The 57222-nt window shown below is 44.1% G+C and carries 61 protein-coding genes and 3 tRNA genes (1 of these 64 only partly in view); 56 read left to right on the top strand and 8 right to left on the bottom strand.

Annotated elements, in window-relative coordinates; translation table 11 throughout:
* From VB083_RS02000 to VB083_RS01965, 8 genes are all read left to right on the top strand, one after another.
* Window positions 1–457: the 3' portion of a chromate transporter gene (locus VB083_RS02000; RefSeq protein ID WP_213691132.1), read on the top strand. Its footprint begins 71 nt before the window's first position; only the last 457 of its 528 coding nucleotides appear in the window; its start codon lies off the left edge, out of view; the stop codon is at window positions 455–457.
* The gene (locus VB083_RS01995; protein WP_213691133.1) at window positions 457–981 is read left to right on the top strand and encodes a chromate transporter; all 525 of its coding nucleotides are present in this window, start codon (window positions 457–459) and stop codon (window positions 979–981) included. The genes VB083_RS02000 and VB083_RS01995 overlap by 1 nt, the downstream gene beginning before the upstream one ends.
* Before the next feature lie 88 nt (window positions 982–1069).
* The gene (corA, locus tag VB083_RS01990; RefSeq protein WP_213691134.1) at window positions 1070–2143 is read left to right on the top strand and encodes a magnesium/cobalt transporter CorA; all 1074 of its coding nucleotides are present in this window, start codon (window positions 1070–1072) and stop codon (window positions 2141–2143) included.
* A 3-nt stretch (window positions 2144–2146) separates the two neighbouring features.
* Window positions 2147–2887 carry a 2-phosphosulfolactate phosphatase gene (locus VB083_RS01985; RefSeq protein WP_323401638.1) on the top strand — a complete coding sequence of 247 codons (741 nt, stop codon included), beginning with the start codon at window positions 2147–2149 and terminating at the stop codon, window positions 2885–2887.
* A complete protein-coding gene (locus VB083_RS01980) occupies window positions 2874–3611 on the top strand; it encodes an SIR2 family NAD-dependent protein deacylase (protein ID WP_213699877.1) in 738 nt (245 codons plus the stop codon). The genes VB083_RS01985 and VB083_RS01980 overlap by 14 nt, the downstream gene beginning before the upstream one ends.
* A complete protein-coding gene (locus VB083_RS01975; RefSeq protein ID WP_323401637.1) occupies window positions 3612–4664 on the top strand; it encodes a hypothetical protein in 1053 nt (350 codons plus the stop codon).
* A 76-nt stretch (window positions 4665–4740) separates the two neighbouring features.
* Entirely contained in the window at window positions 4741–6639 is a 1899-nt protein-coding gene (locus tag VB083_RS01970) for a YgiQ family radical SAM protein (protein ID WP_213691138.1), read from the top strand.
* A 4-nt stretch (window positions 6640–6643) separates the two neighbouring features.
* The gene (locus VB083_RS01965) at window positions 6644–7318 is read left to right on the top strand and encodes a hypothetical protein (RefSeq protein ID WP_323401636.1); all 675 of its coding nucleotides are present in this window, start codon (window positions 6644–6646) and stop codon (window positions 7316–7318) included.
* Between the two features lie 2 nt (window positions 7319–7320).
* On the opposite strand, the gene VB083_RS01960 is transcribed toward VB083_RS01965, so the two are convergent.
* Complete coding sequence (locus VB083_RS01960; RefSeq protein WP_323401635.1) at window positions 7321–8253, bottom strand: DMT family transporter; 933 nt, start codon at window positions 8251–8253, stop codon at window positions 7321–7323.
* A 274-nt stretch (window positions 8254–8527) separates the two neighbouring features.
* On the opposite strand from VB083_RS01960, the gene VB083_RS01955 reads away from it, so the two are divergent.
* Genes VB083_RS01955 through VB083_RS01890 form a run of 14 tightly spaced genes read left to right on the top strand, consistent with a single transcriptional unit; the run spans window position 8528 to window position 17024 of the window.
* Window positions 8528–9013, top strand: coding sequence for a Na+/H+ antiporter subunit E (locus tag VB083_RS01955; RefSeq protein WP_213691140.1), 486 nt, complete (start codon window positions 8528–8530; stop codon window positions 9011–9013).
* Window positions 9014–9027: 14 nt separating this feature from the next.
* The gene (locus tag VB083_RS01950; RefSeq protein WP_213691158.1) at window positions 9028–9270 is read left to right on the top strand and encodes a monovalent cation/H+ antiporter complex subunit F; all 243 of its coding nucleotides are present in this window, start codon (window positions 9028–9030) and stop codon (window positions 9268–9270) included.
* A gap of 2 nt (window positions 9271–9272) precedes the next feature.
* The gene (mnhG, locus tag VB083_RS01945; RefSeq protein WP_213691141.1) at window positions 9273–9653 is read left to right on the top strand and encodes a monovalent cation/H(+) antiporter subunit G; all 381 of its coding nucleotides are present in this window, start codon (window positions 9273–9275) and stop codon (window positions 9651–9653) included.
* Window positions 9646–9909 carry a Na(+)/H(+) antiporter subunit B gene (locus VB083_RS01940; protein ID WP_213691142.1) on the top strand — a complete coding sequence of 88 codons (264 nt, stop codon included), beginning with the start codon at window positions 9646–9648 and terminating at the stop codon, window positions 9907–9909. The genes mnhG and VB083_RS01940 overlap by 8 nt, the downstream gene beginning before the upstream one ends.
* Window positions 9906–10178 (top strand): hydrogen gas-evolving membrane-bound hydrogenase subunit E, encoded by a 273-nt coding sequence (gene mbhE / locus VB083_RS01935; protein WP_213691143.1) that lies wholly within the window; start codon window positions 9906–9908, stop codon window positions 10176–10178. Before VB083_RS01940 ends, mbhE begins: the two co-directional genes overlap by 4 nt.
* A complete protein-coding gene (locus VB083_RS01930) occupies window positions 10175–10657 on the top strand; it encodes an MnhB domain-containing protein (protein ID WP_213691144.1) in 483 nt (160 codons plus the stop codon). Before mbhE ends, VB083_RS01930 begins: the two co-directional genes overlap by 4 nt.
* Window positions 10647–10994 carry a sodium:proton antiporter gene (locus tag VB083_RS01925; protein WP_213691145.1) on the top strand — a complete coding sequence of 116 codons (348 nt, stop codon included), beginning with the start codon at window positions 10647–10649 and terminating at the stop codon, window positions 10992–10994. Before VB083_RS01930 ends, VB083_RS01925 begins: the two co-directional genes overlap by 11 nt.
* A complete protein-coding gene (locus VB083_RS01920) occupies window positions 10991–12556 on the top strand; it encodes a proton-conducting transporter membrane subunit (protein WP_323401634.1) in 1566 nt (521 codons plus the stop codon). Before VB083_RS01925 ends, VB083_RS01920 begins: the two co-directional genes overlap by 4 nt.
* The gene (locus VB083_RS01915) at window positions 12556–12897 is read left to right on the top strand and encodes a hydrogenase (RefSeq protein WP_213699875.1); all 342 of its coding nucleotides are present in this window, start codon (window positions 12556–12558) and stop codon (window positions 12895–12897) included. The genes VB083_RS01920 and VB083_RS01915 overlap by 1 nt, the downstream gene beginning before the upstream one ends.
* Window positions 12898–12908: 11 nt before the next feature.
* Window positions 12909–13370 (top strand): NADH-quinone oxidoreductase subunit B family protein, encoded by a 462-nt coding sequence (locus VB083_RS01910; RefSeq protein ID WP_213691148.1) that lies wholly within the window; start codon window positions 12909–12911, stop codon window positions 13368–13370.
* On the top strand, window positions 13370–13915 hold the full coding sequence (locus VB083_RS01905) for an NADH-quinone oxidoreductase subunit C (protein WP_213691149.1): 546 nt from the start codon (window positions 13370–13372) through the stop codon (window positions 13913–13915). Before VB083_RS01910 ends, VB083_RS01905 begins: the two co-directional genes overlap by 1 nt.
* A 12-nt stretch (window positions 13916–13927) precedes the next feature.
* A complete protein-coding gene (locus tag VB083_RS01900; protein ID WP_213691150.1) occupies window positions 13928–15166 on the top strand; it encodes a nickel-dependent hydrogenase large subunit in 1239 nt (412 codons plus the stop codon).
* A complete protein-coding gene (locus VB083_RS01895) occupies window positions 15163–16158 on the top strand; it encodes a respiratory chain complex I subunit 1 family protein (protein ID WP_213691151.1) in 996 nt (331 codons plus the stop codon). Before VB083_RS01900 ends, VB083_RS01895 begins: the two co-directional genes overlap by 4 nt.
* Window positions 16159–16172: 14 nt before the next feature.
* Window positions 16173–17024 carry a 4Fe-4S binding protein gene (locus VB083_RS01890; RefSeq protein ID WP_213691152.1) on the top strand — a complete coding sequence of 284 codons (852 nt, stop codon included), beginning with the start codon at window positions 16173–16175 and terminating at the stop codon, window positions 17022–17024.
* 136 nt (window positions 17025–17160) lie between these two features.
* On the opposite strand, the gene gltX is transcribed toward VB083_RS01890, so the two are convergent.
* Window positions 17161–18480 carry a glutamate--tRNA ligase gene (gene gltX / locus VB083_RS01885; protein ID WP_213691153.1) on the bottom strand — a complete coding sequence of 440 codons (1320 nt, stop codon included), beginning with the start codon at window positions 18478–18480 and terminating at the stop codon, window positions 17161–17163.
* A 142-nt stretch (window positions 18481–18622) separates the two neighbouring features.
* Between gltX and VB083_RS01880 the strand changes: the two genes are divergently transcribed.
* From VB083_RS01880 to pncA, 7 genes are all read left to right on the top strand, one after another.
* Window positions 18623–20245 carry a putative manganese-dependent inorganic diphosphatase gene (locus tag VB083_RS01880; RefSeq protein WP_213691154.1) on the top strand — a complete coding sequence of 541 codons (1623 nt, stop codon included), beginning with the start codon at window positions 18623–18625 and terminating at the stop codon, window positions 20243–20245.
* Window positions 20242–22803 (top strand): DNA polymerase I, encoded by a 2562-nt coding sequence (gene polA / locus VB083_RS01875; RefSeq protein WP_213691155.1) that lies wholly within the window; start codon window positions 20242–20244, stop codon window positions 22801–22803. The genes VB083_RS01880 and polA overlap by 4 nt, the downstream gene beginning before the upstream one ends.
* A gap of 94 nt (window positions 22804–22897) precedes the next feature.
* Window positions 22898–23998 (top strand): peptidylprolyl isomerase, encoded by a 1101-nt coding sequence (locus VB083_RS01870; RefSeq protein WP_323401682.1) that lies wholly within the window; start codon window positions 22898–22900, stop codon window positions 23996–23998.
* 78 nt (window positions 23999–24076) lie between these two features.
* Window positions 24077–24166 (top strand) — tRNA-Ser (locus tag VB083_RS01865).
* A 160-nt stretch (window positions 24167–24326) separates the two neighbouring features.
* Window positions 24327–24403 (top strand) — tRNA-Arg (locus tag VB083_RS01860).
* Window positions 24404–24617: 214 nt separating this feature from the next.
* Window positions 24618–25286, top strand: coding sequence for a class I SAM-dependent methyltransferase (locus tag VB083_RS01855; protein WP_213699233.1), 669 nt, complete (start codon window positions 24618–24620; stop codon window positions 25284–25286).
* A 36-nt stretch (window positions 25287–25322) separates the two neighbouring features.
* Window positions 25323–25904 (top strand): bifunctional nicotinamidase/pyrazinamidase, encoded by a 582-nt coding sequence (gene pncA / locus VB083_RS01850; protein ID WP_213699232.1) that lies wholly within the window; start codon window positions 25323–25325, stop codon window positions 25902–25904.
* A gap of 124 nt (window positions 25905–26028) precedes the next feature.
* On the opposite strand, the gene feoB is transcribed toward pncA, so the two are convergent.
* The 4 genes from feoB to VB083_RS01830 form a co-directional block, all read right to left on the bottom strand.
* Window positions 26029–28056 (bottom strand): ferrous iron transport protein B, encoded by a 2028-nt coding sequence (feoB, locus tag VB083_RS01845; RefSeq protein ID WP_307879965.1) that lies wholly within the window; start codon window positions 28054–28056, stop codon window positions 26029–26031.
* A 3-nt stretch (window positions 28057–28059) separates the two neighbouring features.
* Window positions 28060–28350 (bottom strand): FeoA family protein, encoded by a 291-nt coding sequence (locus tag VB083_RS01840; RefSeq protein WP_213690509.1) that lies wholly within the window; start codon window positions 28348–28350, stop codon window positions 28060–28062.
* Between the two features lie 104 nt (window positions 28351–28454).
* On the bottom strand, window positions 28455–28676 hold the full coding sequence (locus VB083_RS01835; RefSeq protein ID WP_213690510.1) for a FeoA family protein: 222 nt from the start codon (window positions 28674–28676) through the stop codon (window positions 28455–28457).
* A gap of 1 nt (window position 28677) precedes the next feature.
* Window positions 28678–29337: a DtxR family transcriptional regulator gene (locus tag VB083_RS01830; RefSeq protein ID WP_323401681.1), complete on the bottom strand. Its 660-nt coding sequence runs from the start codon at window positions 29335–29337 to the stop codon at window positions 28678–28680.
* A gap of 235 nt (window positions 29338–29572) precedes the next feature.
* Between VB083_RS01830 and VB083_RS01825 the strand changes: the two genes are divergently transcribed.
* From VB083_RS01825 to VB083_RS01780, 10 genes are all read left to right on the top strand, one after another.
* Window positions 29573–30460, top strand: a complete 888-nt coding sequence (locus VB083_RS01825; protein ID WP_213690511.1) for a sulfite exporter TauE/SafE family protein — start codon at window positions 29573–29575, stop codon at window positions 30458–30460.
* A 14-nt stretch (window positions 30461–30474) separates the two neighbouring features.
* Window positions 30475–31458, top strand: a complete 984-nt coding sequence (locus VB083_RS01820; RefSeq protein ID WP_213690512.1) for an ornithine cyclodeaminase family protein — start codon at window positions 30475–30477, stop codon at window positions 31456–31458.
* A 95-nt stretch (window positions 31459–31553) separates the two neighbouring features.
* Entirely contained in the window at window positions 31554–32213 is a 660-nt protein-coding gene (locus tag VB083_RS01815) for a helix-turn-helix transcriptional regulator (protein ID WP_213690513.1), read from the top strand.
* Window positions 32214–32292: 79 nt separating this feature from the next.
* Window positions 32293–33456, top strand: coding sequence for an ATP-binding protein (locus tag VB083_RS01810; RefSeq protein WP_213701180.1), 1164 nt, complete (start codon window positions 32293–32295; stop codon window positions 33454–33456).
* A 1-nt stretch (window position 33457) separates the two neighbouring features.
* Entirely contained in the window at window positions 33458–34111 is a 654-nt protein-coding gene (locus tag VB083_RS01805; RefSeq protein ID WP_213699434.1) for a response regulator, read from the top strand.
* Window positions 34112–34264: 153 nt separating this feature from the next.
* Window positions 34265–35542 carry a glycine/sarcosine/betaine reductase component B subunit gene (locus VB083_RS01800; RefSeq protein ID WP_213699433.1) on the top strand — a complete coding sequence of 426 codons (1278 nt, stop codon included), beginning with the start codon at window positions 34265–34267 and terminating at the stop codon, window positions 35540–35542.
* A 37-nt stretch (window positions 35543–35579) separates the two neighbouring features.
* Window positions 35580–36632 (top strand): glycine/betaine/sarcosine/D-proline family reductase selenoprotein B, encoded by a 1053-nt coding sequence (locus VB083_RS01795; RefSeq protein WP_213699432.1) that lies wholly within the window; start codon window positions 35580–35582, stop codon window positions 36630–36632.
* A gap of 66 nt (window positions 36633–36698) precedes the next feature.
* Window positions 36699–36863, top strand: coding sequence for a hypothetical protein (locus VB083_RS01790; RefSeq protein WP_213691054.1), 165 nt, complete (start codon window positions 36699–36701; stop codon window positions 36861–36863).
* 11 nt (window positions 36864–36874) lie between these two features.
* Entirely contained in the window at window positions 36875–37024 is a 150-nt protein-coding gene (locus VB083_RS01785; protein WP_213691055.1) for a hypothetical protein, read from the top strand.
* Between the two features lie 23 nt (window positions 37025–37047).
* Entirely contained in the window at window positions 37048–38511 is a 1464-nt protein-coding gene (locus VB083_RS01780; RefSeq protein ID WP_213699431.1) for a sodium:solute symporter family transporter, read from the top strand.
* A gap of 66 nt (window positions 38512–38577) precedes the next feature.
* On the opposite strand, the gene VB083_RS01775 is transcribed toward VB083_RS01780, so the two are convergent.
* Entirely contained in the window at window positions 38578–40761 is a 2184-nt protein-coding gene (locus VB083_RS01775; RefSeq protein ID WP_323401633.1) for a methyl-accepting chemotaxis protein, read from the bottom strand.
* A 240-nt stretch (window positions 40762–41001) separates the two neighbouring features.
* Between VB083_RS01775 and VB083_RS01770 the strand changes: the two genes are divergently transcribed.
* The 10 genes from VB083_RS01770 to VB083_RS01725 all read left to right on the top strand — a co-directional run bounded on the left by VB083_RS01770 (window position 41002) and on the right by VB083_RS01725 (window position 50329).
* On the top strand, window positions 41002–41505 hold the full coding sequence (locus VB083_RS01770) for a ribonuclease H-like YkuK family protein (protein ID WP_213690277.1): 504 nt from the start codon (window positions 41002–41004) through the stop codon (window positions 41503–41505).
* Window positions 41506–41541: 36 nt separating this feature from the next.
* Window positions 41542–42924 carry an amidohydrolase gene (locus VB083_RS01765; RefSeq protein ID WP_213695151.1) on the top strand — a complete coding sequence of 461 codons (1383 nt, stop codon included), beginning with the start codon at window positions 41542–41544 and terminating at the stop codon, window positions 42922–42924.
* Between the two features lie 49 nt (window positions 42925–42973).
* A complete protein-coding gene (locus tag VB083_RS01760) occupies window positions 42974–43282 on the top strand; it encodes a UxaA family hydrolase (RefSeq protein WP_307879974.1) in 309 nt (102 codons plus the stop codon).
* Window positions 43279–44436: a UxaA family hydrolase gene (locus tag VB083_RS01755; protein ID WP_213690274.1), complete on the top strand. Its 1158-nt coding sequence runs from the start codon at window positions 43279–43281 to the stop codon at window positions 44434–44436. The genes VB083_RS01760 and VB083_RS01755 overlap by 4 nt, the downstream gene beginning before the upstream one ends.
* Before the next feature lie 67 nt (window positions 44437–44503).
* Window positions 44504–45754, top strand: coding sequence for a glycerate kinase type-2 family protein (locus VB083_RS01750; RefSeq protein ID WP_213701178.1), 1251 nt, complete (start codon window positions 44504–44506; stop codon window positions 45752–45754).
* 39 nt (window positions 45755–45793) lie between these two features.
* Window positions 45794–47224, top strand: a complete 1431-nt coding sequence (locus VB083_RS01745; RefSeq protein ID WP_213690272.1) for an aminopeptidase — start codon at window positions 45794–45796, stop codon at window positions 47222–47224.
* Window positions 47225–47332: 108 nt separating this feature from the next.
* The gene (locus VB083_RS01740) at window positions 47333–48772 is read left to right on the top strand and encodes an FAD-dependent oxidoreductase (RefSeq protein WP_213690279.1); all 1440 of its coding nucleotides are present in this window, start codon (window positions 47333–47335) and stop codon (window positions 48770–48772) included.
* Window positions 48773–48827: 55 nt separating this feature from the next.
* Entirely contained in the window at window positions 48828–49019 is a 192-nt protein-coding gene (locus VB083_RS01735; protein ID WP_213690271.1) for a 4-oxalocrotonate tautomerase, read from the top strand.
* Window positions 49020–49046: 27 nt separating this feature from the next.
* The gene (locus tag VB083_RS01730) at window positions 49047–49355 is read left to right on the top strand and encodes a hypothetical protein (RefSeq protein ID WP_374047596.1); all 309 of its coding nucleotides are present in this window, start codon (window positions 49047–49049) and stop codon (window positions 49353–49355) included.
* A 17-nt stretch (window positions 49356–49372) separates the two neighbouring features.
* Window positions 49373–50329, top strand: a complete 957-nt coding sequence (locus VB083_RS01725; protein ID WP_213690269.1) for an ArsA family ATPase — start codon at window positions 49373–49375, stop codon at window positions 50327–50329.
* A 9-nt stretch (window positions 50330–50338) separates the two neighbouring features.
* Here VB083_RS01725 and VB083_RS01720 read toward each other — a convergent pair whose 3' ends face one another.
* Window positions 50339–50845 (bottom strand): hypothetical protein, encoded by a 507-nt coding sequence (locus VB083_RS01720; protein WP_213690268.1) that lies wholly within the window; start codon window positions 50843–50845, stop codon window positions 50339–50341.
* Window positions 50846–50925: 80 nt separating this feature from the next.
* Between VB083_RS01720 and VB083_RS01715 the strand changes: the two genes are divergently transcribed.
* From VB083_RS01715 to VB083_RS01685, 7 genes are all read left to right on the top strand, one after another.
* The gene (locus VB083_RS01715) at window positions 50926–51378 is read left to right on the top strand and encodes a YhcH/YjgK/YiaL family protein (RefSeq protein ID WP_213690267.1); all 453 of its coding nucleotides are present in this window, start codon (window positions 50926–50928) and stop codon (window positions 51376–51378) included.
* A gap of 33 nt (window positions 51379–51411) precedes the next feature.
* Window positions 51412–52986: a carbon-nitrogen hydrolase family protein gene (locus VB083_RS01710; RefSeq protein ID WP_213701177.1), complete on the top strand. Its 1575-nt coding sequence runs from the start codon at window positions 51412–51414 to the stop codon at window positions 52984–52986.
* Between the two features lies 1 nt (window position 52987).
* Window positions 52988–53464: a tRNA adenosine(34) deaminase TadA gene (gene tadA / locus VB083_RS01705; RefSeq protein WP_307879976.1), complete on the top strand. Its 477-nt coding sequence runs from the start codon at window positions 52988–52990 to the stop codon at window positions 53462–53464.
* Window positions 53465–53599: 135 nt separating this feature from the next.
* Window positions 53600–54136 (top strand): rubrerythrin, encoded by a 537-nt coding sequence (rbr, locus tag VB083_RS01700; RefSeq protein ID WP_213690265.1) that lies wholly within the window; start codon window positions 53600–53602, stop codon window positions 54134–54136.
* Window positions 54137–54324: 188 nt separating this feature from the next.
* Window positions 54325–54417 (top strand) — tRNA-Ser (locus VB083_RS01695).
* 322 nt (window positions 54418–54739) lie between these two features.
* On the top strand, window positions 54740–55945 hold the full coding sequence (locus VB083_RS01690; protein ID WP_323401632.1) for a hypothetical protein: 1206 nt from the start codon (window positions 54740–54742) through the stop codon (window positions 55943–55945).
* Window positions 55932–57023 carry a pyridoxal phosphate-dependent aminotransferase gene (locus VB083_RS01685; protein WP_213690263.1) on the top strand — a complete coding sequence of 364 codons (1092 nt, stop codon included), beginning with the start codon at window positions 55932–55934 and terminating at the stop codon, window positions 57021–57023. The genes VB083_RS01690 and VB083_RS01685 overlap by 14 nt, the downstream gene beginning before the upstream one ends.
* Window positions 57024–57222: the final 199 nt, after the last annotated feature.

Below are 57222 nucleotides of genomic sequence, written 5' to 3'. Positions count from 1 at the left end.
TCTGGGTATGGCCGAAACGGAAGTTCGTAAAAGGGGAGATATGGCAGAGCAGGATCTGCTCGATATTGTCAGCTTGTCGGCAGCCATGCCAGGGCCTCTTGCAGTCTCTTCATCTTTCCTTATAGGGAAACATTATAGCGGCATTCCCGGAGCTGTTATGGCCGTTCTCGGCGTTTTAGTTCCTCCTTTCACCATTATTTTGTTGCTTTCGAATCTTGTCTTGCGTTATCAGAATTCCCCGGCGTTAAAGGCCTTTTTCCTCGGCGTGATCTGTGCCGTGGCTGCTTTGCTGGTCAATGTCGTTGCTCGTCAGCTGAAAACCATTCTTTTTTCTGATTTGCTGAATCTCATTCCATATGCCGTAGTTATTGCACTCATGCTTTTCTTGAATATTCATCCTCTTTTTGCCATAGCCGTAGGTGTTGCTATTCAGTGGTTCAGAAAGGAGAAAAAATAATGAAACTTCTCTTGCTTGCTTTGGCCTTCGCTCGGATAGGTGTAGGAGCTTTTGGTGGCGGAATTTCCACCATTCCTTTAATAGAGCACGAACTTGTTATAAACTATGGGTGGCTGACGCCACAAGAATTTAACCAGGTCTTGGCTTTGGCGCAAGTTACGCCTGGTCCTATAGCTGTCAATGCAGCAACTTTCGTTGGCTTTCATCAAGGCGGTATCTTGGGGTCTTTTATTGCCACTGCATCAGTAGTTTCGGCTCCTCTTCTTGTATTGCTGTGTGTTCTTCTAGTTATGAAGAAAAGTTCGGATGAAAAAGTTGAACGTTTTAAAAAGTCTTTGCGTCCAGCGGTAGGGGCCCTTCTGACTCTTGCTGTTGTCCCCCTTTTAAAGACAGCTCTTTCTCAGTGGCAGGCTGCACTTCTCTTTGCTCTGGGAGTAGCTTTTTTCCAGCTTCGCATCTTTAAAAATAATCCACCTCTGCTCTTTGTTCTTTTTGGAGTTGTGGGCCTTTTTCTTTTTCAGTAAGTAGTAAACTCTACTATAAGTGGCAAGCTTTATTATTCGCATGTGTTTGGCTCCTAGATAAAGAATCTCTTTTGAAGGAGAGATGCATATGGTTTTCAAACAAAAGCATCGTCGCCGATCTGAAAAAGCGGGACTCCCTCCCGGTACTCTTATTCATGTAGGTGAGAAAAGAGAGGGAGAAGTGGGGTTACATCTGATTCACTATGGAACAGACGTTCTTGAAGAAAAGTCTTTATCGAATTTCACGGAGTACGAAAACAAAGAGATAAAGACAGAAGGCATAGAGTGGCTTGATGTTGTGGGACTTCACGACACGGCATTGATAGAGCAGATAGGAAAAAAGTTTTCTATTCATCCCCTTGCTCTTGAAGATATTCTTAACACGGAGCAGCGTCCTAAAATTGATGAATACGATGATTTCCTCTACATCGTTCTTAAGATGCTTGATCTAGATGAAGAGACGGGAGCTCTCACTATTGAACAGGTCAGTTTTATTCTGAAAGAGAATCTCGTCATCTCTTTTCAGGAGCGTAAGGGAGATGTTTTCGATTCAGTTCGAGAACGCATACGCAATACGGCAGGGCGCTTTAGAAAACTTGGCGCTGATTACCTTCTCTATGCTCTCATGGATTCTGTTGTGGACAATTATTTCGTCATTTTAGAAAAGATCGGAGAGCAGGTCGAGGAGACAGAAGAACTGTTGCTCACTCATCCCGACCAGGAAACAGTGCGCTCTATTTACAGAATGAAGAGAGAACTTCTTACGTTAAGACATGCCGTTTGGCCTCTGCGCGAAGCAGTGAGCTCTATACGAAAAACCGAACATATTCTTGTCCAGTCGCAGACACAAACCTATTTCAGCGACCTCTACGATCATGTTATACAAAACATTGATACTGTTGAAAATTTCAGGGAAACTGTCTCTGGAATGCTTGACTTGTATCTCTCTTCCATAAGCAACCGCATGAACGAAGTCATGAGAGTTCTTACAGTTATAGCAACCCTTTTTATTCCATTAACATTCATCGTTGGTGTGTACGGAATGAATTTCAAATATATGCCAGAGCTTGAATGGCATTGGGGATATCCCTTTGTCTGGATTCTCATGGCATGTATTGCTTTGGTCATGATGTACTGGTTTAAGAGAAAGAAGTGGTTATAGCCCATGAAAAGAATCGATGTGGTGCTTTCTCCAGCAGAAGAACTGCCAGAGGCCGATGGATGGCTCGTTATCGATATACTTCGGGCATCGACAACGATTACTACTTTTTTTGACAACGGCGGAACCGAGCTTTTTCCGGTAGCTACATTGGAGGAAGCCTTTCGTTTAAAAAAAGAGCGAGGCGAGGCAACTCTTCTCATGGGAGAAAGAAACGCTCTTTCTCCAGAAGGTTTCGATCTTGGAAACTCGCCACTCGATTTGTCTAAAGAACTTCTGGCATGTCGTCCGTCAGGTGTTATGACAACCACGAATGGTACTTTAGCCTTGCAGAAGGCGGCAGAGACGGGAGTTCCAGTATGGGTAGCTTGTGGCAGAAATGCAACGGCAGCCATAGAGAAACTGTGGAAAAGCGGAACTGAATTGGCCATACTTTGTGCTGGCCGATATGGCCGACTTGCCTTCGATGACGGAGCATGTGCCGGAATGTTGGTTCATATGCTGCAAAAAAAAGATTCATCCCTTGTTCTCCGAGACGGAGCTTCAACAGCTCTTGCTATGTGGAATTATGCAGAAAGAGATCTTCTGAACGCCCTGAACAAAGCTGAACACGCCAAAAGTCTTTATGAACTGAATATGGAGTCAGATATTCTGTTTGCGAGTCAAATCGACGTGACACGTACAGTAGCGTGTCTTTATAAAAGTGAAGCGTTAGTCCTCAGGAGGGATTGTGATGATCCAATATGAAAAACTTGCCGAGTGTTTAACAACTGCTCGGAAAGCAGTCGTCTTTTCGGGAGCTGGAACGAGCACTAGATCTGGACTTCCCGATTTCAGATCATCCCAAGGGTTGTGGACTCATTATGACCCAATGGCTCTTGCTTCTGTAGAGGCCATGAATACGAACAGACAGGCGTTTTTGGAATTTTACCGGTATAGAATAAAATCCGTTAAACGGGCAGCTCCCAATGCTGCTCATCACATTTTGGCAGAGTGGGAGAAACATAATCTTGTAAAAGGTGTTATTACTCAGAATGTTGACGGCTTTCACCAGGAAGCGGGAAGCATGAACGTCATAGAACTTCACGGTTCTCTTCGCAACGTGCAGTGCAGACGCTGCATGCAGGTCTTTTCCTCAGACCTCTTGCTGGAACAGGAAAGGTGCCCCATGTGCGATGGCGATTTACGCCCCGGCGTTGTTCTTTTCGGAGAACTTTTACCAGAAGGCCCCATGGAGGAAGCAAGGAAACTTTCGACGACCTGCGATCTCTTTATAGTGCTTGGGTCGTCTCTTAACGTTTCTCCTGCCAACCTCTTTCCTGTTGATGCCTACCGTAACGGTGCTCAACTTGTGATTATCAATAAAGAGACCACGCAATTTGATTCAGTAGCATCTTTTGTCATTCATGAAAATCTTGTCGATGTATTAAAGGAAATACACCATATTCTCTACGGAGAAGGGGGCTTTTAAATGATCAATGTCATCAGAAAGGGAGCTCCTTTGTTAATACTGAAAGGGGCTAAGGAGGCTATTGTAGAGTGGCTTCAAAACAATTTTGAAGCAGAAATCATCTCCCTTGAAGGCAAATCTTTCGAAGAAACCCTCGGATCAGTGGAACAGGGGCAGGCCGGTCTCATCGTAAAAAACATGAACGAAAGCGATGAAATACCGCCTGTTGTTCTTGTAACAACAAGTCACCCCGATAAAATACTCGAACGTATTATCAACGAAAAAGCTACGACCATGATTGAGTACGCAGAACGTCTGCCGAGAGTTATCTTCTTCAGGGTTTTCGGCGATTATCGTACTGTATTGAAAGAGATACAGAACGATTTCGGGGGGCGGCTGGATAAAATTGGTTCCAATCTTGTCTTTGCCTCTGAAAACCCTGGTGTTCCTGTCTGCTTCACTGAAAAATCGTTGAAAAAAGGCCTTGCCTTTCAACGAGGCGATCTCTTAGAAGAAGGGCTGTTTATAGATATGCCCTTTGAAGAGCTTTTTAAACGTCTCAATAGCAGTGCTCTTCATTATTTCAACGCGGGACTGAATAACCGTGACTGGAACGTTATGGAAGTACGCCTGTACGACGCGGATAAACAGTACTGGCTTCACACCCGCCGTTTGCGTCTTGCCCTTGAGGGACTTGAAGTCTGTATGGTTATCGGCGAAGGGTGGGGTAAGGACTATGCCCATATTCTTATGCCTGTACCCGTTTACTGTATTCGTATTTTGACTTTCCTTGAACCCTTTATGGTCAAAAGAGCTCTTATGGGACTTGAATACACGGAAGATGGTCAGCGTTTTGTCGACCTGGATCTTTACCACAACAGGAAAAAAATATCGTGGGGCGATGTGCCTGGCGGAGAGATTGTTCCTCGAAGTGAGCGTGAACGGCCTCGCACAACTTTGTCTATGGCATTCCGTAAAGAAGTCATGGCTGCTCTCGATGAGAGAGAATGTGCGGAGATACAGGATATAGAAGAGGCCATACTCGAGAAAATACCTCAGAGAGACGACGATTAATATACCCTACTTAGTATTGAAGCCTGTGGTAGAATACTTCTACTACTAAAGGAACTTTAGAATTGAGGAGAGTTTTTTGACGCATACGTTTCTACCTGTTTCTCGAAAAGATATGAAAGACAGAGGGTGGAAGGATTTTGATTTCCTTTTCATCAGCGGTGACGCTTATGTAGACCACCCCAGCTTTGGACACGCCATAATCAGTCGTGTTTTAGAAAGTGCTGGTTTCAAAGTAGGAATTATCGCTCAGCCCGACTGGCACGATACAAAGGATTTTGCGCGGTTGGGACGTCCTAAGTTGGGCGTTCTTGTTGCCGCTGGAAACCTCGATTCAATGTTGAATAAACTGACGGCTTCCAAGAAGAGCAGAAGCACTGACAGCTACTCTCCAGGGGGAAAGGCCGGCAGGCGTCCAGATCGGGCGACTATTGTCTATTGCAACCGTATTCGTGAACTTTGGAAAGATATTCCCATAGTCATTGGCGGCATCGAAGCAAGTTTGCGCCGTTTTGCCCACTACGATTATTGGTCAGATGCAGTACGACGTTCCATTCTCATAGACAGCCAGGCCGACCTACTTGTCTATGGGATGGGAGAAAAACAGATAGTACATATAGCAGAGCTTTTGCGAGACGGAATTCCAGTTTCAGAAATCAGAGATATTCAGGGGACATGCTATAAAACAGAAAGTCTTGAGAGGCTCTGGGATTATGTGGAATGTCCTTCCTTTGAAAAGGTAAACAAGGATAAGAAGGCCTTTGCAGAGGCATTTCGCCTTCAATATCTGGAGCAAGACCCCATACGGGGAAAGACAGTTATACAGCAACATGAACACTTTTACGTTGTGCAGAATCCCCCGACAATGCCCATGACGGCGGCGGAGCTCGATGCTGTTTACGAACTTCCGTACATGCGAACGTGGCATCCCATGTATGAAAAATACGGTGGGGTTCCAGCCATTAAAGAAGTGGAATTCAGCATTACTACCCATCGAGGGTGCTTTGGCAGTTGTGCTTTTTGTGCCATAGCCTCTCATCAGGGACGAATGATACAGAGTCGCTCTGAAGAATCAGTGCTGAAAGAGGCGAAACTTCTCACGAAGCGTCCCGGTTTTAAAGGGTACATTCATGACGTGGGAGGTCCGACAGCCAATTTCAATAGACCATCGTGTGATGATCAGTTGAGACGAGGAACGTGTAAAAACAAGCAATGTCTGGCTCCTGTGCCGTGTAAGAACTTACATGTCGACCATGAATCTTACATTGACTTGTTGCGTAAGATACGGGCCATTCCAGGCATCAAGAAGGTCTTTATACGGTCGGGCATTCGATTCGACTACCTCTTGGCAGACAAAAAAAGCGGTTTCCTTGAAGAATTATGCCGATATCATATCAGCGGTCAGCTTAAAGTTGCTCCGGAACACGTTTCAAATACGGTGCTCGAGTTGATGGGCAAATCGGGACGGCGCGTTTACGAGCGCTTCATGAGAGAGTACGAAGAGATGAATAAGAAAATTGGAAAGAAACAATATCTCGTGCCGTATTTTATATCGAGCCATCCGGGAGCTGGTCTGAAAGAGGCGATAGAGCTTGCGGAATTTGTTCGTGATCTGAACTTTATGCCCGAGCAGGTGCAGGATTTTATTCCGACGCCGGGAAGCCTTTCGACGTGCATGTATTACACAGAGCTGAACCCTCTAACTGGGGAACCGGTCTATGTGCCCAAAAGCAACCAAGAAAGAAAAATGCAACGTGCTCTCTTGCAATATCGCAACCCTTCGAATCACAAATTGGTACGAGAAGCCTTACGAATTGCAGGTCGTGAAGATCTCATTGGTTGTGATGAAAAATGTCTTGTTCCTCCAGAAAAGGGGGAGGAAAAACAAGGTGGCGTAAAACAAAGTGGTGGTAAACAGAAGGTGAGACGGAGTTCCAGACAAAACTTCAGAAGGAGCAAGCCCAAAAGGGGGCGCTAGAGAGATGAGAAAGTATTCTTTTCTTTTAGCTTGTGTATTTGCTTTCTTTGCTGCTATGGCAGGCAGTCTATGGTATTTGAATACGCGTGAAGAGAGAGGCATTCAGGAGCAGGCTCAGCCGCGGCCTCAGCTCAATGCTTCTTCAGTTGAAAGCAAGCCTCCGAAAGATACGGTCAATCTTCCGTCTTCTTCTCAGCCAACGAAACCTGGAAAAAACATAATAGCCGCTCCTCAAACTGAGCAGAAGCCAATTCCTAAGGTGGAAATAAAACACCCTCCACAGGAGGTTCTTCCCAAACAAAAAACAAGGGAAGAGGAACTTCGCGATCTAAAAGCTCAGATACAACCGAAAGAAACGCCTAAAGATGAAGTGGTTTCTATTCCTGTAGCTGACGATCTCATAGAGAAAGGGAAAAAGATCAAACAGTCAATAGAAGATGAGGCTAAAGACGCCATGCAAGACGCTATTGATGTCTTACCTGGCGTGGATGCTGAAATAGCAGATGCCGATCTTGGTGTATCTGGAAGTAAGGTGAGTCTTAATTTCACTATACCAGCAGATCGAATAAAGCTCCTTGGCAAATTACCGCCCGACCCTGAAAAAACAAAAAAGTCATCAGAAGAAGTAGTTTCTGATGACATTATCTCTTGCGATATATCTTCTAAAGATAGAAAATAGTCTTAATTATTCATCGCTTTTATCTTTGCAACAAAAGTTGCTGCATGTTGAAACAAAATAGGGCCTGTTTCGGTGAGCAAGACGGCGAAAAAGATGAGAGAGCACCCAAGCACCATCTGAGGAGTAAAGATTTCGCCAAGAAATAGAATTCCAGACAGGGCTCCGAATACAGATTCCAGGCTCAGCAAAATGGACGCGTGGGTGGACGGCGTGAATTTCTGAGCTGCATTTTGTACAGAAAGAGCAAAGACAGTACAAAGAAGCACGGTAAAGGCAATACTCCACCATGCGCTTGGAGCTATTGTTGCACCAGGCCATTCTTCGAGAAGTATGGCGCTTATGAAACTAAGCAGCGCGGTAGTTCCAATTTGAAGAGTGGCCAGGGCGAGAGGATCCATTTTCGGGGCAAAGCGTTCAATGGCAAGTATATGGCATGCGAAAAAGAGTGCGCAGAATAGTGTGAGAAAGTCTCCGTAGTTCAGATTGGAGAAGGCGTCTCCGTTCCCTTGAAGGGTAAGGAGTCCCATTCCTCCCAGACATATGAGAGACGCAATAATTGAAATATACCCCGGAAATATCTTTTTAAGAGCCCACGAAAGGAACGGAACAATGACAACATATGTTGCCGTTATAAATGCCTGTTTCCCGGCCGTTGTGTAATTCAGGCCGATTGTCTGGGTAGCGAACCCGAGAAAGAGAAAAAGCCCTACGAGAAGGCCGGCTTTTATATCGTTGGCTTTCAGCTTTTGCAAACGCTTTCTGAAAATAAGAGACATAAGAACGAAAGACGCAGTAAAGCGGATGGCAAGTAACCAATAGGGGGTAAAACTATTCAGAGCATCTTTCATCGCAACAAAACCAAAGCCCCAGAATAATGCAATAAGAACGAGGGCGCTGTCGGCAAGTAAAACTTTATGTCGAGTCATCCAAGACATTATTTTGTCACTCCAATTCATTTTATACGTTCTTGACACTGAGATTTTAACACACACCGCTTAATTTCATTGGCATACGAATTATAAACTATAGTTAAGAGTTGCAATAGTTATAAATTTAACAAAACAACTACAGGAAGATAACATCGTCTTGAATGTGATGATAAGGAGTTTTGTGCACCTTATATTAAATGAAACTTTTATTTACAAAAGAAAGTTGGACAGAGTATAATGTATGCGCGTTTCACATTCTCAATGCAAGGGGGTGTAATGCTTGTTTGTTTTTGTCACATCCTTTCTAATGTATCTGTTGCTTGTATGGTCTGGAGGCACGATCAATGTAGTAGAGATAGGTATTGCTTTAATTCTTGCTACTATACTTGCTTTTGCTTCCCATACATGGAACCCCTCAAAACCTTTCAGTTTCAGGGCGTTGAATCCTTTGCGCTGGATCACTTTTGTTTATTACGTTTGCGTTCCTTTTGCAATAGGGCTCATCAAGGCGAATTTCGATGTGGCGATGAGAGTTATTACCGGTCACATCAATCCTGGAATAGTTAAGCTTGAACCTGGCCTGAAAAGTGATTTAGCAAAGACCATACTTGCTGATTCGATTACGTTGACTCCAGGCACACTGACAGTGGATGTGGACGATGATGGTGCTTTCTATATCCATTGGATCAATGTTCTGGACGTGTCTCCAGACGAAAAGCAGGTGTATGGGTCTTTTGCACATTGGGCAAGGAGGTTAGCGGATTGAGTATTCAGCTATTAATGTGGGGAGCCGTAGTGTTGGGTATAGTTGCTATCGTTATTTTGGGCCGCCTTATAGCTGGACCAACAATACCGGATAGAGCTGTTGCCCTCGATACGGTTAATACCCTGGTTGTTGCGATGATGATTTTGTTGTCAGCTGTCTTTGATTCAGTGGTTATGGTCGACGTGGCTATTGTGTATGCTGCCCTTTCTTTTGTGGGAACAATGTTTATCGCCCGTTTTATCGAAGGGGGAATGTAGAAATGGCAGAACAATATGCTATCGGAATTTTGATTATAATCGGTCTCATTTTCAACACATTAGGGGCCATATCACTGTATAGATTTCCAGACGTGTACACGAGGCTTCACGGAGCTACGAAGTGTACTACCTTTGGAAGTATTTTTACGTCGTTGGCTGTTGTAGTATATGCAGCTTTTCGTTTGCATCAGGGTGGGGAGAGTCGGTTTGCCGTATTAATTATTCACGCTCTTGTGGCCGTTATGGTTCTTCTTGTTACGAATGCGACTGGGGCTCATGCTATTGCCCGTGCCGCCCACAGAAGCGGAGTTGTTCCTAAAATGGCTGTGGTTGATCGCCTTGCAGAAGAAGAGGAGCGTAAAGGTGGTGTTGTCAGTGAGTGAAGTTTTTCATATTGCCATCCTCACGTTGCTCGTTATATCGGCTTTTTTTGCTATTTGGTTCAGAGACCTTTTGTCGTCGGTGATAGCTTTAGGAGTGTTTAGCCTTGTGCTTTCAGTGGAGTTTTATCTCTTGCACGCTCCCGACGTAGCAATCGCAGAAGCGGCAATTGGCGCTGGTCTGAACACTGCCATATACATTGTGGCCTTGAGAGGATGCGGTAAGGCCCGGAGTAAAACCGGAGGTGATATCCGGTGAAAAAGACAATCTTTATCGTTGCAGCTTTAGTTCTTGGCGGTTTGGTTTGGGGTGGTCTCGATGCAATCCATCCCTTTGGAGATCCTGGACAGGTTGCTATGGACGACTATTTCCTTGAACACGCAATAAAAGATCGTTCATCGGAAAACGCTGTTACATCGATCGTTTTCGACTTTCGTGGATTCGATACTATAGGAGAAGCTGCCGTTCTTTTCACAGCAGTTTGTTCCGTTACAGCTCTTTTCAGGGAAGGAGGCAAAAAGAAATGAAGCCTCTATCTGTTGTAGTCCGAACAGGCTGTGATATTTTTGCCTGGTTCTTGATCATCTTCGGAGCCTACGTAATCATACACGGCGACGTTACTCCCGGCGGAGGTTTTCAGGGTGGTGCCGTTGTCGCAACCTTCCTGGCTCTTTTACTTGTTGCCTATGGATGGAACAGACTCTCTCTCTGGCTTAACGAGAGCATATATAACGGAATGCTCATCTTTGGGCTTCTCTGTTTCATTATTTTAGGTTTTATGGGAATGCCTACATCCTTCTTCTATAACTTTGTTGCCATTCCCGCCGCAGAAGTGGCTAAGACCGGTCATGGTATTATTCCTCCTTCAGGAACCATTGCTTTAATGGATATTGCAGTAGGAATAGAAGTTACAGGAGGTTTATCCCTTCTTTTGATTTATATGTTTAAAGGAATACACCTTTTCGATAACTATGAGATAGGAGGGGAGAGCGGTCATGATCGGTAATGCTCCTTTTCTCATTGTGGGTGTTCTTTTTCTGATGGGGCTTATCGCAGTGCTTACTGAGAAGAACCTCGTTAAGATCGCTATCGGAGTCAGCATTATAGAGTCCGCAACGAATATGTTCCTTATCGCGTTGGGATATAGGTCGGGAGGCGCCATTCCTGTGCGGTTCCTTGCTGGAGGCGAGAAACTCATGGTATTGCCCACTCCTCAGGCTCTGACTCTGACGGCCATTGTTATTGCTATGGCGACAACAGCTCTTATGCTATCGCTGATTATGCTTCTTTATCGCCATTATGGAACGTTGAATATTGACGAGATACGGAGGTTGCGAGGATGAACTGGCAAGAACATCTACCAGCACTAATTCTGGCCATTCCTCTCTTAGGCGCCTTCGCAACGCCCCTATTCTCTTTAGGTGGAAAGACGCTGCGAAATGTCTGGATGGTCAGCATTTCATTTTTAACGTTGGTTCTGGCCTTCTTTATTTGGAAGTATGTTGGAGCCAACGGCGTAATGGTTTACGTTATGGGAGCTGAAAAAGCAACCCTGGCTCTTCCGTCAGGCATGACGTATCCCGTAAGAATCATTCTTGAGATAGACGGAATGAGTGCGTTCATGGCCCTTGCCGGTTCCATCGTTTCTTTTGCAGGTGCAGTCTATTCGGTTCAGTTTATGGATCGTTTCACGGGAATGAACCGCTTTACGTCACTCTATTTCCTTCTGACGGCAGGTATGTTGGGGCTCATGATCACCGGTGACCTCTTCAACTTCTTTGTCTTTCTCGAGATTGCATCGGTGGCTTCCTTCGGTTTGATCGCCTTCTGGAGAGATAAACCGGAAGCAATAGAAGCCAGTTTCAAATATATGTTGATCTCGCAGCTTTCGGCCATGATGGTTCTTATTGCCATAGGAACCCTCTACGGACGTTACAATGTCTTAAATATGGCTGGAGTGGCGAGTATGCTTCACCTCGGTTTTGCCGAAAAGTTTGTGCTGGCCTTTCTGGTTGTGGCCTTGGCTACGAAGTGTGGAACGTTCCCCATGCACATGTGGATGCCTGACGCTTATGCAGAGGCTCCTGCTGGGGTAACCTGTCTTCTTGTTGCTGTCAGCCAGGCATCTTTGTACGGTTTGATGAGAGTCTGTTTCAGTTTGTATGGAGCAACCATCGGAAGCACCTTTATTCCCTGGGTTATTGTCATCTTCGGAACTGCTTCCATGTTCTTCGGTGTATCCATGGCCGTTGTTCAGCATGAAGTCAAGCGACTCATGGGATATCACTCCATCTCTCAGGTTGGATATATGCTTCTTGGCCTTGGCGTCGGACTTTTAGCACTGGGCAACCCTCAGGCCATGGCCGATTACGGCTTTACGGCTATTAAGGGCGACGTATACCACATCTTCAACTACACCATGTACAAGGCTCTTTTGTTCCTTACTGCCGGTGCTCTCTACTACGCTACAGGAACCCGCGACCTCGACAAACTCGGCGGTCTGGCCAGAAAGATGCCATACACGACCTTTATGTTTGCCATAGCGGCAGCTGCCATTTCGGGACTTCCTCCCTTTAATGGTTTTGTATCGAAATTGCTTATTTACGAGTCAGTATTCGCAGTCCATCCATTCTTCACCGTGGCTGCTCTCGTGACATCGATACTTACGCTGGCTTCCTTCGTAAAAGTTTTCCAGACTGCATTCCTTGGTCCGGAAAAAGCATGCTTCGCAACTGTAAAAGAAGTTCCCACCAGCATGATTATGGGAATGGCCATTTTAACGCTGGCTATCGTGCTTCTCACACTATTCCCCACGTGGGTTCTCTCTAACCTCGTAGAGCCGGCGGCTAAAGCCTTGGTCGATCAGGGTGGATATATTGGAGCTATTATGGGAGGTGGGCTGTAATGTGGAATAAGGTCTTCACAGGATTTGGCTACTGGGATGTTATATCCTGGCTGATCTTCTTTTTCATAGCCTCGTTCTTTGCCCTTTGGCTTCGATCTATTGGACGGCGTGACTATAAAGAAGGAACTGAGCAAGATGAAATCTATTGGTCTGGAAACCCTGTTCCCGAAGATGGGGCAGAAATTTCAGTGCCGGCCAGTTCTTCTTATTGGGGCTTTAGGAAGGCGCTTGAACCTTATTACAAAGTTCTTATCGCCATGCACAGTGGTCATATCCGCGACTATGTCGGATATTACGTTGTCACTGCTGCACTTATAGCCGCGTTGATCCTCGTTGTATAGGAGGCTGGAAGATGAGGCTGGAAAAATATCTTGAAATACTTCCCAAATCACTTTGGGTTATGACCTGTAACTCAGGATCATGTAATGGCTGCGATATTGAAATAGTGGCGACAATCAGCCCGCGCTACGACATAGAACGCTTTGGAATGAAACTTGTAGGAACACCGCGCCATGCCGACGTTCTCGTAGTTACCGGGCCTGTTACGAAGTATATGAAAGACAGACTGCTGCGGATCTATCATCAGATACCGGATCCCAAGGTTGTAGTTGTCGTTGGAAACTGCGGAGCATCGGGAGATGTCTTCTACAAATCGTACAACCTTGAAGGTCCCGTCGATAATATTATCCCGGTAGACGTCTATGTACATGGATGCCCCCCTCGTCCAGAGGCCATAATAGAGGGAGTTGCGAAAGCAGTTCTGAAGCTTGAAGCGAAAAGGGAAGAGCTGCTTAAGGCAGGTGTTGAGAAATAATGAGAACTCCGAAGAACTATACGCAGGATTCCTATTCTTTAGAAGAAATTCTCTCATCTCTTCGAGAGTCTTTTGGTGAAGATGTCGTTAAAGACGTACGAGAACATCGTGCAGGCAAAGAACAGGCTGTATCTTTCCATCAGCTGTGGCTCACTGTTCCGAGAGAGAAATTCCTTTCTCTTGTAGAGTTCCTTTTTGGTTACGATTTCCTTCACTTCCACGTTCTTTCTGGAAATGACGATGGAGATGTAATCACGCTGAACTATCATTTCACTCTCTTCCGAGTGGCTGGTCGCGGAAAGAGGTTGGGCGTAACTGTCAGTGTTCCGGTTCCTAAAGAAGACCTGGTTATGCCGTCCCTTTTCGATACTATTCCAGGAGTGGAGTACAGCGAGCGGGAAATGCGCGAAATGCTTGGAGTCGATTTTGATGGACTTCAAAATAAAGCCCTTGTATTTCTTCCGGAAGATTGGGATGAGTCTATCAAGCCGTGGCGCAGAGATGAGACAGGTCCTGATGTTGATGACGTTAGGATGCTCTCTTAGGAGGAGACAACAATGGCGAGCGAAAAAACTCATACATATAAAGTTCCTATAGGCCCTGTCCATGTCGGTTTGAAAGAACCCATTACGGCATGGCTCGACCTTGACGGCGAAAAAATAGTTGATGCACGGGTCCGTCCCGGTGCAATTCACCGCGGAATCGAATATATGGCACGGGATCGCAACCCTATTCAGGTCATCTATCTTTCAGAGCGTATATGCGGAATATGCTCCTTCAGCCACATCACAGCTTTCTTGAGAGCTGTTGAAGATGCGGCTCAGATAGAGGTGCCACCGCGTGCCCAGTACATCCGATCTCTCGTGCTTGAACTCGAAAGAATTCACTCTCACGCCCTGTGGGCCGGAGTGGCATGTTATTCCATAGGTTTCGACTCGGCCTTCCATCTTGGAATGCTGTTGCGCGAAAAAGTTATGGATGTACTTGAATCCTATACAGGAAACCGCGTCAATTACGGTGTTGGAACAGTCGGTGGCGTTCGCTGGGACCTCACTCCCGAAACAATCAACGTCATTAAAGACATGATCCAATATTACAGAAACGAACTTGGCGCATTCTACGACGTAGTAACAGAGGATCCAGTTGCAAAGGCCAGAATGCGACACGTTGGCGTTCTGACATACGACGAGGCCATGCGCTACTGTGCCCTCGGTCCTACAGCCCGTGCCAGCGGCGTACGTTGCGACCTTCGCTGGTCAGCACCTTACGAAGCCTATGCAGATCTCGACGTAAAACCCATCGTTCCTCAGGATTACTTTGGAAAGGCATATGGCGACGTATTCGATCGTTTCCTGGTACGAGTTCTTGAACTCTATCAATCACTCGATATTATTGAAAAAATCATCGAAGGATTGCCTGAAGGAGACATTGTCTTCGAAAAGAATCTGGTCAAAGTGCTGAACGTCTTAAAGGCGGCAGATGGAGAAGGCTGGGGATGCATTGAGGCTCCTCGCGGTGACGATACTCACGTCATTCGTCTCAAAGGCGGAGACGAGCACGTCTACTGGTGGAAAGTGCGAGCCCCGACCTATTCTAATGCTGTCTCATGGCCGTTGATGTTTAGAAATAATGAGTTGGCAGATGCCCCTCTGATTATTAACAGCGTTGACCCCTGTATATCATGTATGGAAAGAACCCTGATTACAGGCAATAGCGATAAGGCTGGAGAAGTCTACTCGAAAAATCAACTGTTGGAAATGAGCAGAGAGAAGACGAGGAGGCTGAGAAAGGCATGATTATCAATATGGTAATGAAACTGGTGGCAGGCATAGCCCTTATGTTGCTTGTATCGGTAGTAGCCGTTCTCTTCGACGGAGCTGACCGTGTTATTCATGCCAAAATGCAGCGACGGTGGGGACCTCCGCTCTTTCAGCCTTTCTACGATATTCTGAAGCTTCTGGGGAAAGAGAACATCGTTCCCCGACGAGCTGTAAAGTGGGCTTTCAACGGAGCTCCATGGGTTGCCATGGCGACCATGCTGTTGCTCTTCCTTTATATTCCTATCGGATCTTTGCCGCCCATTCTTGGCACTGAAGGCGATATGATTCTCATCATTTACCTTCTCAGCCTTTCAGGCGTGGCTATGGCCGTAGGCGGTTTCTCCAGCGGAAACCCAATTGCAAACGTCGGCGCTCAGCGTGAGATGATCCTCATGATGAGCTACGAGCTGCCCCTTGCCGTTGTTATTTCCACAATGGCCTGGGTGGCCTATAAACATGGCGTACCGGGACAACCCTTTAGCCTTGAGACTTTCATCGGGATGCCCATGTGGAACGTTGTAGGCAAGATGGGTATTCTCGGTCTTCTCTGCCTCTTTGCGGCGTTGCTCATGGTCGTTCCAGGTGAGACGGGAAAAGGATTTATGGATATTCCAGAGGCCAAAACGGAGATACTCGAAGGTATTATCATCGAGTATTCGGGAACAAACTTGGCCATGTTCAAGATCACCTTTGCTCTGAGAGCTTTGGCCATGTCTGCCATTATTGTGGCGCTATTTGTTCCTTTCTCTCTTGGCAAACTCTTGAATCTGAACGGAACCATGCTCTTTGTCGTGGATTTCCTCTGGTTCTGGGTAAAGGTCTTCGTCATGCAGGTCTTCGGCGTTACCTTTATACGAACAGCTTTTGGACGATTGAAGATCTGGCAGGCGTCTCAGTTCTACTGGATTAAAATTGCCGGACTTTCTTTGGCAGGCATGATTCTCATGTCTATAGATGTATTGCTTTAGGAAGGGGGAGGACGATGCTTAACCGAATGTCTTTGCAGCTTTTGCGTCAATGGGTTACTAAGGTCTTTACCAATCCCTTTCCTGTGCCATCTATGCCAGACTCTCTGACTGATGCCCTCAAAGCGGCAGAAGAGGGAAAAATACAACTTCATCCTCCAGTGGAGCCGAAGGGCTATTTCAGGGGCCGAATCGATTATGACAAAGAGCGTTGTATTGGCTGCAAACTTTGTGTACGAGTGTGCCCTGCGAATGCCATAACTTACCTTGAGGATGAAAAGAAGATACAGATTCATGTCGATCGTTGCTGTTTCTGTGCTCAGTGTACGGAAATCTGCCCTGTGAAGTGTCTTACTGAATCTGACGCATTCCTGCTCTCTTCTTACGATAGAAAGGCCCAGGTCGTTGTCGATTCTGGTACGAAGAAGAAAGAAGACGAAGTGGAAGAAACTCCTGTGAAATATGAGGTCGACGAGGAAAAGTGCATTGGCTGCACAAAGTGTGCTCGCAATTGCCCCGTCAACGCTATCTCTGGCGAGTTGAAGAAACCTCATGTTATCGACAAGGATAAATGTGTAGGCTGTGGCAAGTGTGCTGAACTCTGCCCGAAGCAGGCGATTCATCAGGCTGAGGCATCTTCTGCGCCGGTTACTCCGAAAGAGGAGAAAAAGGTAGAGGAGAAACCTACAGAGAAACCTGCTGAAAAAATCGCCGAGAAGCCTGCCGAAAAACAGGAAGCTGCCCCTCAGAAAGAAGCTGCCGAAAGCAAAAAGGGCAGCAAGAAAAACGGCGGCAAGAACGGCAACAAAAATGGTAACAAGAAAAAGAACGGTAACGGAAACAACAAGAAAAACGGCAAGAAAAAATAACGAGGCACAGTGAAAATAAAGCTGTGTAGTTGCGCAGCTCGTTGCCATAACAGAACAAATAAAAAGATGGGGTTTCTAGAAGAAACCCCATCTTTTTTATGCTCTTATTTTTAACGCCACGAAGTTGTTGTAGCTCTTACGCTTCTACAAGACCGTAGTGAGCCAGACGCTGACGCACTTCGTCGCGTCCGAGATATTCAGCTACCTCAAAGATCCCCGGGCTTACCTTCACGCCAGTCAGTGCCCAACGCAGAGGCATAGCCAGCTTCTTCATTTTCACGTCTTTTTCAGCAGCCCAATTGCGTGCTAATTCCTCCATAGGCTCGGCTTCCCATGGATCTATCTTCAAGAGTTCTCCGAAGAAAGAACGAAGCATATCCTTGTCTTCCTCGGGAACATCGCTACCGTCGTAGCGCGCCTTTACAGGCTCGAAAGAAACGAAGTAATCGGAATACTCAGCGAGTTCCTTCGCTGTACGACCTCGTCCGCCCATAAGCTCCAGGGCTCCAGCAAGAAATTCTCGCGTATGTTCCTCGACAGGAAGCTGAGCTTCCTTCCAGAAAGGCTCGACCATATCGAGGCGAACCATGGGATCAAGCTCTTTAAGATGTTCCTGGTTAATATAGTTGAGCTTGTCCATATCAAAGACGGCTGCACGTCTGTTAACCCGCTTCAAATCAAAACATTTCGTGGCTTCCTCGCGGGAGAAAACCTCGCGATCGTCTCCAATTGACCAACCTAAAATGGCCAGGAAGTTAAAGACGGAGTCGGGCATATATCCCATATCTCTATATTCGTAAACGCTTGTAGCACCATGACGTTTCGAAAGTTTCTTCTTGTCTTTGCCGAGAATCATGGGAAGGTGGGCAAACTGAGGGGGCTCCCATCCGAGAGCCTTGTAGAGAAGCAACTGCTTGGGAGTATTGGAAATATGATCCTCTCCCCGAATAACGTAATTAATGCCCATGGTGTAGTCGTCGATAACTACCGCATAGTTGTAAGCTGGCATACCGTCACTCTTGATCATAACGATATCTTTAAGGGTTTCGCTCTTGACCTCAATATGACCATATACGATATCATCAAAAGCAAGAGTGATTCCTTCAGGAACCTTGTAAATAATGGCAGGACCGTCCATATAGGCCTTTCCTTCTTCAAGAAGCTGTTCAGCATACTTGCGATAGATGTCAAGGCGTTCAGACTGACGATAGGGGCCTACAGGGCCACCAATATCCGGCCCCTCGTCCCAATCAAGACCTAGCCACGTCATTCCAGACATAATTGTCTCTTCGTATTCTTTCGTGGAACGTTCTCTGTCTGTGTCTTCAATTCGGAGAATAAACTTTCCGCCTGTATGTCTGGCCCAAAGCCAGTTAAACAACGCCGTATGTCCGCCTCCTATGTGCAAAGCACCTGTAGGACTTGGTGCAAAACGGACACGTACTTCTTTGTCCATTGAAAATGCCTCCTCGTATCAAATATCAGCCAACCTTGATATTATACATGCTCTCTAAATATTTCTCTCAAACTTCTTCCTAATAATATAATATAAATAATGTAAAGGGTGTAATCTCCCCTTTCGCAGAAGGAGGTTTCGAATGAAAACAGTCTACATATTGGGGCACGTCAATCCCGATACCGATTCTATCTGCTCGGCCATTGCTTACAGTCATTATAAAAGTGCCGTCTCTAAAAATAACCGCTATATTCCTGTCCGCCTTGGTGTGCCTAATAATGAAACCAAATTCGTTCTCGATTATTTCAAGGAACCCACGCCAATCATGCTCGAAAACATTTACACACAGCTTTCAGACATACCTTTCGATGAGCCAGTAAATGTAAAAATGAAAACTCCTCTCTCTGACGTGTGGAATCTTATGTCAAAGAGTAGTATAAAGACAGTTAATGTGGTGGATGAAAAAAACCTCTTTTTGGGACTTGTCACCTTAGGTGACATAGCGAAGGCAAGCCTTGAGATGGGCGATACCTTCTCAGATGTTCAAATTCCTTTAAAAAATATAGTAAAGACGTTGAATGGAGAATTACTTTTTGCTTGCAACATGAGTTTCAATGGCAGGGTTGTTGTAGCCGGAATGGAGTCTGAAACGCTCAAAAGGCATCTTGACAGAAAGACTCTCGTCATTGTCGGTGACAGAAAAGAAATTCAAATCCAGGCTCTGCAAAGCAAAATTCACACCCTTGTCATTGCCGATGGAGCTGCTGTTTCAGACGAAATTTCATTGCTGGCCCGAGAGAAAAAAGTCAATCTCATAACGGTTCCCTACGATCTCTATTCGACAGTAAAACGCATTGCGCGAAGCGTTCCGGTGGAGTATATTGCCAGAACTGACAAGGTGGTTACCTTTGCGCTCCATGAGGAACTCGACGATATAAAAGATTCGTTGCTGAAACATAAATATCGCCATTTCCCCATTCTGCATAACAAAGTTCCTGTGGGAATGCTCTCCCGTCGCCATCTTCTTACGGCCACGGGTAAAAATGTCATTTTGGTGGATCATAACGAAAAAACACAATCCATAGAAGGGCTCGAACAGGCGCAGATACTTGAAATAATAGATCATCACCGTATCGGCAGCATTGAAACCTTTCAGCCCATTGTCTTCATCAATCGTCCTGTAGGGTGTACGGCTACCATTATATATAGCCTTTATAAAGACTCTGGTGTCGAGCTTCCTTCATCTATTGCCGGACTCATGTGCGCTGCCATTCTCTCAGACACACTCGTGTTCAAATCTCCCACATGCAGTAGTGAAGACATGGAGGCAGCGGAGGAATTGGCAGATCTGGCTAACATAGACATAGACTCATTTTCCCGCTCCATGTTCGAAGCTGGAACCTCTCTGCGCGGAAAGACGGCGGAAGAGATATTCTTCACCGACTATAAGAGTTTCAACGTGGCGGACTTTAAAATAGGCGTTAGCCAGGTTTTCTTTTACAATACACAGCGGGACTTCGATAAAAAAAGCCTTCTTGATTTTATGCAGGAATATAAAACGCGTGGTGGCTATGATATGCTTTTACTTATGTTAACGGATATTATTAATGAGGGATCCGAGTTTCTCTTTGTAGGAAACCGCGAAGAACTCATCTCCCGAGCTTTTGATATAGAAATACATGGAGAAAGCTTCTATCTCCCCCATGTGATTTCGAGGAAAAAGCAAGTGATACCCCAGTTGATAGAGTCAATTAAAAGGAGTTGAATACCCTGAAAAATAAAACGATTTTACTTGTTGATGGGCACGCTCTGGCTTTCAGAGCCTTTTACGCCCTTCCAGAACTTACGGCACCAGACGGAACGCCTACAAACGCCATTTTGGGCTTTGTCAATATGATGTTCAAAACCATTGATGAATGCCATCCCGACATGACAGCGGTTATCTTTGACGCTCCTGGCAAAACCTTTCGACACGATGTCTATCCGGAATACAAAATGGGACGTCGCCCTACGCCTGAAGAGTATAAGATACAGGTTCCCATTCTGCTGGAATTACTCCGAGCTATGGGTATAAAAGTTGTTGTCAAAGATGGGGTGGAGGCTGATGACGTTATTGCTTCCGCTGCCTGTGGCGCTACGCGCCTGGGCGTTAATGTCGTTGCACTGACATCGGATAAAGACATACTCCAGGTGCTTCAGCCTGGCGTTCGCGTCATCCGGCCTAAAAAAGGAATTACCATCTTCACCGAATATAACGAAATAACCTTTGAAGAGGAGTGGGGGTTCGCGCCGACGGCAATGCCCGACTATCTGGCACTGCTTGGAGACAGTGTCGATAACATTCCAGGGGTTCCCGGAGTGGGAGAAAAAACGGCTAAAAAGCTTCTCTCTCAATATAAATCCCTTGAAGATATTTACGATCATATAGAAGAGCTCAAACCAGGCTTGCAGAAGAAATTCTCTACGTCGAAAGAGTTGGCCTTCAAAAGCCGCGAACTCATACGCCTCAAATGCGATTTGCCTTTGACAGTTGAAGAGTTTGTTCAGACCGATGTAGATTTCGAAACCTTTGAAAACATGTGCCGTCAGTTGGGCCTGAACAAAATATTGGAGCGAGTAAGGAATTCAACGCACCACGAATCAGAAGAGCAGCCGCAACTTGAAATAGGAGAGGCTGTGGAAGGCGATCTCGAAAAGGTTCTTCAGGAAAAAGAACTCGCTCTCTACTGCGCGGCAGAAGGATCCTATCCCATGGATCTTAATAGAGCTCTCATTGTCTTGCGGGCCCAGAATGGACACTTCTGGCGAGGAGTCGTCGAGGCTCAGCATATTCCTGATTCCCTCTCGAAATGGTTGAAAACAGGCAATGTCATTACCTCAGACTATAAAACGACACAGGCATTCTTCAAAGAAGAGGTTCCATTACACGACCATGTCTGGGACGCCCAGGTTGCTCACTACCTTCTTCATCCTGACGCCAAAAGCCACGGACCGGAGCAGTGGGCGGCAGAGGCTGTTTCTGACCCAGTTGACGTTGCGGGGCAGCTCTGGAGGGTTCAAAATGAGCTTGGAAACGCTATCTCTCACTACAGTGGCCTGGAAGACCTTATGCGTCAGGTTGAGCTGCCTATCGTTCCCGTATTGTGGAAAATGGAGACGTGGGGCATTGGCCTTGAGAAAAAAACCTTTGAAGGTCTGGATACAGATTTAGAAGAACGAATTGCAGACATTGAAAATACCATCGCTGAAAAGGGCGGGGAGCGTATCAATCTCAACTCTCCCAAACAGGTAGCGTGGCTTCTCTTCGAGAAATTGCAGATGCCGCCTATCAAAGAAACAAAAACAGGCTATTCCACAGATGTTACGGTTCTTGAAGAGCTTGTAAAGATGGATCTTCCCGAGAAAATCGTTCCAGAACTTATTCTGGAACATCGCGAACTTTCTAAAATGCGCTCTGGTTTTGTCCATCCTCTCATGGGGGCCGTAAATGAAAAGACAGGATTAATTCACGGTACCTTTGAATCCACATCGACGGGAACAGGACGGTTGAGCAGCAGAGATCCCAATCTTCAGAACCTCCCTGCTTTTGGGCAATGGTCAACTCGACTCAAGGAAGGCCTGGTTCCTCGGCATGAAGGGAATGTCTATGTTGCGGCAGACTATTCACAGGTTGAACTACGTGTATTGGCCCATCTTTGCGATGAGAAGCGATTGAAATCGGCCTTTGAGGATCATCGGGATGTTCATACAGAAACGGCATCGTGGGTCTTTAACGTCGAACCGGAACTTGTTACTCCCGAACTTCGCCGTTTTGCCAAAGTTATAAATTTTGGTATTCTTTACGGTATGAGTTCCTACGGTTTGGCGGCTCGTTTGGGAATAGGGCAGCAGGAGGCGGGAGATATTATCAATAAATACTTCAAGGCCCTTCCTAAAGTAAAAGACTACGTTGAAGAAAGCTATAAAGAAGCTAGACAACGTGGATATGCCATGACCAGTTTCGGCAGAATACGTCCACTCAACGAAGTTTCTGTCAATCCGAGAGACCGGGGAGCCTTGAAGCGCATAGCCGTAAACACTCCCATACAGGGAACAGCGGCTGATATTGCCCGAATGGCTATGATCAAGTTTTTCCATCATTTCGAGGGACGCAAAAACGTTCATCTCGTATTGCAGATTCATGACTCTCTTGTGTGCGAATGCGCTGCAGAGGAACGGGAAGGCATAGAAAAAGAGCTTGCAAATGTAATGGAATCTGCGGCTAAACTTTCTGTGCCATTGAAGGTAGAGACCAAGTGGGGAAAATCCCTCGCTAATGTCTAGGTTTTTACGTAGCCTACGGGCTTGATTTTATGATAGAATACGCCGTTAGCATTTAGCATCGGTATATGTCAAGGGAGGCAGATTCGCTTTGATAATGCGTTCATTACGAGAAAATATGCGTTGGATCCTGATGGGTTTTGTGGTTGTTTTTGTGCTGTCGATTTTTGGAATGTACGGTTTCGGCGGTCGTCGTGAGTCTTCGAAAGAAGAAGGAATACGCGACTATGCGGTGGCAGAGATTAGCGGTAAAAAAGTAATGCGTTCCGCACTAGAAGCAAACGTGCGGGATTATGTAGAAAGAAATAATATAAAAGAAATTTCGTCTAACGATCTTATGGCTATTCGTCAGGCTGTTGTAGACAACATGGCCATTCAGACAGAACTTGCCAAGGCTGTGGAGAAGAGCGGCGTAAAAGCTTCCGATCAGGAAGTTGAAGACGTTGTTAAGCAGATAAGCACGCAGTTTCCCACAAAAGAGGCGTTCCAGAAACATCTTGATGATAATGGCATAAAACTTGATGCCTTGAAGGCCAGTATTCAGACGCAGCTTTCTCAGCAGAAACTTATTGAGCAGTCTGCTGGTTCCATAGTTGTAACTCCTGAAGAGGTTAAAGATTTTTATGACAAGGGCAAAACCGTTTTCTTTACACGTCCTGCAGGCAAAAAAGTTGTCTTTGCCCGTTTCGCCAACAAAGAATCGGCTGAAAAGGTGTACGAAGGACTGAAGAGCGACAGCAGCAAGTGGGATGCTCTTCTTAAAGACGTAGCCTCAGAAGATGTTAAAGAGAGCGTTCCTTATGATGCTCCTATCTTCCTTGCCGAATCGAATCTGAAAGATAAAATGGAGGGAATTAAAGACCTTCCTGTCGGTGGTGTAGCTACCCCAATAGAGATAACCAGCAACGACGTTATGGTTGTTCTCAACAAAGAGAGCATGGAAAAGAGCACCCTTTCCTTCGACGAAGTGAGTAAAGATATTAAAGCTTTACTTACGAATCAGAAAAAAGAAGAAGGACAGATGAAATATATCAACAGCCTTAAAGAAGGGGCTACCATCAAAATACTTGATCCGTCTATATTCCCACAACCAGTAGAGGAAAAGGCGGCTGAAGAAGTAACAAAGCCTGCTTCTGGCGATGAAAATGCAAGCAAAACCGAGTCTCAGACCGAAACAGAGGCAGATAAAAAGAACTAAGGCGAAAAGCTGAAATAAATGAGGTTTAAAAAGCTTGACAGAACCTGGTTCCCTTAATAGAATAGACCCCGCAGTCTTGGAGAGATGGCCGAGTGGTCGAAGGCGCTCGCCTGCTAAGTGAGTGGGGCTTTACCGCCCCCGAGGGTTCGAATCCCTCTCTCTCCGCCATTAGATAACGTAGAGCCCAGATGAATTATCTGGGCTCTTTTTTTATGCTTTGATGATTTCTTTAAAGGCGCATATATTTTCAAATATAAGGTAAAATAATGTTATTAAAGGTTGCATGAATGCTCGTTCCGTGGTAATATTTCCTGCGTTCGAGATAAACGTGCCAGTAGCTCAGATGGATAGAGCGTCGGTCTACGGAACCGAAGGTCACGGGTTCGACTCCTGTCTGGCACGCCATTTGTATATTACCGCTCTTCATGCGAAGAGCGGTTTTTTTGTTCCTTAAAACAGCCACATTAATTCTACAAACACACGTTTGACAGCTTTCTTCTCATCCCTCTATAATGTTTGCGTTCATTAAATTTCCACCTTCACGACGTTCATTCCGTACTTTTCTAGCGTCTGTACGCATGTTGATTCACCAACTTGACTATGCCATGGAGGCGATGGAATGAGTAATTATTATGCAGAAAAGCTCAATTCTATGAAATTGTTCCAAGTCTACGATACCAAGATCGACAGGGTAAAACAGTATTTTCGAGAAGAGTTGAACTTTGTTCGCCGTGATTTACATGGTTATGAACGAGTTCTGGAATTAGGGTGCGGTTACGGAAGAATCATGAAAGAGCTTGCTCCGAATGTAGGAACCCTCGTCGGTATCGACATTTCCCCAGATTCCGTCAGATTAGGAGAAGAGTACCTGAAAGATTGCCCCAATTGCGAAATAAAGGTGATGGATGCCCACAATCTTCAGTTCGACGAGCCTTTCGATATTGTCCTTTGCCTCCAGAATGGCATTTCCGCCTTAAAGGGAAAGGAAAAAAATCTTATAGATCAGAGTCTTAAAGTTCTCGTCCCAGGAGGAAAGGCGTATTTTAGCACATACAGTGCGAAGTTCTGGAATCATAGGGTGGCTTGGTTCCAAGAGCAGGCCGATAAGGGATTGCTTGGTGAGCTTGATATGGAAAAGACGAAAAACGGCCATATTGAATGTAAAGATGGATTCGTAGCCAACACATATACGTTCGAAGATTTTCAACGTTTTGCCGAAGAGAGCGGTTGCAGATACAAAATTGAAGAAGTCGATGAATCTAGCCTTTTCCTCGTGCTTCAAAAGTAGAAGGGTTTTATAATAGCCGCTAAAGGTGGTGGTTATATGTCTTTAACTACAGGAGACGCACTCATAATTGTTGATGTGCAAAATGATTTTTGTGAAGGAGGAGCATTGGCCGTTTCTGGTGGCGACGATGTTGTTCCTGTTATAAATGCCCTCTCTCGTTACTGCGAAAATCGGCATATTCCTGTGTACTTTTCCAGAGATTGGCACCCGTCAGATCATGTGAGTTTTAAGGCGCAGGGTGGCCCGTGGCCTCCCCATTGCGTTCAGAGCGAGAGGGGAGCAGCCTTCCATCCTGATTTATATATTCCTGAAAGAGCGGTCATTGTAAGTAAAGGAACCGCACCAGATAAAGACGCCTATTCAGCCTTTGAAGGAACCGATCTGCTTCATAAGCTTCGAGAGCAGTCTATATTGAGAGTATTTGTATGTGGCCTGGCTACAGACTATTGTGTAAAGAGTACGGCTCTCGACGCTTTGAACAAAGGTTTTGAGGTCTTTGTTATTACAGATGGCATGAGAGGCGTTAACGTACAGCCAGATGATAGTCGACATGCCCTTGAAGAGCTTGAAAATAAGGGAGCTTTCCTCACTACAAGTTACGAAGTAGTGGAGTCATAAAATCGAAAGATAACAGAAAAGACCTTACTGTGAAGGTCTTTTCTGTTTGTTTCTATGTCACTGGTTTTAAGGGAAATGTGGTTTTGAACGCCACACTTGGGGACAAATTTTATTCCCGAATTTATTAAAAGCCTAATAGTCGTCCGACCTGATAAACGAGAACAGATGCGCCATAGGCGATGAGAGTAGTGTACCCGACCATGAAAAAGGTCCATTTCCAACTATTAGTTTCCCTTTTGAAAGCGGCAACAGCTGCTACACATGGTACGTAAAGCAATGTCATTACAAGAAAAGCATAGGCACTTAGTGGAGTGAAAAGAGTAGGCAAAACAGCAGCTAATCCTTCTTCGCCGCCAGCTAAGAGAGTGCCCAGTGTTCCTACAACAATTTCTTTTGCTAAAAATCCAAAGAAGAGCGCTACGCCAGCTTGCCAGAAACCAAAGCCTGCAGGAGACAGAATTGGAGCAATGACGTCACCTATTTGACCAATGATGCTTTCATGAGATCCGTATTCCACCCCAAAGGGCAGACTTCCAAGTATCCAGACAAGAACAACGGCTCCGAAGATAATGGTTCCTGCCTTTTTTAAGAAGAGACCGGCCCGTTCCCATGCGCTTATTGCAACAGCTCTAACTTGGGGTAGATGATAGGGCGGCAATTCCATAACAAATTGAGAAGATTCACCTTTAAAGAGGGTGCTTCCCAGTATCTTCGCAGAGATGATTGCAATAACGATTCCCAACACGTAGAGCGAAAACACGACTGTTCCTGCGTGGGAACCAAAGAATGCCCCTGCTATAAGTAAGTAGACAGGAAGTCGGGCAGAGCAGCTCATAAAGGGTAATACTAAAAGAGTAATCATGCGGTCTCGAGGACGTTCCAGAACTCGGGTTGCCATAATGGAGGGGACATTACAGCCAAAACCCATTAACATCGGTATAAAACTCTTTCCGTGTAACCCTATAGCTCTCATGATTCTGTCCATAACGAAAGCTCCACGAGCCATATAGCCAGAATCTTCGAGAATAGCGATAAAGGCAAAGAGGATCAGGATGTGAGGAAAAAACACGATGACTGACCCTACGCCTCCAATAACGCCGTCTGCCACGAAACTTCCTGCAAGAGATGGTAATCCGGCATTTTGCATGAGGAAAGTTACCTTTTCTCCAAACATGGCAATAGCTCCGCCAAGATAATCCGCAATGGGATCGCCAATAGCATAGGTAAAGCGGAACATAAACCAGGTTATAAGAAGAAATATCGGCAGTCCCCATATTTTGTGAGTTACTATTCGATCTATTTTGTCCGAGAGAGAGAGCTCATTTTTAAGGGAAATGTCTCGCTCTACTATTTTCTGAGTGAGTGTGGAAATAAAGTTCCAGCGTCGTTCTATCACTGCTGTTAAAAGATCGTAGCCAAGCTCCTGTTCAAGTCGTTCGTTTTCTTCATCGAGAAGAGTGCGAATATGTTCGGCCTCACCGCATTTTTCAAGTACGGAAAGAATAACAGCATCTCCTTCAGCTAGTCGAAGGGCGGCCAGTTGCCGGCTCATTCCCGTCTCTCTCAACGCTACAGAGCTTATTGCCTTCGCTAGCTTTTCAAGTGATTGGTTAACAGTTTCTCCGTAGGGTATCATCAAGGGGGCTTCAGATTCCTTGGCGTCAACACGTTTCTTTACAGTCTTTATCAGGTCGTTAATTCCCTTTTTTTCTCTCGCCACAGTTGAAACTACAGGTACGCCGAGAGCTTCTTCAAGTTTCTTATGATCGATGCGAATACCTTTGTTCATAGCGATATCCGACATATTTAAGGCCACGACGAGAGATTGTCCGGCTTCGAGCATCTGTAAAACAAGATATAAGCTTCTTTCCAGATTTGAAGCGTCAACAACGGTGATAGTCAGCTTGGGTTTTGCCGTCATAAGGAATTCAGAGGCTACCTGTTCATCGATGGAAGCGGCTCCCAGACTGTAAATGCCAGGCAGGTCGACGAGTGTGAAATCCATCCCATCGTAGCTAAAGAACCCTTCCTTGCGTTCTACAGTGACTCCTGGCCAATTCCCTACATGCTGCTTTGATCCAGTTATTAAGTTAAAAAGACTTGTTTTCCCCGTATTGGGATTCCCCGCAAGTGCAAGCGTCGTGCTTCCCATCGTCTAATGGCACCCCCAGCAAGATCCACAATTTCCGCCACATTCACCGCAACCGGCTTTTTTCACTAAAATTGTTTCAGCTTCGTAAACACGCAGACTCAGCTCATAGCCCCGAAATGAAATGGATATAGGATCATTCAGAGGCGCTTTTCTTCGAATCATCAAGGGGGTTCCCGGAACTAACCCCATTTCGAGCACCTTCCGTTTCAGTTCGGCACTTCCTTCCACCTTAGAAACAACAGCAAGACTGCCAGCTGGCAATTCACTTAAGGGAAGTATTTCTGGTTTACTCAAATTCCCCACCTCTTTGTTTGATTAATAAAACTTAAAAAAGGAGCAAAAAAAAGGAGCATTGCTCCTAGCTTAGAAATAAATACCTAATGTCTGTTGCCCTTTACTTACACTTCTCTGACGAAAATGCGGTTTCCAACACCTTGTCCAAGGGCGAGACGAGTTTCTCCCACCTTCAATAAGAAGGGACCGCCTCCCGTACGGAGAACCGTAAATGTAGCGCCAGGCAGTAATCCCAATTCGGCCATTCTTTTTCTGAAAGACATTCCACCTGCCATGTTTTCAATACGCACCACCGCGCCTTCATGAACGAAATTAAGTGGCATCATCTCATTCATCCTCCTTCTTGCGTCGTACCCACACTGTAGCAGCTTCGCTGCGACGTAGAGCAATATTCATGCCTCGCGTTTCAAACTCTATAGGGTCTCCCAGGGGAGAAGACTTTACCATTTCTATTTCTGATCCAGGAACCAGCCCCATTTCAAGCAATCGCTTGCGGAGAGATCCTTCAGATGTAACTCTGTTGATAATACCCTTCATGCCGGGCTTGAGCGTGACAAGGGGACACGGAAGACGGGAAGGGTCATCCATTTCACTTTGCAGCTCTTTGAGCCATGTAGCACCTTCACGCTGCGCCCGGCAGAAGAAATCTGTTAAGGCCAGCAATCGGCCGTCGGTTTCGTCGTCCATTTCATGTTCCATAATGCATGCCAGATCCCATGCTTTATCTTTTCCAAAACCGAGCAGCTCGGTAAATAGAAAATAGAGATGGGTATGACGCCTATACACGCTTAAAGCACGCTCTCTTCCTGTTTCAGTAAGAGCTACGGCGCCATAAGGCTCATGGTCGAGCATGTCTGCTTCGACAAGCTTTTTCACAGCAGAAACAACAGTGCCTTTCGTTACCTTCAATCGTTCGGCAAGCTCTGTCACTGTGGCTTCATGCCCATGAATTTCAAGAGAAAAAATTACTTCAAGATAATCTTCTATTCGAGCGGAGACTATTTTGATCGCCCTCCCTGTTATTTCTAAAAAAGTTTATTCCATCAAACATTATTTGTCAAGGGAATCTTATTACTTTAGTAGTGTATCAGAAAAAGCGTCCTTTTTAGAAAATATCAACATAAAATTGTGATATTGACAATAATGTTGAATTCGGATACAGTGTCTTGTGAACGTGATAGATATAACTATCTGTCGAACCAATCGAAAGGGAGTGAACGTAGTGGTTAAGGTATTACTCGTATTAATCGCACTTGTGAATGGTCTTTATGCTTTTCGATTTGCTTCAGACTTTTTGAAGCATAGAAAAGAAGCATGGGCAGAGCCTGGAAACAATCTCTTTCTAGCTGTCTGGGGGGCAGTGGTGTTCTTTCTTTCTACTTTTGGCATTTCCGATTTTGCTCTTTCGACAATTTTGTATCGTGCAAAAAAATTCGTTAGTGATACGAAGTTGCCGGGAACCCTTAATACTCAGTGCGCTATACCTGTAGCTGTTATGGCTCTTGCATATATTTCGACAATTCGCGTTGACACAATAACTCTCGTATCGTGTATTGTCGCTCAAATGATTGGCGCCTATGTGGGGCCACGATTTGTTGTCAAACTTCCCGCCGGCACAATCAGAAAGTTTATGGGAGCTGGTCTTGTTGTAGCAGCTATGTTTATTCTTGCCGGTAAATTTAATCTTGTTCCTTCTGGTGGCGATGCCGTTGGACTTACTGGTTCCAAGTTGATAATCGCCGTTGTCCTTCTCTTCATTTATGGGGCTTTAAATAATGTAGGTATTGGTTCCTATGCTCCTACGATGGCTACTATTTACGCACTTGGAGTCAATCCTGCAGTAGCTTTCCCCATTATGATGGGAGCATGCACATTCTCAGTTCCTATGGGTGCTATGGAGTTTGTTCGCCTTGGACAGTACGGACGTAAAATTACGTTTTTCTCCAGCGTTTTCGGAATCATAGGAGTCTTGGCAGCAGTCTTTATTGTAAAAAGTCTCAATCTTTCCATGATCCAGTGGGTTGTTGCAGCAGTAGTTCTTTATTCTGGCGGAAGTATGTTGTACGAAGAATTATTTAAAGCTAAGAAACTGTGTGAAAGCGAAGCATAGGGGAGGGGTTTCGTATGTTATTGATTTCTCGCGAGGATATTTTAAAAGTATTTACAATGCGTGATGCCATCGAGGCAGATAAACAGGCTTTCGTAACTCACTATAAAGGCATGAGTGATGTGCCTCTGCGAACAAATTTTTCGTTGAAAGATGGTCAGAGTCTTTTCATGTCTGCTTATGCTAAGGATATTAATGCCTGTGGGGTTAAGATTGTCTCTGTCTATCCTGAAAATAGTAAAAAAGGTTTACCGGCAGTTCCTGCAACTATGGTATTGCTTGATGGAGAGACAGGTCTTGTTTCAGCTATTATTGAAGGAACCACTCTTACCCAGATGAGAACAGGCGCTATTGCCGGTGCTGCTACAGAACTCCTTTCGAGAGAAGATTCTACTGTAGGTGCCTTGTTTGGAACAGGCGGACAGGCTGCTTCTCAATTGGAAGCTCTGTTAACAGTTCGTCCTTTAAAAGAAGTGAGGGTATTCGATATTGATATAGACCGCTCGCAGGCTTTTGTTGATGCTCAGAAGGCTTTATCCGAAAGATTCAATGCGAAGATCAGAGTTGCTAAATCTCCCGACGAAGCTGTTGAAGATGCTGATGTTATTACTGCTGTTACAACATCTAGGCACCCTGTTTTTGACGGTAAAAAGATAAAAGAAGGTGCCCATGTCAACGGTGTAGGTGCATATACGCCAGAAATGCAAGAACTCGATTCTGCTCTTATCGAGAGAGCCGATAAAATTTTTGTTGATAATAAAGAGGCTGTTTTGGCAGAAGCTGGAGATTTTATCATCCCAACGAGGGAAGGTAAATTTTCAGAAGACAGAATTCACGGAGAACTTGGTGCCCTTATAGAAAATGACGTGAAAGGGCGAGAAAGCAATAGCGAAATCACGCTCTTTAAAACTGTTGGTTTTGCAACACTTGATGTTGTAGCTGCCTATACAATTTATCAAAGGGCAAAAGAAGCCGGAGTTGGTCAAGAAATACGTTTGTAAAAAAGAAGCAGACTATGATAAGAAACGTATCGTGATAAAATGAAAGAGCGGAGAAATCCGCTCTTTTTTTGTTTAGTAGAGAGGATCGGTGTGTAATGAATAAAAAATGTCATCCCCTTTTAGTTCCATTCATTCCGCTAGTAAAAATGTTAGAACAGACTTTAGGTTCTGACTATGAAGTGGTTCTCCATGATGTATCAGAGGGTGAACACAAAATAATTGCTATAGCCCACGGGGAACTGACAGGACGAACAGCGGATTCTCCTCTTACTGACTTTGGTGAGTATCTGCTTGAAAGCAGCGACTATAATAACGTTGATTTTATTTCGAATTACCCCTCTCATGCCCCTGATGGACGAGCTATGCGTTCGAGTGTAAGTATTATTCGGGATGATAATACTAAAATAATAGGCTTTTTATGCATAAACTACGATATGACGCGGGCAAGAATGCTCAAAAGCCTTTTTGAAGAACTCACGTGTACAACAGCCTTGTCGTCGCCGAGCATTCAGTCTGAAACCTTTGTGCCTTCTTCTGAGTCTCTGCTTAAAGAAATGTTAGAAGAAACTCGGGCTCAACGTGGAGGAAGACCGTTACGATATACGACGAAGCAGGAAAAACTTGAAATTTTACAGTCTCTCGAAGAAAAGGGATTCTTTAGTCTTAAGGGTGCTGTGGAAACGCTCTGCAAAGAACTTGGGAAGAGCCGTTTTACCGTTTATGGTTATCTACGGGAGATTCGCAATAACAAATAAAAGCGGAACATTTCACCTCGTTTCGCTCTCAATACATTTACACTACAATTGGCTTTTTAAAGACTAAGGAGGAAGTTTCTTGAAAGGGCGAACATTACAAGAAGTATGGGAGCAGTGCCAAAATACATGTCCTTCCTGTGCTCATCTCTATAAACATATAGAAAATCAATATCATAGAGTTTTAGAGAATCTATTTGAACCCTTTGCTCTTTATCAGATTGTTTATGACGATGAGGGGATTCCTATAGATGCTAAATTCTTACATGTTAATCCAGTATATGAAGAGTATTTTCGTTTCCCGAGAGAATATCTTATTGGCAAAACGTTTAAAGAGATATGGAGCGCCTCTGGAGATTGGCTAAAAAACATTCTTGATGCAGCTGTATCGAAGGAAACATGTTGCTGTGAGGGATTCAGCGAGGAGTGCTCCAGCCATATGAGGGGTATTGCCTTTCCCGTTTTGCCCGATAAGGTGGCCGTTCTTTTTTGGGATCTCTCTGATCTGAAAAAGTCGGAAAAAGCTCTTGCTTTTAGTAAAGATCGACTTCATCAATATCGTGAAGAACTAAGACAGCTTGTAATACAGCTTTCTCTTTCAGAGGCGTTAACCAGAAGAAAAATAGCTTCTGAAATTCACGATAAAATGGGCTATTCCTTTGTAAATCTCATTCAGCATTTTGAAAAGATGAAGCCGTTGCTTTCTTCAAAAGAAGCAGAAGATGAGTTGAATGCAGCCACTGTCCTTGTTGAAAATGTTCTTCACGAAATGAGAAATCTTACCTTCCAGATAAGCTCGCCAGTACTTTATGAAGTAGGATTAGGAGCAGCTTTGAAAGCATTAGGAGAGTCTATTTTTGAAAATCACAATATCCACTTTTCCTACGATGGAAAGCTTTCTGATCAGGGTATCGATGATAATGTATGTGTTCTTCTTTACCAGATGGTTAAAGAACTTTTCGTCAATGTTATAAAGCATGCAAAGGCTCAGAATGTAAGTGTATTACTTCGTAGAGGACGCGAAATGGTGCGTGTGATCGTAGAAGATGACGGCATTGGGTTTTCTCACCCATTTAGCAAGCACAGAAACGACCCCCATCATTTTGGTCTTTTCAGCATTCGAGAGAGGTTGAAATATATTGGTGGGAGCATAGAAATTTATTCGGAACCAGATAAAGGGAGCACCATATATATGACAGCCCCTATTTCTCTTCCCGAAAATACTAAGTCGATGTGGGACGTATAAAATGATAAATGTTTTTCTTGTCGATGATCATAAAATTTTTCTTGATGGCCTCCAGGTTCTTATTTCCAATGAACCGGATATGCACGTTTTAGGAGTGGCCTATTCAGGGCCGCAAGCTCTTGAAATGTTAAAAAATATGGAGGCGCCGGATGTTATTGTTCTCGATATTGCCATGCCTGGTATGAAAGGTGTGGATTTAGCTCGAATTATTCTAAAAGAACGTCCGGCTACAAAAGTAATGGCTCTTTCAATGTATGCCAATAATTACATTATTTCTGAAATGATTAGTGTAGGGGTAAAGGGATATGTTTTAAAAGATTGCACTTCAAAAGATCTTCTTTTGGCTATTCGTGCAATTTCTTCTGGTGGAATGTTTTTCTGCGAGGAAGTCAGTAAGATAATTTCTAAGGATTACACACAGATCATGCAGCAGGGGCCTACTTCTTCAGAAGTAACTTTGACAGAGAGAGAGTTAGATGTTTTAAAGTTGCTTGTTGATGGAAAGAGTGTGAACGAAATCAGTCAAATTTTACACATAAGTAAAAATACAGTTAACTCTCATCGTACCAATATTATGGTGAAGTTGAATTGTGAAACGATAGTTGATCTCATTCGATACTCGATACGCAAGGGGTTTTTCGAATTCGACAAGTAAAAGCTATCCGATTTTTCATCTAGCATTTTCTGCTACTCCATAAATCGCATTTTTTGCTATCTATAAAACGTTGTTACTGCGATGTTAATACGATAACAAACCTCCTATTCTTATAAGCAAGTTTTGGAAACAGAATAGGAGGGACGTACTCTAATGCTGGAATTAGTCAGTAATATCTATGAAGTACGCAGTATTGCTTTTGGAGATAGTACCTTTTATAAAGAAGGGGTATTGTCAATTAACCGTGCAGAAGTCGAAGCTCTCATTCGAGAAGACGAAAATGTGGGAGAAGTTACTCTTTCTTTGACCAAACCCGGAGATTCTGCACGAATAGTTCATGTTTGGGACGTTATTGAACCTAGAACAAAAGTAGATGGCCCGGGTGCGATATTCCCTGGTTGGCTCGATGCCCCCATTAGTTATGCCGAAGGAACAATGAACAGGATGCCTGGCGCTGCAGTCGTTACATGCACAGAGTATTCCCCTGATAGTGATGCTTATACAGTTCAGTGTGAAAGTATCATCGATATGAGTGGTCCTGCCGCAGAAATTTGCCCATATTCTCAGACTAATAATTTAGTTATGGAAATATTACCTCGCGATAAGATGTCAATCCCTGAACACAACAAAATGGTTACCAAGGCAGGTTTAAAGATTGCCAAATATCTTGCAGATGTCACAATTGGCCAGGTTCCTTCAAAAACCGAAACGTATGCCCTCGGTAAAAAAGATCCTAACCTTCCTAATGTGGCTCTGTTACTTGTCGTTTCAGGTTCGACTGCTGCCCTTGATACGTATATCAACGGATTCAGCTGTGTTGGAATAATGCCCACCCTTATTCATCCCAATGAAATTTTGCAGGGGTCTCTTGTTGCAAGTACTGCCCTTGTCGCTTCAATTAAAAACTTTACATACGATTATCAGAATAATGCTCTTATTAATGAACTCTTCAAAGATAACGGAGTTAAACACAACTTCGTAGGTGTTGTTGTTGAGCGAGGCTATGCCTATGAATACGACGATAAAGTTCGCTTAAGTTCCCATGCAGCAAACCTTATACGCCACCTTGAAGCCGATGGAGTCATTATTACCAGTGAAGGTGGTGGCAATATATTGTTGGAAACCATGCTTGCATGTCGTGAGTGTGAGGAGAGAGGCATTAAAACAGCTATTGTTATGTCAGAGTTCTGTGGCCATCAAGGAACTGGTTCTCCCTTCGTAGACTCGGTTCCCGAAGCTGATTTGATCGTAAGCACGGGAAACACGGAAGAGCTTATGGAATTCCCCGAAATGGAAGTTGCATATGGCGGAAAAACATGGATAGCTACTGATGTCCCCAGTAATAAAGCAATTAAGCGTAGTATTTACGACACTGTAGCAAGCGCTAACTCCATGTTGGGACATGCCAAACTCAAGGCCTACGACTATTAGTTTAAAAACAAATATTAACAATAAGGAGCTGTAAAATATGGCTGATCAGATAAAAGTTGTTTTCTATATGAACCAGTTTTTTGCTGGAATTGGCGGAGAAGAGAAGGCTGACCAGATTCCTATCGAACTTGAAGAATTGAAAGGACCTGCGTTAGCTTTATCGCAAGTTATAAAAGAGAGTAATGCTGAGATAGTCAAGACAGTTGTATGCGGAGATAGCTTTTTTGGTGAGAATGAGGAGCAGGCAAAAAAAGAGCTTCTTGGCATGATAAAAGCGGCTTCTCCTGATATTTTCTTGGCTAGCCCTGCCTTTGGTTCTGGCAGGAATGGTGTTGCTACTGCGTCAATTTGTAGTGCTGTCACTCAAGAATTGGGAATTCCTGCCGTAACGGCTATGTATCCCGATAACCCTGGTTCGGAGCTTGTATATCCTGCCTATGCTTTGCCCACATCGAATAGAGCAGAAAAGATGATTAACGTTTTGGAGGATATGTGGAATTTCGCCTTAAAGGTGAAAGACGGTGAAGTGAGAGGGAGCGCTGCACGTGAAAATTACATTCCCCGTGGCGTAAGAAAAAATGAAGTTGATGAGTCTACTGCCGCAGAGAGGGTTCTTCCCCTTTTGCTTTCTAAGATCAAAGGAGAAGCTTATGTAACTGAGGTTGCTCTTCCCAAACATGACGCAGTTGAAGCTCCTAAGCCAGTGACCAACATGAAGAAAGCAACTTTGGCTCTGGTAACAGAAGGAAGTCTGGTTCCTTTCGGTAACCCTGATAAACTCGAATCCTGGTGGGGAGAACACTGGTACAAATATTCCATTGAAGGTTTGGATGATTTCGAGAAAGGAAAATACGAGACTATACATGCCGGTTTTGAAAATGCCAATATTGACGATGATCCAGACAGATTACTTCCCCTTGACGTGGCCCGTATAGCAGAGAAGGAAGGCCGCATTGGCAAACTATTTGACATTTATCTCACTACAACAGGTATGGAAACGGCTACGAGTTCCGCTAAAAGAATGGGCCGCGAGATGGCAGAATTTTTAAGATCTGAAGGTGTAGATGCAGCTATTGTAACTGGAACCTGAGGAACTGGTACGCGTTGTGGATCAACGCTTGCAAAAGAAATTGAGCGCGTAGGAATTCCTACAGTTATGATAACAGCCATGCCTGGGATCGCAGAAAGGATAGGCTGTCATAGAGTTGTAAAGGGTGTTGCCATAAATAACCCGACAGGAGATGCGCGTCTTGCACGCGAAGAAGAACTTGTACAGAGAAAGAAGATTTTAGACGCATCTTTAGAGCTACTCGAAAAATAGGAGGCTTCAAAATGTCGACGGTATGTGGAATACCAAGCAGTATCTTTTGGATAATGCTTTTAGGAGGGCCTGGCGCGATTCTTTTCTCTTTAGTACTTATTAACTCTACATGGTGGAAAAAGCTTGTAAATAAGTATTATACGATTGACATGAAAGATTAACTTTCTGAAGGAGGTGACAAGAAATGGCAATTCAATGGCCTATTGTAGCTGCTGTTGCTTGCTTCCTTATGTTACTCGCAGGAGTAGGTGTTTTTGTAAAAAAGAAAGTAACGACAGATGAAGACTATCTTGTCGGAGGAAGAAGCGTAGGTCCTGTATTTACAGCAGTCTCTTTTTGTGTTGCCTACTATAGCACCGTTGCCGTTATTGGATGCCCTGCAATGTACTATCTTTACGGAATGGGGTACGCCTCGCTTGAACTTTTAGCAAATACATGGATTGTTGGAATCTTGTTATTTGTTGTTTTAGGACTCCGGATGAGAGTTGTTTCCGAAAGGGCCAACGTAGTGTCTCTCCCTGGGTTTCTGGCTGTTCGTTTTGAATCTGAGACATTACGTTTAGTGAGTGCGTGTATTATCGCCATTTTTGTAATTCCATATGGAGTAGCTGTTTTGAAAGGTATAGGAGATGCTCTAAAAATTCTTGCGGGTATTCCTTATCTTTTGACAGTTGTAGTTATATGTATAACGGCTTTGATTTATATGGTGACAAGTGGATATTGGGGGGTTGTTCGGACAGACCTCATCCAAGGAAGCGTTATAATGGCTGCTTTGCTTTGCACAATTCCACTTGTTTTTAAAAGCTTAGGTGGAGTTGGTCAGGCTTTAGAAGTAGCCAAAACGATTGATCCTGACTTATTGGGTATACCCGGACCTTTGCCGTGGGGACTTCTTTTCAGTTACTCTTTTGTATGGGGGCTTGTTGCTTTTGGGCAACCCCAATTAGTAACGAAATTTATTGCCCTGAAAGATGCAAAATCTGTAGGTATGACGATTTTTATTAGTACTGTATGGATGTCGCTCTTTTTGATTGCAGCTACGGTAATAGGGTTTGGAGGCCGTTTAATATTTGGAGATCAATTTATTAATAATCCTGACTTGGTCAGCCCTTCCGTTGCTAAGTTGGGGCCCAAATTTATCGTAATGCTCTTCAGTTGTGGAGTTGTAGCAGCAGGGCTAACGTCGTTAGCAGCTCTTGTTTTGACTTCTGCTACGGCAATTTCCAGAGATTTTTATGAAGATGGTTGGCTTCGCAGACAAAAGAATGCATCTTCTCGTAAGATTAATTCGGTAAAAGTGCACAGACTTTCTGTAGGAGCGATTATTATTATCACTCTTCTTTTATCCATCCGTCCATGGTCTTTTGTCTGGCAGCTATCTGTAGCTGGAGCAGGGAGTATGGCCGCTGCCTTCACAGCTCCGTTGCTTATAGGAATATATTGGAAAAGGGCAACAAAAGAAGGGTGCCTAGCTTCAATCCTTGGCGGAACAATAGTTACAACTCTTTGGTATCTTTTGAAACTCGAGTATTTCCATCCATATATACCAGGAATGATTGTTTCTATAGTTCTTTTCATCGTAGTTTCTCTTATGACAACACCGCCATCAGAGGCAACGATAAAGAAGATGTTCCCTTTTAAGGCTTAACGTTTAACGATGATGAAAAAAGAGAGACGTATCTGTTTTTAATACGTCTCTCTTTACCTTTCTTAGCTATTCAGCTATCTTGCTCAGTGCTTTTGTTGTGTTTCTTTTATCGACCTTGAATTTTGCCATAGTGGCCTTCAAACGCTCAGCCCCTTCTGAAAGGCCTTGAGATTCTGTAGCTACTTGTTCTCCAGCCTTGGCAGTCTCTTCAGATGACTGGCGAATCGCTTCTACCGACTGCACAATCTGAACAGTGGATTGCGTAACCTGGTCAATCCCCGCAGCCATTTCTTCAGAGGATGCCGCCTGTTCCTGGGCTGTTGCCGCAATGCTTTGCATAATATCGTTAACCTGAGCGATTTCCCTCATGGCTTCCTGAAGCTGGGCTTTTGCCTTTTCAGATCGTGTAATGGTCTGTTCCACAACGCCATCGACTTTTCCCATGGAAGTGAGAGCATTCTTTGTTTGAGATTGCAAGTTGCTGATAAGTGTTTCAACTTCTCCCGCCGCTTTACTGGATTCTTCAGCCAGTTTTCGAACCTCTTCAGCGACCACGGCAAATCCGCGACCGGCATCTCCAGCTCTGGCTGCTTCAATGGCAGCATTGAGGGCAAGCAGGTTCGTCTGATCAGCGATTGTTTGGATAGTAGTGACAAATCGAGTAATTGTTTCAACCGCTTCTGAGACGGCGTTCATACTTGCAGCGGTTTCCTTTGATTGAAGTCCGATATTGCGTATCTCTTCAACGGCTATATTGACTTCCTGCGTTGCTTGTTCACTTCTCTGTGTTGTCCGAGCAGTGGCTTCGGCACCTTCTGTCGCAGATTTAGCCGCACTGGAAGCGCTGGAGCTGACTTCCTCAACACCTGCATTTGTTTCTTCTACAGCTGCACTGGTTGTCTCTGATAGGGTAGCAACCTGATCGACAGAAGCCTTGACTTCTTCCATGGACGCCACAGACTCTTCTGAAAGAGCGGCAAGAGCTTCTGCGCTTGATCCAAAGTTTTCCGCTTCTTCTTGAAGATTCTCAACCATGGCCGTTAAATTGCTTTGAAGGCTTGCCATGGAGTGGAGCATTTCGGCGATCTCGTCTTTGGATTTCGTCATGTAGCGTTCCAGCCATATAAGGGATGTGTCTTTCGTAAAGTCAAGGTTACCGAACTGTTGTAGCATTTTAGATACGCCGTTGATTGGCCTGACGATGGAACGGGTAATCCATAGAATGATAACGGCCAATAAGAGCATTCCGATTGCAGCTGCAATAATCATATTGCGAACCATAACGATAGCTGCTTTTTGTACGTGAGACATGGGAACGAGAATATTGAGGCTCCAAGCTGTAGTGGAAGCACCAAACTTGATGGGAGAGTAAATCTTATAGGCTTCTTCTCCAAGTGCCGCGGAGTGCCCAACTGTCGCCATGAATTGTCCCTTTTTTATACTCTCTGCTATAGATCCCATATTTTCAAGGTCATTACGCATTGCCATATTTTTACCAATGAGGTTTGCATCTTTATGATATACGGTAGTTCCATCATTAGCGTATAAGGAAGCCACGCCATTCCCAACGATTTTTAAGTTCTTGACGATATTTTGAACAGCGGCCAGATCAATATCCATACCGACGACGCCTGCCACCCTGCCATCTATAAAAATAGGAGTTGCTAGGCTGGTTATGAACTCTTCGTCGTTTTTCTGTCCAGTATAGTTATAATAGTAAGGGTTCATAATTTCAGATTTCCCAGATCGTTTCGGGAGCAGGTAAAAATCACCATTACCTTCAGTGCTTAACATACTTTCAGTCATATCATATGACCGTTGCACCTGATTTCCTCTTTTTACAAGAGTAGCCATAAAACGACCTGTTTCATGGAATCCATCTCTTTCTATATACATGGCGTCCATTCCATCAAAAGCGTTAGGTTCGAAGGCAACCCATGTAGTAAACGCCAAGGGGGTTTCCTCAAGAACGCATTCAATCATTTTCAGCAGGTTTTGACGGGCATTCGGTGATTGACGATCCATTCCGGAAATGATCTTTGCAAGCGCCTCTGTTGTAATAAGGCCTTCATCAATTTCAGCAGAAATGGCATAAGCCGCAGATTGTGCCGTTTCTTCCACAAGAGCTTTTGTTCCATCAAGTGTTGCTTGATGAACCTTAAAGGCAATGAAAGAAATCAGAGAAGCAAAAATGAGCGTGACGGTACCTAGTGTGAGTAAAAGTATTTTCCCTTGGAGCTTAAGTTTCAAAGTGTAATCCCCCTTAACTATTTTATAATATTGGTCTTTTTGTTTTAAATTAACATTAATAATAATTAATAAATCTCGATTATTGTTAAGGTTTTTATTAAAAGAGATGTAGATTCATTTATAAGGCAAAATAGCTAAATATCCATGAGTATTCAGAATTATGTATACGGGGTACAAGGTGCCTTTTTAATCAGGATAATTGCCTGGTTTTATGAAAATCTCAGTAAGGAGGGGCGTATATTGAGGAGTCCAACATGGGGTCGTTTATCATTAGATGAAAGTATTGCCAAGATTATGAAATTCGTAAGTGCAGACAATCATTCTCAGTATCGATTTATAATAGGTACGGATTCCCAGGTGTATAAAAAACAGAGAGTGGTCTTTGTCTCTACCATAATCGTTCATCGTATAGGGTTCGGAGCTATTTGTTTTTATGAGAAAAAAGTAAAAATCAAGAAATATTCTCTACGCGAGAGGATGTTTACAGAGGTTTTTTTAAGCCTTGATCTGGCAACCCGTTTTTTAAATGCAATTAAGGAACACCATTGCGCGTTATACAATGCTATGGATGACCTTGAAATTCACGTTGATGTAGGGGAGCATGGAGCTACTCGTGACCTTATAAATGCCGTGACAGGTATGGTTAAAGGATGTGGTTTCCTATGTTGCACCAAACCTGATGCATGTGGAGCCAGTTCTGTTGCTGATCGTTTCGCTAAAATATCTGGTCCTCTTACTGCCTGATCTTTAGATCTTTAACGATGAAAGGAGTCGTCGTACATGAATAAAAATGAAGTATGGAGCTGGATTGACTCAAATCAGGATAATTTCGTTGATATGGCTCGTTCCATTTGGGAGAACCCGGAATTAGGGTACAAAGAAACCTTTGCGTCAGAACTCCAAAAGAAGTTCCTTTCAAAAGAGGCATTTACTATCCGCCCCGTTGAAGACATGCCAACCGCTTTTATTGCAGAATGGGGCAGTGGTTCGCCTATAGTTGGACTGCTTGGCGAATTTGATGCCTTAGATGGCTTGTCTCAAAAAATCGGTACACAAAGGGAACCTGTGCAAGAAGGCGCTCCTGGGCACGGATGCGGACATAACCTTCTGGGAGTGGCTTCCCTTGCTGCAGCCTGTTCTATCAAAAAAGCTATGGAAAATGGAGAAGTAAAAGGAACGATACGTTACTATGGATGTCCTGCTGAAGAGCTGCTTTCTGGCAAGGTCTTTATGGCTGAACGCGGAGTCTTTGACGATCTTGATGTGTGTCTTGCATGGCATCCAGGTTCGATAAATACTGTTATAGGTTCCACCTTGTCAGCGATGGCCTCTGTACGCTTCTCTTTTAAAGGAGTCTCTGCCCATGCTGCCGGAGCCCCTGAAGCTGGGCGAAGTGCTCTTGATGCTGTAGAACTCATGAATGTAGGGGCCAATTATCTTCGAGAGCACTTAATTGATGGAACGCGGTTGCATTATGTAATAACTGATGGCGGGAAAATGCCGAATATCGTTCCTGACAGAGCCTCGGTCTGGTATTACCTTCGAGGGCCTCGAAAAAGTGATGTTGAGCATATCTGGAAACGTCTTCTCAATATAGGTAAAGGTGCAGCTCTTATGACGGAAACAGAAATTTCATACGTCGTGGAAGCTGGCTGTTATGATACAGTCCCCAACAAGACCCTTAATCAGCTTTTAGAGAAAAATCTCATGACGATCGGTGGTATCGATTTCGATGCGGAGGAGAAGGAATTGGCCAAAACCTTGTTTTACTCAATTCCCGAGGGCCAAAGAGAAACAAGCTTGAGACAGTGTCCTCAAACTCTTCGCGATAATAAATTCCTTTGTGAAGAAGCTGTTGAATGTTTCGATGAAGGCAGACAGATTATGGGGTCTACCGATGTCGGTGATGTAAGTTATATTGCCCCCACATCTATGCTTTCTGCAGCAACTTGGCCTCTTGCCACTCCGGCTCATTCTTGGCAGGCTGCCTCAGCATCCGGTTCTTCTTTGGGAATGAAAGGAATGCTTCTTGCCGCAAAAGTATTGGCAGGTGCTGCTTTCGACCTTATGTCAGATGGCGGCTCACTCGTTGAGGAAGCCCAAACAGAATTTAAAAAACTTGAATTAGACGCATATAAGCCACTCTATAAAGCATTGCATTAGTAAACATTCCGGTATCCTGTGCGCGGGTCATAGTGAAGGAGTGATGGTTGTGAAAGATCACGTGAAAAACGCTTTGGTTATCAAAGAATTTGATAATGTAGCTACAGCTTTACAAAACCTGAGCGAGGGCGACACTGCCTGTTATGAAGTGGATGGCGTTCTTCGAACCCTGCGCTTGAAACAAAATATTTCTTTCGGGCATAAATTTGCTATACGGCAAATTGAAGAGGGAGAAGGAGTTGTGAAGTATAGCGAAGTTATTGGCAGAGCTACTCAGAGAATTGAAGCGGGGGAGCATGTTCACATACACAACCTGGAAAGCCTCAGAGGCCGTGGCGATTGGGAGGTGCAAGCATGAACATTCAAGGGTATAGACGTAAAAATGGAGACGTAGGAATCCGTAACCATATAGCGGTTATCCCTGCATCTGTTTGTGCCAGCACTGTAGCTCAACGAATAGCGAGTCAGGTTGAGGGAGCCATTGCCTTGCCGAACCAACATGGCTGCGCTCAGATTAAACCGGACCTTGAAATAACGGCTAGAACTCTTGCGGGGCTTGGAAAAAACGGAAATGTTGCTGCGGTTTTAGTTGTGGGGTTAGGGTGCGAAGGCCTTCAGGCCGACTGGTTAGCCGAGGAAATAGCTAAGACAGGCAAACCTGTTGAGTCTCTAATTATACAAAAATGTGGTGGAACCCTTAAAGCTCAGGAACAGGGATTGCGTATAGCAAGAGCTATATCACAAGAAGTTTCTCTCTATAAAAAAGAAGACATTCCTGTGAGTTCGCTTATTTTAGGCTTGGAATGCGGAGGATCAGACGCTACTTCGGGGCTGGCTGCCAACCCTGTTCATGGCTATGTCTCCGACAGACTTATCTCTATGGGAGGAACATCAATTCTTTCTGAAACAACAGAACTTATTGGTGCCGAACACATTCTGGTCAAGAGAGCAGTTTCTCCAGAAGTAGCAAAAAAGCTTCTTCATATTGTGGCCCGATGTGAAGCAAGAGCTAAAACTATGGGCGTTGATCTACGGGGAAGCCAGCCGACTCCCGGAAATATTGAGGGTGGTCTGACTACTATTGAAGAGAAATCTCTTGGCTGCATCTATAAAGGTGGAACAAGCCCCTTACAAGGTGTTCTTGAATATGCGGAAAGCCCTACAGGCCGAGGACTTTACGTAATGGATACTCCCGGTCAGGATGTTGAGTCTATTACTGGCATGGTGGCAGGTGGAGCTCATATTGTTATCTTTTCTACCGGACGGGGTACCCCCACTGGATTCCCCCTTGCTCCTGTTATCAAAATTACAGGGAATCCTCATACCTATCTCATGATGGAAGAAAACATCGATATTAATGCAGGAACAATTATTACTGGTAATGAAAGCATTTCTGATGTTGGAGAAAGGGTCTGGAAGGAAATAGTTCAGGTATGTGACGGAAAACGTACGAAAGCAGAGGCTTTACAACATATGGAATTTGGAATATATAAGCTTACTTCAACATTTTAAAACTAAAAACTCGATGGCAAAAAATCAATAAAGAGAAGCATCACCTATTTACAACAGGGGGTTAACTATGACACTTCGCGATGATGCTCATGAAATTATTAAATATGCTATAGATGCAGTATTACCTGAATATGCCGTTCAGGAGCAGCTTCGAAAGAAGCCGTGTAAAGGCAGGGTAATTCTTGTCTCCATAGGAAAAGCGGCGTGGAGAATGGCGAAGGCCGCAGTAGATATATTGGGCGATCAGGTGGTGCAGGGTATAGTCATCACCAAATACAATCACAGTCAAGGCCCCATTCCCCATCTTGTTGTACGAGAAGCAGGACACCCCCTGCTTGATGAAAATTCATTGGAAGCTACATCGGAAGCCCTTCAGATGACACAGAATCTTACTGCCAATGATGAGGTTCTTTTTTTAGTCTCAGGTGGAGGTTCGGCACTTTTCGAAAAGCCTAAAGAGGGCGTATGTCTCGGAGATTTCGTTGATATTACAGATCAAATGCTTCGTTGTGGAGCTAACATCGTTGAGATCAATATGATCCGCAAACGACTTTCCGCCGTAAAGGGTGGTCAGTTTGCCAAATGGGTGGCTCCAGCTACAATTTATTCTATTGTTCTTTCAGACGTTTTGGGCGATCGGCTCGATAGCATAGCATCCGGACCAGCCTATCCCGATTCCACAACGTCAGCACAGGCGCTAGATATTATCTCTCGCTACAAAATTGATGTAAAACCTGAATTAATCGAAATACTGAAAGAAGAAACGCCGAAAGCTATAGATAACGTAGAGACATTTATTACGGGAAGTGTCAGAACCCTTTGCGACAAGGCAGCTGAAAAAGCTACAGAGTTGGGCTATCAGTCGTATATACTTACCACAACTCTCCAGTGCGAGGCCAAAGAGGCAGGTAGTTTTTTGGCATCAATAGCCGTGGAAGAAAGTGAATTCTGCCGCCCTGTAAAGCTTCCATGTGCCATTATTCTGGGAGGAGAAACAGTTGTACATCTAAAGGGAAAGGGAAAAGGTGGACGAAATCAGGAGATGGCTCTTGCTGCCGCTTTAAACATTCAGGGTATGCCGAATATTGTGTTTGCTTCTGTTGGATCTGATGGCACAGATGGCCCTACAGATGCAGCAGGAGGCATTGTTGATGGTCAAACTGTTCAAAAAATACGTGAAAGCGGAGGGAATCCTTACGCTCTTCTTGAAAACAATGATGCTTATAATGCTTTAGAAATGTGTAACTCGCTCATAAAGACAGGGCCTACAGGCACAAATGTGAACGATCTTACAGTCCTTTTAGTGAAAGATGTATAATAAACGGTATTATTTTGTCTAAAGCGGGAGGCATTACGTGTGAAAAACCGAGATGTAGAAGCTAAATATCGGGAAAAGGGTTTTTATTCTTTCTCCAGTGCCTGGGAAAAGATTCAGGAAGAAGAGAGAAAACAGGTTTTCGCTTTAGCCGAAGACTATAAGCTCTTCCTTGACAATGGAAAAATCGAACGGGAATGTGTAGAACAGATTGTTTCTATGGCCCGGGTGGCTGGATTTGTCGACCTTGAAGAAATGATTCAGGCTGGTAGACGTCTGGAGCCGGGCATAAAAGTAATGGCGGTAAATCGCAACAAGGCCGTGGCGCTCTTTGTCATAGGTAAAAAGTCGCTTTCAGAAGGGCTCTACATTGTGGGCAGTCACATAGATTCGCCTCGCCTTGACCTGAAACCTCAGCCTCTTTATGAAGATTCAGGACTAGCTTTACTGAAAACCCATTACTATGGTGGAATCAAGAAGTACCAATGGGCAACACTTCCTTTGGCAATTCATGGCGTCTTTGCCAAAAAAGATGGAAGCATCGTTCATCTCAATATTGGAGAGAGGGAAGACGATCCCTTGTTTGTTATTAGCGATATACTTCCTCATCTGGGCAAAGCTCAGGCCTCCAAAACAATGAGCGAAGGCATTTCCGGTGAAAATTTGAATGTAATTCTTGGTCATATTCCTGTAAAAGACGATGATATTAAAGAAAAGGTAAAACTCGGAGTACTCCAGATATTGACGGCAAAATACGGAGTGGATGAAGCCGATTTTACCTCTGCCGAAATAGAAATAGTTCCGGCTGGCAGATCTCGTGATGCAGGGCTTGATCGTGGCTTGATCTTAGCCTATGGTCACGACGACAGGTCATGTGCCTTTGCTTCTTTACGAGCTATCCTCGATGTTGAACATCCTGTATATACGGCATCGGCTCTTTTTGTAGATAAAGAGGAAATTGGCAGTATGGGAAGCACTGGTATGGAATCTGTCTTTTATGAAAACACAGTGGCAGAACTTCTGGCTTTGGAAGGAGAAGGGTATTCAGAGATCAATCTTCGCCGTGCCTTCAGCCACAGCAGAGTTCTCTCTGCCGATGTAGATGGAGCTTTTGACCCCACCTATCCGGAACCCTTCGACAAGCGCAACGCTTCTTTTATGGGAAATGGAGTCGTTGTGCAGAAATACACAGGAAGTCGGGGCAAATATGGATCTAACGATGCCAGTGCAGAATTCGTAGCCTCTATTCGGGCGTTATACGATGAAAATAATGTGGTCTGGCAGACAGGGGAACTGGGAAAGGTTGATGAGGGTGGCGGTGGCACAATTGCCTACATTCTTGCAAACAGAGGAGCAGATGTTATCGACTGCGGCGTTCCCGTTCTATCTATGCACGCTCCGTGGGAACTCATAAGCAAGGTCGACCTTTACATGGCCTGGAAGGGATATAGAGCTTTTTTACAATCGAAATAATAACATGCCCGGTGAAAGCCGGGCTTTTTTTGTAACCTCTTGATATACTCTCTATGGGTATGCTAGAATTAATATATTAAGTTGTCTGATCATTGCGGAGGTGAAATGATGCTTACATTAAAGAAAAGAGTACTGATTATCGGAGGGGGCCCGGGTGGAAGGTTTTCATATATAGCACTTCGACGTATGGGTGAAAAGAGCCTTTCCATTGTGATGAACGAGGATCCTACTGTAATTTGTTCACTTCCTTATGGTGTTGGGAGAAAGCTTGTTCCAGGTGGCCCCGAAGAAGAAGTGGTTGATTTGGCGAACTCTGATCGTTTGCCGCCTGAGATTGTTGAAGATGCTATTCGCGGCGTCGTCACCGAACTTGATGCAGAGAATCATATCGCAAGGGGAACGAGTACAGGTGGTCCCTTTGAAATCCATTTTGAGAAAGTATTGCTTGCACCCGGTGCAGTTCCCTGGCTTCCTTCAGTAAAGGGCCTTTTATTAGATTCAGATAGAGAAGGGCAGAAACGAGACCTGACGGAAATTATGGTTGGACGTGAATATGTTTCTAAAGAAAGATTGGCAGAAAATATCTTTGTTATGCGTGGAGCAGACGATGCCCGTGCACTTGATGTCTTTGCAGAAAAAAGCGACAAAGCAGTCGTTGTTGGCAGTGGAGCTATAGGATTAGAAGTTGTGGAGGCTCTTCACGATAGAGGACTAACTGTTACATTGGTTGAAGCTTTGCCGCACCTTATCGCGGCCATGGATAAAGATATGGCCGAAAAAGTCAGTAATCGCCTTTCTGAATCAGGTGTTTCTGTTTATAGAAATATGCAGCTGACAGAAGTCAAATCAGACAGGGTTGTACTCTCTGATGGCACGGAGATAGAGACTGATGGCGTTATTTTTGCAACAGGTGTTCGTCCTAACATTAAGTTGGCTCAAAGTGCAGGATTATCTATTGAGCGGGGTATCGTAGTCAACGAAAATATGCAGTCGTCCCATCCCAATATATATGTTGTTGGTGACGCCGCTCAAATCAGCGATGCTGTTACAGAACGTCCTATATTGCCTCTTATTGGAACTCTTGCTATGCGTCAGGGGCTTGTTGCCTCTGCTAATATTATGGGGAAAAACATGTCTTTGCCACCTGCAACAGTCTGGGGGCTAAGTGCCATTTTCGATCTTCATTGGGGAAGTGTGGGGTGGACTGAGGAATTGGCTAACGCGTCGGATATTCCGGTATTTTCTCTCACTTTGCCATATCGCACACGAGAAAAAGCTATGCCCAACGGGAAAGAAGGACTCTGGAAAGTTGTCGTTTCCGCATCTGACGAAAAAGGACTGAAAAAAGGACAGATTATTGGTTTCCAGATTGTCATTGACGGGGAATCCCCTCTCTTTTTAACGGAACGTTTTATCGATATTATTACCCGAAGGGAAACTATTACTGATTTATTTTCTCACTATTTCGTCCATTCTCCTTATCATAATACAGTTGAAGATCCTTACCTTATGCTGCTCTTTACTGCTCAGGAAGCGATGACTCATTAAAAAAGAGTATAATACATAATAGTTAGACTTTTACATAAAGTAAGGGGGATTTATCATGCCAATAGTGAACGTTCATATTCTTGAAGGACGAACAGTAGAGCAAAAGCGACGACTTGTAAATGAAATGACTCAGACGATATGTTCATGTCTTGATGTGCCGGCTGAAAAGGTTCGTATCATAATAACAGACATGAAAAAATCTGACTTTGCTGTAGCAGGAGTATTGGCCTCAGATAGAGATAAGTAATCTTTAATTAAAATAGAGGTGTCTATAATGTTTAGCGAAGAAGACGAAAGAAAACAAGAAACTTTTCTTTCGAAAGTCCTTTTTTGGTCAAAAGCCTTTACCCACGGAACATTTGTTGATAAAAGAATGGCTGTTGTCAGAAAAGAGGCTTTTGACGTCAATGACAACCTGATGTTGCTCTTGTTTGGCGATTTTTTGGGAATTCCCAATCCCATTTCATACTATATGCTCGAAATACTTCCTTACTTTGCTGAAGACCTTGTTGCATGGGAACGTAGAATGCAAAATCGTAAGTTTATTATTGCTGAAAAAGCATCGCAATATGACTTCGACTAAGGGAGGCTTCTCTTTCAATGGTCTATCGTGTAAAGCGACAGTTTATATTTTTTGGCGGAAAAGGTGGAACAGGGAAAACCACATGTGCGGCGGCATACGCTTACGCCCTTTCTCAACAGGGGGTAAAAACCCTGGTTGTTTCTACTGATCCTGCTCATTCTCTTGCTGATGCCTTCGATCACCCCATAGGTCTGGATGTTGTTCGTATCGAAGAAAATCTTTGGGGTATTGAAATAGATGCGGAAGAAGAAGCCAAAAAATATATGAAAGCGATTCAAGATAAAATGCTTCATATTGTCAGTGCTGTTATTGTCGACGAAATAAAGCGTCAGATAGAAATAGCCTATATGTCCCCAGGGGCAGAAGAAGCTGCCATATTTGACAAGTTTATAGAGCTTATGGAATCCATCGGGAAACCTTACGATGCAATTGTTTTTGATACGGCTCCTACAGGGCATACCTTGCGGCTCCTTACGTTGCCCGAAATATTAGGAGTCTGGATCGAGCATCTTATAGAAAAACGGGCCAATGCCATGGAACTCATGAAGGTCGCTGCTAAATACGACAAAGAATTGCAAGAAAAAATAAAAGAAGATCCCATAATAGAAACCCTGCAAAAGCGACGGGATAAATTTACCTTAGCTCGAAAAATCTTGACTGATCGTGAAAATACGGCTTTTTACTTTGTGCTCAATGCAGAAAAACTTCCGATTATAGAGACGAAGAGGGCCATAGAAATATTGCAAAAGCACAATATTGGTATTGGCGGTGTTGTCGTTAACAAGGTTATACCGGAAGAAGCGGGGCCTTTTTTTGAAAAACGCCGCATTGCTCAGGAACAGTATCTTCTCCAAATAGATGAATTATTTGGATCTTTGGGGGTAACCCACGTACCTATGCTTGATTCGGATATTCAAGGTCTTGAACAGCTTAATCAGATAGGTCCGTTTATTCTCAAGCTCGATGAAATATAATAGAAATTGCTATGATTTGATGTAAGATAAAGCCAGTTCTTTTAATTCGGGGATGATTTTAGATATCCATTGATCGTCGATATGTTTATCAAACGAATCGACTTCAATTACTCGTCCCCAATGGTAAGGTGCATCTGTAGCGGGAAGCATGGATCCGTTATAGATGACATAATCCTGATAGATAAGCCATGTTAAAGATTGATTCTCAATAATTCCGCCATCGACCTTATTGAGATTTTCATCATATTTTTCCCAACGCTCTGGCCCATAGGTATTTCCGAGAAAAATAAAGGCGCTTCCATCTTCTTTTAGAGCGATAAGAGAATGTTTTAGATTTGAATCTATAAAAATATGGTGAATTCCCCAAAAGGGAGGATTAAAAACAGTGAGCCTCTTAGCGCGGCTCCACTCGGTGACTTTATGTGCATCACGTGCTCTTCTGACAATGTCACTTGCTGAGAGGGGAACAGTAGATTTCTTTTGAATTCCAAAGATACGAAGCAGTTTAGATAGCATAAGCAACGCTCCTTTCTTCTTTTTTCGGGGGATATTGTAACATTTTTAAAAGAATAAGGGACAGATGGGGAGTGGTAGAGATGATATTTGATACTTTAAGTAATGCGTCGACATATTTTTGTTTGGGAGAACGTTTCAAAAAAGCTTTTGATTTCCTCGAAGATTTAAAGGTCGTTGCTCTTGAAGATGGGAAGTATGAAATTGAGGGAACGTCTATATTTGCTATTATTCAGTCTTCCACGACAAAGCCTAAAGAAGCTCAAGTATGGGAAGCCCATAAAAAATATGCAGACATTCAATGCCTTCTTTCCGGTTCGGAATGGTTAGGCTATGCTCCAATAGAGACAATGAAATTAGCTCTCCCTTATGATGACGTGCGGGATTTTGCCTTGTTTGATGGGGAAGGGGCCTATTTTCAGACTCACCCCGGTTGGTTTTCACTCTTTTTCCCCCATGACGTACACAAAGGATGTGTTGCTCTCAAAACCCCGAGTCGCATTAGGAAAATAGTTGTAAAAGTCGAGATGGGGTAAAAGAAGAGGAGTAAAGACAAAGGAGGGAAGACTATGTTTCGTGTTGCCTGCGTGCAGATGGACGCTCGAAATGTGAGCCAATACGAGCAGACAGAACGAGAAATACTACAATGGATCGATAGTCTGTGTAGTGAAGAGGATGTTGATCTTATCGTCTTTCCTGAATGTACTTGGCCCGCCTATTATCTTGGCGAAAACGAGGAAGCCGCTGCATTGGCCTTAAAGCATACTCATGCAGTGATAGAAGAAGTGGCGAAACGAGCAGTTCATTATGGCGTCCACATAGCCATGGGACTCTACGTGGAAGAAGAGGGAACTTTGCGAAATGCTGGAATTCTTTGGGGGCCGGAAGGTGAAGAGCTAGGACGGGTTTATAAATCAAATCTTTGGCACTTCGACGAGAAATATGTCAAAGCAGGAACAACTTTCCCTGTCATGAAAACTCCCTTAGGAAATTTGGGAATGATGATATGTGCCGATGGAAGAGCTCCTGAAATAGCGCGTATAATGACTGAAAAAGGTGCGAATGTCATCATCGATATGGCAAATCTCATGTCTTCAGCCTCCGACCCGGCCCTTTTGAATAATCCTCAAATCGAGTATATGCTTCCGACACGAGCGTTTGAAAATGGAGTTTGGATTATTCTATGCGATAAAGCAGGCCTTGAATCTTACACAGCCATGAATACGGGCAGAAGCTGCGTTATCAATCCGTTGGGGCACATTGTCGGAGAATCTCCATCAGACACGAGTGAAGCTCTTATTGCCGTAATAGATACGGAAATGGCGTCATTTCCTCTTCCAGAGAAAGGAAACAGGTGTTTTTCAAGATTAATAGACCCAACGGAAGATTTGCCAGTTACTGCATATATGAAAGAACCTGTATGTTTGCCTGATTCTGGCATCCTTTCTTCTGTGGCGTATTTTTCAGCAGAAAATATGGAACACTATATTGCCACAGCTTCACGAATGATTCGCATTTTACAAGATCAGGGTTCATCTCTTATTTTGCTGCCATGTTGTGGAAAAAATGAAGATGTAGATAATATAACTCGCCAAATTCGACCTTTGCTGAATCCAGATGTGGTTGTATGTGTAAGTGGCTCTTTAGATGCAGACGGCCACAAAAAAAAGGCAGCTGTAGCTTTTTCGCAAAACAACACGTATGGTCCGGTTTTCTTGGATAATTCATGCCGCCCTGATATTTTTTCTACAGAAGTGGGACGTTTAGGCCTCCTTATTGGAGATGAAATGTTTCTTCCTGAAGTTGCAAGGTGCATGATGTTGGATGGGGCCCAGATGCTTCTCTGGTGCGATTCAAGACGTTATGCTATGACTGAAAAAGTGGCACGTTGTCGTGCTGCCGAGAATAGGGTTTTCCTCATGCGTTCAGGAACAGGAGAAGATGAAGATAACTCTTTTATTGTATTGCCGACAGGAGCGATTAGTGCCGCTACTGTTCCAAAAGTAGAACAGGCAGTCTCAACATATTGCCTTTTGGCAGAGGCATACAGCAAAACGGTAGTGCCGGGCACAGATGTTGTAAGAGGAAGAATACCTTACGTATATAAAGAATTGAAAAATACGCACCGAAAGGAAGATTTATAGATTGCACTTCGATGATCCTGACATTTATTTTATGAAGCAAGCTCTCGAGGAAGCCAGAAAGGGCGCTGAAAATGGAGAAGTTCCAGTAGCAGCTCTTGTAGTTTATGAAGGCCGCATTATAGGTATAGGAAAAAATTACAAACATATAGATCCTACGGCACATGCGGAGATACTTGCTATGCGTGAAGCCTCTCAACATTTGAAACGGTGGAATTTGAACGGCTGTACTCTCTATGTAACCTTGGAACCGTGCCCCATGTGTGCCGGAGCCATTGTATTAGCGCGTATTCAACGTTTGGTTTATGGTGCCTCCGATCCCCGTGCTGGAGCGTGTGGAACGCTATACAATATCGTTCAGGATTCTCGGCTCAATCATAGATGTGACATAAGAAAGGGAGTACTTGCTGAAGAAAGTTCTGAACTCCTTTGGGAGTATTTCAAGAAGAGGAGAAATAATTCTAATAAAGTAAACTCATAATCTTCCTTGCCTGCATACCATACCTGCCATTGTACTATGATATATTCGCAGTATTAGAGTTTGAATTAACTATAAGCATATTGTATAATATATGTGCTTGATTAATTTTAATGTTACATAGAAGGAGGACTTACTATGGACTTGAAAGGTTCTAAAACCGAAGCTAACTTGAGAGAAGCATTTGCAGGAGAGTCACAGGCTAGAAACAAGTACACCTACTATGCCTCTAAAGCCAAAAAAGAGGGACTCAACCAAATAGCAGCCCTTTTTGAAGAGACGGCTAACAATGAAAAAGAACACGCCAAAATTTGGTTCAAATTGTTGCACGACGGAATCCCCACGACAGATGAGAATTTAAAAGATGCTGCTGCCGGAGAAAATTACGAATGGACCGAAATGTATGAGAGCTTTGCTAAAGATGCAGAAGAAGAGGGCTTTACAAAAATTGCATATCTTTTCAAAGCTGTTGCTCAGATAGAGAAAGAGCACGAAGAGCGCTACTTGCATTTACTTAAAAACCTTGAAGAGGGGAAAGTTTTTGTAAGAGAAGATAAAAAGGCATGGAAATGTGCTAATTGTGGCCATATCTATTATGGAGAAAAAGCGCCAGAAGTTTGCCCCGTTTGTGACCATCCCCAGGCTTATTTTGAAATAAAAGCTGAAAATTATTAGAAAAAATAGAGAAGAGGCTCTTGAAAAAAGAGCCTCTTTCTTTTTCATGTACGGTCCAACATGATGCGCGTTATCTCTTTCACTTTACCTGAGTAAACGGAACAAAACTCTGGCTCATCTACTTATGAATCCTTTCATTCCCTAGACATCTACATCTAAAATCGCTATAATGCTCACGTTACGTATCTGGAGGGGTGGCCGAGTGGTCGAAGGCGATCGACTCGAAATCGATTAGGCGGCTAATACCTGCCTCGTGGGTTCAAATCCCACCCTCTCCGCCAGAAAATTATAAGAGAACTCCTGTTTAGACGGGGTTCTCTTTTTTTTAACTTGACGGATATGTGGAAAAGTGGTAATCTTCCCTATCATGAAGAAAACAAAGAAAATTCAAGAAATGCTTACAAGCTGTTTCTTTTATTATTGGTTTAGCGTGGGTCCCTCTCCGGGGGTCGACGCTTAATTGCGTTGATCTTTTAGGGCAGGGCCCCTTTCTTACAAAGAGAGGGGCCCTGTTTTTTTATACTTTTAGAGCGAGAAAAGAGGGTAGGTATTGAGCTCACAGCAATACGTTAACTAATTTACTTGATGAGGACGGTGAAAAGGATGAAAAAGGATGCCCAAGGGGGTTCTATCATCTCTCAACTTTTAGATATTACGCAGGTTAAATGGTTTAGTCGTTGGCTCATGATCGGTTTTATTTGTCAGTCTGTTCTTATTGGTGGCGGTTATGCCACAGGACGAGAACTGGTTGAATTCTTTATGATGAATGGCTTTAAGCAGGGACTATATGGAATGGCTGTTTCCACAGTTTGTTTTGCCCTCGTAGGTATCCTGACCTTTGATTATGCACGAAAGTTCAGACTTTACAATTACCGAAGCTTCTTTCAGAGCCTCTTCCCGGGTGCGACCTGGCTTGTTTTTGAGGTAGGCTATATCTTTCTTGTTGTTCTGGTTGGAGGAATTCTTTCTTCTGCAGCTGGTACCATTCTTCAGCAATGGTTTGGTGTTTCTTACTGGGTTGGAGTCTCCGTTCTTCTTGTAGGAACCTCCTTTCTGCTTTTTGCCGGAGGAAAAGTTATTTCCACCATTCTTTCATACTGGTCTTTCTTCCTTTACGCTGTTATGTTCATTTTCCTCTATTCTACTGTTCGTCATTTTGGTATGGACGGAGTGTTCGGCAGCTTAACGAGAGATCACGGAGTAGCTGCAAACTCGAATTGGATTATGGGAGGAATAAAGTATACCCTTTACAATATGGTGTCATTTGTTCTTGTTCTTTATGCATTAAAAGATACAATTAAAACAAGACGAGACGCAGTAATTAATGGCATTGTCGCCTCTATACTCATGATGATCCCCGCTGTTGTAGAGTACTTGGCTATGGCTCCTACCTATCCATCCGTTTTGCAGGAATCGGTTCCCGTTTTCGGCATCCTTAAAAATGATCTTGGCGGAGGGGTATTACTTTCTGCTTATGTATTGATGCTTTTCGGAACAAGTATTGAAACCATAACAGGTTTTGTCCATGGACTTAATGAACGAATCAATTCTGTCTACCAGGAAAAAGGACGAGAGATGTCTCATCGTATGAGAGGCGTAGTCGGGTTCGTTATATTGATTGTTTGTTTCATTTGTGCAAAAGCAGGGCTCGTTGCACTTATCGCTCGCGGCTATTCCATTATGGCATGGTATTTCCTCGTGGTTATGGTTTTGCCCTTGGCCACAGTTGGACTTATACGTTTGCGTGGAAAAGAGTTGCCATCTGTTTCTGAAAATATAGAGGAGGCGAAGATCCATGTGGAACCCTAAAGTACGTGCTCATCTTCAAGACTTTGACAGAGAGAGTTATATTCACGAATCACACTGTCCCATAGTTTTGAACTGCAACGGACTTGAATCGACGTTGCCCCATGCTCCTGAAGTTGAGGCTTTTATAAAAAATTATGATTGGGTTTCAAATATGTGGAAAACGGGAGATACCTCATATAAAGCCTTGACTGAAGAAATCTGTAATTACTGGAAAGACTTCGCAGACATTAGTGAAGAACAGATAAAAATAGGCTACGGTTCAATGCAGGTTCTTGAGCGGATTAATAAAGTCTTTCTTGATGAGCATGCAACGGTCTTGGGCTATGTGCCACAGTTCGTGGAATATATTACCGAAGTCAGAGTTTCCGGAGCACGTTTTGAAGGCATTGCCATGAGCCCTGAAGATAACTTTACGTTCCATGCCGATTCCCTTCTTGATGCTCTGAACGAGCGTCATACGTTGCTATATATAGATAATCCCAACAATCCAACGGGCCAGCTTATTCCTCTTGATGAAATTGAGGCGCTTGTCTCCAGAGCCCACGAATTAGGTGTTGTAGTTATCGTAGATGAGGCCTATGGCGATTATGCTCCTAAAGAAGCTTCGGCGGTACAGCTTCTACCTCGCTATGAAAATATTATTGTTACGCGAACGTTGACAAAGGGATTCCATTTTGCAGCAACCAGAATTGGGTATGGCATTTTCAGCGGAAGGCTTGGAGAATTTTATGATAAAGGAAACCTCCCCTTTGCGGTTCCGTCGGTAAGCGCTCTTTTGGCACGTGAGGCTCTTCGCGGGGGCTCTGTTTTAGACACTGTTCGCCAGATGATAAAGAAAGAGAAGGAAAGTCTTATCCCTGAGCTTGAAAAGAGAGGGTTTTCCGTGGCTTCCACCTATACATGTTGTCCCATATCTCTTGTCTCTGTAGAAGATCGAGATGTGGATTTGGCCCACCTTTTGGCAGAGAAGGGGATAGAGGTGCGTTCTGGCAAAGATTACCCTCATTTAGGGAAAAATTATGTCAGAATTGCAACTCCGAAAAAAGCGTCAGATTTCTTTGCTTGCCTGGATCGGTAGTGGGATAAAGCGCAACTCCTTAAGATTAACTTTTGTCTAATGTCGAAATTCTTTTTATTTTTGTAAGGGGCCATAGTTTGCTTCCTGATAACGTGATAAAGTGAATGGCGGGAATCCCAGTCCGTACGATTGGCTCCCGCCAATTCAAAGATAAATGGGCTCACCCTGTCCAATAGTAGTGGCGGAATGGAAGTTGCGG

Origin of the sequence: Aminobacterium sp., assembly GCF_034926885.1 — a bacterium.
In the GTDB taxonomy this organism is placed as follows: domain Bacteria; phylum Synergistota; class Synergistia; order Synergistales; family Aminobacteriaceae; genus Aminobacterium.
Note: the sequence above shows the minus strand (reverse complement) of the source record. Positions and strands in the feature narration are given on the sequence as shown.

Bases quoted from the DNA above. Each gene is read 5' to 3' on its own strand.
- VB083_RS01905 (WP_213691149.1), top strand. From the start codon at position 13,370: ATGAGAACTCCGAAGAACTATACGCAGGATTCCTATTCTTTAGAAGAA.
- VB083_RS01800 (WP_213699433.1), top strand. From the start codon at position 34,265: ATGCTGGAATTAGTCAGTAATATCTATGAAGTACGCAGTATTGCTTTT.
- VB083_RS01920 (WP_323401634.1), top strand. From the start codon at position 10,991: ATGAACTGGCAAGAACATCTACCAGCACTAATTCTGGCCATTCCTCTC.
- VB083_RS01730 (WP_374047596.1), top strand. From the start codon at position 49,047: ATGTTTAGCGAAGAAGACGAAAGAAAACAAGAAACTTTTCTTTCGAAA.
- VB083_RS01735 (WP_213690271.1), top strand. From the start codon at position 48,828: ATGCCAATAGTGAACGTTCATATTCTTGAAGGACGAACAGTAGAGCAA.
- VB083_RS01930 (WP_213691144.1), top strand. From the start codon at position 10,175: ATGAAGCCTCTATCTGTTGTAGTCCGAACAGGCTGTGATATTTTTGCC.
- VB083_RS01855 (WP_213699233.1), top strand. From the start codon at position 24,618: ATGAGTAATTATTATGCAGAAAAGCTCAATTCTATGAAATTGTTCCAA.
- VB083_RS01985 (WP_323401638.1), top strand. From the start codon at position 2,147: ATGAAAAGAATCGATGTGGTGCTTTCTCCAGCAGAAGAACTGCCAGAG.
- VB083_RS01835 (WP_213690510.1), bottom strand. From the start codon at position 28,676: ATGATGCCACTTAATTTCGTTCATGAAGGCGCGGTGGTGCGTATTGAA.
- VB083_RS01805 (WP_213699434.1), top strand. From the start codon at position 33,458: ATGATAAATGTTTTTCTTGTCGATGATCATAAAATTTTTCTTGATGGC.
- VB083_RS01890 (WP_213691152.1), top strand. From the start codon at position 16,173: ATGCTTAACCGAATGTCTTTGCAGCTTTTGCGTCAATGGGTTACTAAG.
- VB083_RS01965 (WP_323401636.1), top strand. From the start codon at position 6,644: ATGAGAAAGTATTCTTTTCTTTTAGCTTGTGTATTTGCTTTCTTTGCT.
- VB083_RS01815 (WP_213690513.1), top strand. From the start codon at position 31,554: ATGAATAAAAAATGTCATCCCCTTTTAGTTCCATTCATTCCGCTAGTA.
- VB083_RS01690 (WP_323401632.1), top strand. From the start codon at position 54,740: ATGAAAAAGGATGCCCAAGGGGGTTCTATCATCTCTCAACTTTTAGAT.
- VB083_RS01795 (WP_213699432.1), top strand. From the start codon at position 35,580: ATGGCTGATCAGATAAAAGTTGTTTTCTATATGAACCAGTTTTTTGCT.
- VB083_RS01950 (WP_213691158.1), top strand. From the start codon at position 9,028: ATGTGGGGAGCCGTAGTGTTGGGTATAGTTGCTATCGTTATTTTGGGC.
- VB083_RS01925 (WP_213691145.1), top strand. From the start codon at position 10,647: ATGATCGGTAATGCTCCTTTTCTCATTGTGGGTGTTCTTTTTCTGATG.
- corA (WP_213691134.1), top strand. From the start codon at position 1,070: ATGGTTTTCAAACAAAAGCATCGTCGCCGATCTGAAAAAGCGGGACTC.
- VB083_RS01995 (WP_213691133.1), top strand. From the start codon at position 457: ATGAAACTTCTCTTGCTTGCTTTGGCCTTCGCTCGGATAGGTGTAGGA.
- VB083_RS01980 (WP_213699877.1), top strand. From the start codon at position 2,874: ATGATCCAATATGAAAAACTTGCCGAGTGTTTAACAACTGCTCGGAAA.
- VB083_RS01720 (WP_213690268.1), bottom strand. From the start codon at position 50,845: ATGCTATCTAAACTGCTTCGTATCTTTGGAATTCAAAAGAAATCTACT.
- VB083_RS01880 (WP_213691154.1), top strand. From the start codon at position 18,623: ATGAAAACAGTCTACATATTGGGGCACGTCAATCCCGATACCGATTCT.
- VB083_RS01790 (WP_213691054.1), top strand. From the start codon at position 36,699: ATGATAACAGCCATGCCTGGGATCGCAGAAAGGATAGGCTGTCATAGA.
- rbr (WP_213690265.1), top strand. From the start codon at position 53,600: ATGGACTTGAAAGGTTCTAAAACCGAAGCTAACTTGAGAGAAGCATTT.
- VB083_RS01780 (WP_213699431.1), top strand. From the start codon at position 37,048: ATGGCAATTCAATGGCCTATTGTAGCTGCTGTTGCTTGCTTCCTTATG.
- gltX (WP_213691153.1), bottom strand. From the start codon at position 18,480: ATGGACAAAGAAGTACGTGTCCGTTTTGCACCAAGTCCTACAGGTGCT.
- VB083_RS01870 (WP_323401682.1), top strand. From the start codon at position 22,898: ATGCGTTCATTACGAGAAAATATGCGTTGGATCCTGATGGGTTTTGTG.
- feoB (WP_307879965.1), bottom strand. From the start codon at position 28,056: ATGGGAAGCACGACGCTTGCACTTGCGGGGAATCCCAATACGGGGAAA.
- VB083_RS01975 (WP_323401637.1), top strand. From the start codon at position 3,612: ATGATCAATGTCATCAGAAAGGGAGCTCCTTTGTTAATACTGAAAGGG.
- VB083_RS01715 (WP_213690267.1), top strand. From the start codon at position 50,926: ATGATATTTGATACTTTAAGTAATGCGTCGACATATTTTTGTTTGGGA.
- mnhG (WP_213691141.1), top strand. From the start codon at position 9,273: ATGGCAGAACAATATGCTATCGGAATTTTGATTATAATCGGTCTCATT.
- VB083_RS01820 (WP_213690512.1), top strand. From the start codon at position 30,475: ATGTTATTGATTTCTCGCGAGGATATTTTAAAAGTATTTACAATGCGT.
- VB083_RS01740 (WP_213690279.1), top strand. From the start codon at position 47,333: ATGCTTACATTAAAGAAAAGAGTACTGATTATCGGAGGGGGCCCGGGT.
- VB083_RS01750 (WP_213701178.1), top strand. From the start codon at position 44,504: ATGACACTTCGCGATGATGCTCATGAAATTATTAAATATGCTATAGAT.
- VB083_RS01710 (WP_213701177.1), top strand. From the start codon at position 51,412: ATGTTTCGTGTTGCCTGCGTGCAGATGGACGCTCGAAATGTGAGCCAA.
- VB083_RS01960 (WP_323401635.1), bottom strand. From the start codon at position 8,253: ATGTCTTGGATGACTCGACATAAAGTTTTACTTGCCGACAGCGCCCTC.
- VB083_RS01910 (WP_213691148.1), top strand. From the start codon at position 12,909: ATGAGGCTGGAAAAATATCTTGAAATACTTCCCAAATCACTTTGGGTT.
- VB083_RS01685 (WP_213690263.1), top strand. From the start codon at position 55,932: ATGTGGAACCCTAAAGTACGTGCTCATCTTCAAGACTTTGACAGAGAG.
- VB083_RS01895 (WP_213691151.1), top strand. From the start codon at position 15,163: ATGATTATCAATATGGTAATGAAACTGGTGGCAGGCATAGCCCTTATG.
- VB083_RS01765 (WP_213695151.1), top strand. From the start codon at position 41,542: ATGAATAAAAATGAAGTATGGAGCTGGATTGACTCAAATCAGGATAAT.
- VB083_RS01900 (WP_213691150.1), top strand. From the start codon at position 13,928: ATGGCGAGCGAAAAAACTCATACATATAAAGTTCCTATAGGCCCTGTC.
- VB083_RS01755 (WP_213690274.1), top strand. From the start codon at position 43,279: ATGAACATTCAAGGGTATAGACGTAAAAATGGAGACGTAGGAATCCGT.
- VB083_RS01725 (WP_213690269.1), top strand. From the start codon at position 49,373: ATGGTCTATCGTGTAAAGCGACAGTTTATATTTTTTGGCGGAAAAGGT.
- pncA (WP_213699232.1), top strand. From the start codon at position 25,323: ATGTCTTTAACTACAGGAGACGCACTCATAATTGTTGATGTGCAAAAT.
- VB083_RS01785 (WP_213691055.1), top strand. From the start codon at position 36,875: ATGTCGACGGTATGTGGAATACCAAGCAGTATCTTTTGGATAATGCTT.
- VB083_RS01915 (WP_213699875.1), top strand. From the start codon at position 12,556: ATGTGGAATAAGGTCTTCACAGGATTTGGCTACTGGGATGTTATATCC.